Source organism: uncultured Mailhella sp., assembly GCF_947631555.1.
Lineage (GTDB): Bacteria > Desulfobacterota > Desulfovibrionia > Desulfovibrionales > Desulfovibrionaceae > Mailhella.
This window is the reverse complement of sequence record NZ_CANRLT010000012.1, coordinates 1-44,532: the sequence shown is the minus strand read 5'-3', so window position 1 is coordinate 44,532 and position 44,532 is coordinate 1. Positions and strand designations below refer to the sequence as shown.

The following is a 44,532-nucleotide window of genomic DNA, read 5'->3' as shown; positions in this document are numbered from 1 at the left end:
GTTAGGGCGCGGCTGGTAAGAAAGCCTTACAGGCGCATAGGGGGAACCACCGGCTATGCCGGTGGGGCCCCATTTTTGTGCGCTGTGAGGGGGCATCGTACCCCTGCGAAGTGCGGCAGCCCGCCCTTCCGCCATAACCAGCAAAGCAGAGAAGGAAAACCATCTTGCTTTTCCCTGGCTGCCGGACGGCGCGAGCGTCAGCGAGCTGATAGCGAGCTTGCCACGCACTTCTTTGCGGCAGCGGGGGAAGAGTACGGGGTCGTCGCTCCAAGCGCACTGCCGTGCGTCTCCGGCGGATAAAGGTTGGAACAGGCAAAAACATAAATCCCTAGTTACCGAACCGCACGGTGCGTACGCCGTTGACAAGACCTCTTCATCCTGCCGCGCTGCCGCATTAAGAGCTATGATATTTTTATCTTTTTTTTATCTTTTTCCGAAAATGAGCCTCCAGAAAAAGAAAAGGGCTGCGGATGTAACATCCGCAACCCATTGTAAACAAAGACAAATTAATATGGTCGGGGCGGCCGGATTTGAACCAGCGACTTTCTGCTCCCAAAGCAGACGCGCTACCCCTGCGCCACGCCCCGAACACAAAAAAGGCTGCCTCTCCAACCGGGGAAAGGCAGCCTTCTCTTCAAACCAACTTAGCGGGCGATGACGTTGAAGTCGTCGCGGCGGTTCTTGGACCACACGGCTTCGCCGGAACCCTGAACAGCGGGACGTTCCTTACCGAAGGAGATCATTTCCAGCTGGTCGGCAGGCACGCCGAGGCGGATCATGTATTCATAGGCAGCGCGGGCGCGGCGTTCGCCAAGGGCGAGGTTGTATTCCTGAGTGCCGCGTTCGTCGCAGTTGCCTTCGATACGAACCTTGATGGAAGGATACTGCTTCATGAGTTCAGCCTTCTGCTGCAGCATGTCGCGGTATTCGGCCTTGATGTCGTACTTGTCGAAGTCGAAGTACACGATGCCGTCAGTGATCTGCTGAGCGGCGGCGTCAAGAGCGGCGTTGCCGGAGTCGGCCACAGGAGCCGCGGTGTCGGCTTCCGTGTTCTTCTTCGCGCAGCCAGCGCCCATGGCGAGAGCCAGGGCGAGAACCATAACCATACCAAACGTCTTGAAAGCTTTCATGGTAACTCCTCCTGAGAGTTGACACATAATATTTTTTCCTTCCGGCTCTCCATCGTCTTGATAAGACACGGAAAGAAACTGAACTTTGTGCGAAAGGGGATACTACTCCCGCCACACAACTTGTCAAGTAAACTTAACCGGTATTTCGCAGATAAATTTAAAAAACTTTACTTGCCCCAGCGGGGAAACGCCGCGTTTCCCTTGCCGGTGGAAAGCAGTTTGGCCTCGCCGCCATGCCGCGTCGTGAGGTAAATCTGCTGCGTACCGCTTCTTGTAGACGTGAATGCCACGAAGTAGCTGTCCGGCGCAAAGGCGGGCTGCTCGTCGCGGCCAGGGCCGTAGGAAATCTGCTGGTCGCTGCCCGTGATAAGGTCACGGACAAAGATCCGGAAACCCGAAGGCGTAGCCTTGGTATAGGCCACCAGCGTCCCGTCGGGGCTGATGCACGGCTCGGAATTATACGAACCGTCCATGCTCACACGCGACACGCTGCCGGTGTTCAGATCCTTTAAAAAGACCTGCGGATTTCCCAGACGGCTGGACGTGAAGGCCATTTTCGTACCCGTGGCGTCAAAGGATGGGGAGACGTTGATGGCGGAACTCTGCTCGAGCGGCCGTTCTCTCTGGAACTGGCGGTTAAGCAGGAAGATGTCCGGATAATGCCCGGTGGACAGGCTCACGGCCACGCGGTTGTCCGGCAGAAAACAAGGGCCGATGACCGTATTGCCGGGGAAGCGGATGCGCTTGACCTGATTGGACATGCGGTCAAAGACGCACAGTGCGTGAGTGCTGTTATCGAAATGGCTGAAGACGATGTAGCGGCCATCGGGCGACCAGGACGGCGACATGGCCGATCCGGGGAGGTTGGTCACCTGACGCAGATCGCGGCCCGTGGCGCGGGCCACCCATACGTCCCGCTTGTAGCCGTTGCCCTTGACGAAGGCGATCATGCTGCTGAAGAAGCCGCGCGCTCCGGTGAGTGCCTGCATGAGGTCATCACAGAAGCGATCCGCCACATTGGGCACTTCCGCGCGGGTGACGCCGGAATAGGCGTTGCCGAACACGAACTTGCCCGAATACGTCTCGAACACGCGCAGTTCCACCGTGGAATTCTCGCCGTCGCCGGAAGGCCAGTGCGCCGTGACCAGAAGGTCGGCCCCGGCGATCTGGAAGCGCTTGAAATCCACCGTCGCCCCCTGCCAGCCGGAAAGCACCGTGCCGCCCAGCACTGCGGCCTGCGGGGTGAGCCGCATGAAGGGCAGGAAATTGAGATCCGTCTCGATGGCCTCGTGAAGCGCGGCGCCCAGTCCTGTGGCGCGCTGCTCCGGCGCGGTGAGGGGAGCAGCCATAGCCAGATTGATCCGGTTCTGGCCCGGGCCGTAAATGTCTACCATGGTGGCGGCGTGCCCGGTGACGGCGAAGGCCGCGGCAAAGACCGCCAGTACCGCCACGCCCAAGGCACGGCGCAGAGAACGAAGAATATCCATGATCAACCTCGATGATACTGTCAAACGCCTGTCGTTTGAGATTCGCCCAGCATAGTCCCCGCGCCGGTCATGGTCAAGGCGTACGCTCCGGCGAAAAATATTTCAGCAGGACGCCAAGCGTATTTTTAATCAGGTGAAATGTATGATGTTTTCGCAATGTTCCTGCCAGAATCCATTTCTTTGCCAGGCTCAAGGGCGGTGAGCTTGGTGTGCCTGGGCAATTTCTTGATGCGTGCCTCCAGGCGCAGGGCTTCCCCCTGATCCAGAGGGCCGGTGCTGGCCAGCAGAACCACGGGACGCCTGCCCCGCGTGTAGCGCGCCCCGCCGGAAAGCTCACCGTTGTGCATGGCAAGCCGCCGCGTCACGTCCCTGGTTATGCCGCAGTACAGCGTGCCATCAGCGCAGCGCAAAAGATAAACGTACCAGCCGCCGCTCTTCACGCCGTCTCTCCGCGGCCGAAGTGCGCCGCCTTCCAGCCCAGACAGGCCGCGGCCATGCCCAGTCCGGCATTCAGAACGAGGTTCAGAACAGCAAGGTCGCTTCCCGCCGTCTGCCACAGACGCACGGAATCCAACGCGAACGAGGAAAACGTTGTGAATCCTCCGAGAAAGCCCGTTCCCAGCAGAGCGAGCCACAGTTCCCCGCCTCCACGCCGGGCGGCCAGCCCCAGAAGCAGCCCCATGAGCAGGGAACCCACACCATTGACCAGCAGTATCCCCAGCGGAAAAACACCGCCCGCCGCTGCCGTGACAAACCTGCTGCCCGCCGCCCGGCGCAGTGCTCCCGCCGCGCCGCCCGCGGCCACGGCAAGGGAAAAGAATATTCCTTCCCGCATATCGCTCCTTTCATCCTGCGGCGAGTTTCAGCCCCAGCGGGGCCGCGCCGGTACAGACAGCAAGGCTCAGAACCATGTTCGCGCAGGCGGTCGCCGTCCTTCCCTCCCGCAAAAGCCGCACACAGTCAGCGGAAAAGCTGGAAAACGTGGTCAGTGCCCCGCAGAAACCATCCATCACCAGCGGTCCCCACGGTTCCGAGGGCAGCTTTCCCCCAGCCACGAAACCGAAAATCAGGCCGATGAGCAGACAGCCCGCGGCATTGACAAAAAATGTTCCCGCGGGAAACCATCCTTTAAAAAGGGCGTCAACAGCCCTGCCCGCATGGAAGCGGCACAGCGCTCCCACGGCGCCGCCTGCGGGATGGCCAGCACAGACCCCATTCCCATAAACCCTCCCCAGCCTGCCTTCTTCCGGCAGACTATGCGGAAGTCCGGTGGAAAGGATACCAGCCGGGGACAAGTCTCACAAGCAGAAACGCCGGGGCTGCCGCAGCGGGGACACGGTTCGCCGCCTGCCCGGGGAGGGGAAAAACAAGTGTTGCTACGTTTTCAAAAAATGTGCTACTACTCCGTTCAGGGCGGAGGAGAAAAAGCTCACGGATTCGAACGAACTTCCCCCCCCGCCGGCAGGCTGCTCAAGCCTGCGGACCTTCAGCCTTCAGGAGAAAAGCGTCATGTGGAAGAGTATTCTCGGCATCGGTCTGGCGGCAGCGCTGTGGTCGGGCACGGCCTGCGCCCATTTCGGCATGGCCATTCCCTCGCAGGCGGTGATTGAGGACAGGAGGGATGCTGGAATCGAGCTGACGCTCTCGTTCTCCCATCCCATGGAAGGGGAAGGCATGACGCTGGAAAAGCCGGAATGCCGGGTTCTTATTGAAGGGCAGGCGCAGGATCTTGGCGCCGCGCTCACCCCGGCGCAGGTCATGGGCAAGGAGGGTTGGAAGCTCCGGTACACGCCCCGGCGTCCCGGGGTCCATCAGTTCGTCATGACGCCCAAACCCTACTGGGAACCGGCAGAAGACTGCTTCATCCAGCACCTGACCAAGGTCTATGTGCCCGCCTTCGGCAAGGAAGAGGGCTGGGACGCTCCCGCCGGTCTGGAAGCGGAGATCGTGCCCCTGACGCGGCCCTTCGGCAACTACGCGGGGAACGTCTTTCAGGGGCAGGTGCTGAAGAACGGCAAGCCCGTGCCCCATGCGGAAGTGGAAGTGGAATTTTACAATCGGGACGGGGAATACCGTGCGCCCAACGAGTACATGGTGACGCAGCTTGTCAGGGCGGACGCGCAGGGCGTGTTCACCTGGGCTGTGCCCTTTGCCGGCTGGTGGGGCTTTGCGGCGCTGCTGGAGGGCGACCGGCAGATCTCCCATGAAGGCACACCGAAAAGGCTGGAGCTGGGCGCGGTGCTCTGGCTGGAATTCGTGTCCCCGCAGCGAACACACTAAAGTTTGGAAGGGGCGTTTCGGAGGAGCCATGCACATTTCGGAAGGTGTTCTGTCCCCGGCCATACTGAGCGGCGGAGCGGCTCTGGCGGCGCTGGGCGTGACGCTGGGCCTGCGGCGGCTGGACTACGAACGGCTCATGACGGTGGCGGTGGCCGCAGCGGTTTTCTTCGTGGGCTCGCTCGTGCATGTGCCTGCGGGCGTTTCCAGCGTTCACCTCATCCTCAACGGACTGGTAGGGGTGTTGCTGGGCTGGGCGGCGTTTCCGGCGATACTGGTGGCTCTGGTTTTGCAGGGCGTCCTGTTCCAGTACGGCGGCATCACGGTGCTGGGCGTGAATACAGTGACCATGGCAGCCCCCGCCGTGCTCTCGGCGTGGCTGTTCCGCCCGCTGCTGCAGCGTCCCCATTGGCGCAGACTGGGCGGCTTCTGCATCGGCGCGTGTTCTGTGGCCGGATCAGCGCTGCTGACAGCGCTTGCACTGGGAATGACCGATGAGGGCTTCCTCGGCGCGGCCGGAGTGCTGCTGCTGGCTCACCTGCCCGTCATGGCCGCGGAAGGCGTGATCACGGCCCTCACTGTGGGCTTTCTGGCGCGAGTACGGCCTGATGTGCTGGGACTTGACGAGGAGGAAAGAGCATGATCCGGCGCGGACTGTGTGCGGCGGCACTGCTACTTCTGGCACTGTGCCTGCCTGAGGAAGGGCTGGCGCACCGGGTAACGGTTTTTGCGTGGCCGCAGGGAACACAGGTTCTGGGAGAATGCGCCTTCAGCCGCGGTTCTCCTGTACGCCAGGGGCGCATTCTGGTGCAGGACGCCGCGAACGGTGCGCCGGTGCTGGAATGCCGGACGGACGATCAGGGCCGCTTCCAGTTCCCGATTCCGGGCACTCCGGTGAAAGCGGGGCACGGCCTGCGCATCACCGTCATGGCCGGGGAAGGCCATCAGGACAGCACGGAACTGACCGCGGAAGAACTCCGGGGAACGGCCGTGCCTTCTCTTCCCGCTGCTGACAGTACGCATTCCGCTCCGGCAGCCTCCCCGCCCGCTGCCCCCGCCCAGGAAGTCCCCGGGCTGACGGCGGATCAGGTGCGCGAAATCGTGGAAACGGCGCTGGACAGCCGCCTGGAGCCGCTGTACCGGCGTCTGGCCGCAAACGAGGAAGCCGGACCGTCTCTGCGGGACATTGTCGGCGGACTCGGCTGGATCCTGGGGCTGGCCGGCCTTGCGGCATACTGCCGCAGGCGGAAGTAATATGCGGGAAGCCCAAAAGACCGTGTCCCCGTGGGACAGCCTGGATCCGCGGCTGCGGCTTCTGGCCGCAGCTCTGGGTTCCGTTGTGCTGGCCATACTGCACACCCCGCAGGCGGCCTGTGCCGGGCTGACGCTGGCGCTCCTGCTCACGACGGGCGGTGCTTCAGCCGGGCTGGGGCGGCGTCTGGTGCTGCTCAACGGCTTCATCGCCTTCCTGTGGCTGCTGGTGCCGCTCACCGCCGGAGGTGAGGCTCTGGCCCGCTTTGGGCCGCTCAGCGTGAGCCGCAGGGGGGTGGAACTGGCGTTTCTGGCAACGCTCAAGGCCAACGCCGTGTTCCTGCTCTTTCAGGCCCTGCTCGGCGGCATGGACGCGCCCGTGGCGGGGCAGGCCCTGGAAGGACTGCGCGTGCCCGCGAAGCTGGTCTTTCTGATTCTGTTCACCTTTCACTTTCTGCACGTTCTGGCGGACGAATGGGAACGGCTGGGAACGGCCGCCAGGCTGCGGGGCTTCGTGCCGCACACCAGTCTGCACACCTACCGCACTCTCGGCTATCAGCTCGGCATGGTGCTGGTGCGGGGGCTGGATCGCTCGCGGCGGGTGTATGAAGCCATGCTGCTGCGGGGCTTTGCCGGACATTTCCGCTCCGCCGCCCGCTTCCGCGCCCGCGGGCGGGATTTCGTGTTCGCGGGTTTGTTCGTCCCCGCGCTGGCGCTGGTGGCGCTGTATGATCTGTTCCCGGAGGTATGCTGTGGCTGACGAAGCCCTTGTGACGCTGGATCATGTATCCTTTGCCTATCCCGCCGGGCGGGAACTGTTCCATGAGGCCGTGCTGGAACTGCACGCGGGCGAACAGCTCGGCCTGTACGGACCAAACGGAGCGGGCAAGACCACGCTCTTTCGCCTCATCACGGGACTGTGTACGCCCTCGTCCGGGCAGGTACTCCTGCGGGGACGCGCCCTGCGCACGGAAAAGGACTTCCGTGCCCTTCGCCGCACAGTGGGCATGATGTTCCAGCACGCGGACGATCAGCTCTTCTGCCCCACTGTGCTGGAAGACGTGGCCTTCGGCCCGCTGAATCTGGAAATGCCTCCCGACGCCGCACGGCAGCGGGCGGAACAGACCCTCGGCATGCTGGGGCTAGGACACCTGTCCTCACGGCCGATCCACCGGCTTTCCGGCGGAGAAAAAAAGCTGGTAGCCCTGGCCGGAGTGCTGGCCATGCGTCCGCAGGCGCTGCTTCTGGACGAACCCACCAACGACCTGGATCCGGAAGCGCGGGAACGGCTCCTGCACATCCTGCGGGGGCTGGACACGGCCCGCATCGTCATTTCCCACGACGGGGATTTTCTGGCGGATTGTTCCTCCGCCTGGCTGACCATCTCCGATGGCAAGATTCAGCGCCTTCCCGACTGCCGCACGCATACCCACACCCATACCCATCCGCTGGCCGGACCGCATACGCACTGAAGGCAACGGGTACACCCCGCAAAGGGCAACGTTCCCCGTCTGGAGCGAATTTTGCGGAAAAATCTGCCGTGACCGTCTAGGTGCGGGCGCCGCCGTGAGAATCCACGGCTGCCGGAACGCTTTCCCCCTCGGCAGAAGCGACAAGGCACGGCGTCACGGAGTCGGAAGCTTCGCCATCCCGTGCTTCAGGACGTTCGGGAGAACACGCCTGTGCCGCAGTATCTCCTGCGGGCTGAACGCCCTTCGCCTTCTCCTCGGCGGCCCTGCGGTCGTTGATGTCCTTGAGCCACGTTCTGAGCAGCCGGTCAAGGGCGCTGGTCTCTATGGGTTTGGCAAGAAAACCGCTGAATCCGTTGGCAAAGAACAGCCGCCGCATCTCCAGCGTCACGTTGGCGGTAAGCGCCACGATGGGCAGGTCGCGGTATTTGGCATCGGGCAGAGCGCGTATGCGCTGGGTGGTTTCCACACCGTCCATGTCGGGCATCATGTGGTCCATGAACACAAGGTCGTAGTCGTGCTCCTGTACGGCTTTCAGGGCTTCGGCTCCGGAAAAGGCGTGATCCATGCGCATACCGTAGACTGCCATCAGGCCTTCCGCGACTTCGACGTTGATCTCGTTGTCATCGACGATGAGGATGGAAACGAAGGGCAGCGGCTCTCTGACCTCCTTTCCCAGCCCGGCACGCACGGCAGGCGCTTCGCCGTCAAAATCCAGTGCGCGCGGGAGCTGAAGCGCAAACAGCGGCTGATAGACGTTGGTGCCTTCCATGCCGAGCAGTGCACCGTCCTGAATGCCAAGAAGACCGATGAAACGCACGCCTTCCGGCTCTTCCAGACCGCGCAGGACGGCGCGGGGGGCCAGCGCGTGGGTGAAGCTCCCGCTTTGCAGGCGTTCGCTGAACTGTTCGGGCGTCTCGCAGAACTCGCAGACGGCTCCCGCACGCTGAAGCGCCTCGGCTTCGACAGCGCGCATGGTCTCGCTGGCCTCGCACAGAAGCAGGGACACGCCTTCGGGCAGCGGCGCGAGCAGCGGAGTCTTGTCGTCTATGCCCTGCGGAAAAGTCATCACAAAGGATGAGCCCTGCCCGTACACGCTGGAAACGCTGATCGTTCCGCCCATCATTTCGCAGAGCTTGCGCGAAATGGCCAGCCCCAGACCGGTGCCTTTGATCTTGCTGTTGCGCCTGGTATCGACCTGATTGAAACTGATGAACAGCTTGTCGAGGTCTTCGCTGCGGATGCCAATGCCCGTGTCCCGTACTTCCATGCAAAGCTGCCAGTTTCCGCCTCTGCGTTCCCCGCCGACGATAAGCCGCACGGACCCCCTCTCGGTGAACTTGACGGCGTTGCCTACGATATTGATGAGTACCTGCTTGACGCGTCCCATGTCACCCACAAGCCCGCGCGGCAGTGCGGGATCCAGCTCCGTGCAGAACAGCACCGGCTTGTGCCCGATGCGCATGGCGGCGATGGTCGTCACATCGTTGAGTACGGTTTCCAAGGCGTAGGGTTCGTCAATAATGGCGAACTTGCCCGACTCGATCTTGGTGAGGTCAAGGATGTCGTCAATGATGGTAAGCAGCCCCTTGCCGGCGTTGAGAATGCTGACAAGGCGCTCCCGCTGCTCCGAAGGCATGTCTTCGCGCAGCATGATCTCGCTCAGCCCCACGACCACGTTCATGGGGGTGCGGATCTCATGGCTCATGTTGGCGAGGAAGGCGGATTTCGCGTCCATGGCGATCCTGCTTTCCTGTGACTGCCTGTAAGCGCGCAGGGCCCAGAATGTGATACCCATGAACAGCAGAACCAGCCCCGTCCCGACAAAGGCCAGTTCGCGGGTCATGTCGATGGCCCGCGCCGAAAGTACGGCGCTTTCGGGAACGATGGTGATGGCCGTCCAGTTGTTGAAGCTCAGGGGCTGATAATAGATGAACTGCCGGTGCTGGGCAAGGTCGATATAGCTCGACAGGCCCCGCTGTCTGTGAAGTATGCTGTCGATGAAGCTCTCGATGCTGCCGCCGGCGAAGGTCACGTTGGACATGGCGATGAACAGATTCCCCAGGTCCATGCTGCGGGCGCGCATGATGACGGTGCCCTTGGGATTGATGATGTACGAGCGGCTTTCCTTGCCGAAGCTCTCCAGCTTCAGTCCCTCCCGCAGCTTCCGCGTTTCCAGCATGGCGGTCAGCGCGCCCCTCTCTCCGTCCAGCTCCAGGGGAACCGTGATAAGGATGCCGCTGGCGGCATGGTAGGTAAAGATCTTGCGGATCTGGTCGGAAACTGTGGATTCACCGCGCAGGGCGGCCTGAAAGCTGTCCGTTCCGGCCACGGAGCGGGATTCCGACGGAACCGTGGCGTGCAGCATACCGTCGCGGCCCGCATAGCCGAGATAGACGAAGCCGAACTGGTCGGCTATCTCGCTGAGGTATTCGAGCCGGGCTTCAGGCGTCCCGATGCTGGAAACGGCCTGAGAAGCGATACGCAGCATGGTCTGCGTGTCGCTGATCACCGTGGTCAGGTGCGCAACGATGGTATCCGAGACTTCCGCGAGCCGCATCGAGCTTTCTTCGGTGAACTGACGGTTGAAGGCGCGGACGTAGGTTCCCACAAGACCGCCGAAGGCGCTGATGCAGACCAGCAGGAGTACGGAAAAAAAAAGCCTTTTCCCGACCCGTCCGACGAGCAGCCTACTCAGCATGGACTTCTCCCTGCGCCGCATTCCGCCGCCGCGAGGCTTCCATGTCCCGAAGACACGCCTGCGTATCGTATCCCGGATCTCTCATATGGCGCTGGATGTAGGTGGCGTCCGCCTGAGAAAAGCCCCGGACGCGCGTCCATGCCGTGGAATCGCAGTAGAGCTTTTCGATCTCCTGCTGCTTTTCACTGTACTGCGGCGTAGAGATGCTGCCGATCTGGTTCTTGAATACCGGTGCGGTATAGATGCCGGACAGCGTGACATTGTAATTATAAGGGTCGGCGATGAAGGTAATGAAGTCGATGACGGCCTCCAGCCGCGGGCTGTGCCTGTTGGCGATGAGTAGTGCGAGGTTGGGGCCTTCAAACGTGCCCTGTTCGGGAACGCCGACAAAGGCTGGCATGATGCCGAATTTGGAGGGATCGCCGGTGAAATCCGTGTACAGCCAGGTATCCCAGCAGAGCATCATGGCGTAACGGCCGCTGCGCATGGCGGGATCCATGCCGTCCCAGCCGTTCCCGATGTAATCGGTTCCGAAGCAGCCCTTTTCGGCCATCAGGCGGTACCAGTCCACGATTTCCCCCATGCCGGGAAGGTCAGCGTAGCTCAGCCTGCCTTCGTTCAGGGCTTTGAGGACACGATGATCGCGGAGTATGCTGTCCATCGGGAATTGATAGACGAACATTGTCGGTTCCGCGTAGGGCAGGTATACGGGTGTGACACCGTGCCGCAGCAGCGTTTCGCAGACCTCGAGGAACTCCTTTTGGGTGCGCGGAACCCTGATCCCGTACTGCCGAAACAGTTCCTTATTGTAGAGGATACCGGAAATTGAGGCTTCCCAGTAAGGCAGACCAATGACCTTGCCGTTGAAGATGGTTTGAGTAAGGGCCGTGTCCGTAAGGTCTTCCACCCACGGCGCGGCCGTGAAGTCGTAAAAATTGGCGTCGGGATTCAGCCGTTCAAGGTTCACCCCGCCGAAGCTGAGCAGAACATCGGGCTGTTCAGCCGTGCCGTCTCCCGCGAAGGCGGCCTTCAGCCTTTTCTTCAGTTCAGTACGCGAACAATTCACCACATGTACGGTATTGCCGGTTTTTTCCTGGTAGCGTTCGACCGCCTTGCGCAGGTACGGGCGCTTCAAATCATCGCCGTTGCCCCAGAGTTCTATGGTCTGCCCCCTGACCTCTCCCCAATGGTACAGGGGAGTGGAAAACGCTTCCGCCATCTGGCCGGAAGGAGTGATTCCGGCGTTCGACAGGCACAAGAATGCTACCAGGCCGATCAGACCAGACAGCGCGATCAGGGCAGGAAACCATTTCGGCATGAAGCTGACTCCAACGCTACATATCCTCATGCCTGTGCTTAAACCGAAATCCGTATTCTTTCAAGCGGAAAGAGAAAACAGCCTCCCACGGCTTCCAACCGGGCACACTGCGTTTTGCGGCGCGCCAGAACATCCAGCACCTCGACAGATAAAAGTGCCTGTGGACGCCCGCCGCTCCGCTGCCGGACAGCCGACCTTCGGTGTTCAGGCGTTCCGGGGCTTGGCGGAGAGAATGTGCGGATCCCTCTTTCGGCGTTGTGGCGCTATACCTGTTCCTGGTCGTTGAGGTATTCCTTGAGTTCCTTTCCAGCGCGAAAAAAGGGCAGACGCTTGGGGCTGACCTCAACCCGAACACCCGTGCGGGGATTGCGCCCGGCATAGGAGCCGTATTCCTTAATCTTAAAACTCCCGAAGCCGCGGATTTCCACGCGGCCGCCATCCATGAGCGCGTTCTTCATACAGTCCACGAAGGTATTCACAACGACGGTGGCTTGATCGAGGGAAAGATTGGACTGTTCGGCAAGATTTTTAATAAGTTCGCTCTTGTTCATGACTTCTCCGCGATACAAAAACCCGCTGCGGCAGCGGTGTAGAATGTAAACTGCGACGCGAACGCCGGAGGCGTCCCGTCCGAGGACTGGTCAGGGCAGAAAGCGAAACTTCCGCTTTTGCCGATGCGCCTCCGGACAATGCATACGCCCCATGTTTTTTCTGCAGACACAGGGCGCAACGTTTTCTTCTATACCTTGAATCGCTCTCTTAGGCAAGAAATTTCAACCCTCATCGCTGTGTGCGGGTGTGCCGGTACAGCAGATAATCACGCAGGAAGGCGTCGATCTCCCCATTGAGCACGGCGTCCACGTCCCCGCATTCGCAGCCGGTGCGGTGATCTTTCACAAGGCGATAGGGCTGAAGGGTGTAGGTACGGATCTGGCTGCCGAAGGCGATGGCGTCCTTGCCCGCGTAGTCGGCCTGACGGGCGGCATCGCGCTTGCTCTGCTCGTAGGCGTAGAGCCGTGCCCTGAGTACGCGCATGGCACTTTCCCTGTTGCTCTGCTGAGAGCGCTGGTTCTGGCACTGTGCCACTATGCCCGTGGGCAGGTGGGTGATGCGCACGGCCGATTCCGTTTTGTTCACATGCTGGCCGCCCGCCCCGGACGAACGGTACACATCAATGCGCAGATCGCTTTCCTTGATGTCCACGGTGAGGATTTCTCCGGCATCGGGGATGAGATCCACCGAGGCGAAGGACGTATGGCGGCGGCCGGAAGCGTCGTAGGGAGAAATGCGGATGAGGCGGTGTATGCCCTTTTCTCCCTGCAGCAGCCCGTAGGCGTTGTCTCCCTGGATACGGATGGTCACGGACTTGATGCCGGCCTCATCGCCCGGAAGATAATCCACGATCTCCGTCTTGAAGTGATGGAGTTCTGCCCAGCGCAGGTACATACGCTCCAGCATCTCCGCCCAGTCCTGAGCCTCTGTGCCCCCGGCCCCCGGGTGGATGTCCAGAAGCGCGTCCAGCCTGTCGGCCTCGCCGCCGAGCAGGACGGTCATTTCCGTTTCCTGAAGCAGCTTTTCAAGCTGGGCGCTCTGCTCGTCGAGCATTTCGAGAAACTCATCGTCCTCGCCCGAGATCATGCCGAGGCATTCCTCCATGTCATCATAGCTGGCCTTGAGTTCCCGGTAGCGGGCGACTTCCGCTTCCACACGGCTTTTTTCCCTGAGCACGGGCGTGAGTTTTTCCTGATCCGCCCAGGCCTCCGGGCTGGAAATGAGCGTTTCTATCTCCTGAAGACGCGCCTCCCGCGAGGGCAGGTCAAAGACGCCCCCAGAGGGATTGAAACTGTTCAGCAAGGGCGTTGCAGCGGGAACGGAGTTCAGCCAGTTGAAGCATTGCGTTTTCCTTTTGTTTTGAACATGCGGGCAGTCAGAACCGCCTTTTGCGGAGCGTTCCCCGCCAGAGCGCCGCCAGAAGAGCCAGCGCCAGCACGGGCAGCCAGGGGTGGACATAGAAATACGGTGTATGCCTGCTCAAGGCAAGCACTTTTCCGGTGAGCCAGGTGTCGGTGAAGAGGGCGCGATCCGGGGCGTCCGGCATATGTATGCCGCCCAGAGGATCAATAAAAGCACTTATGCCCGTGTTGGTGGCCCGCGCCAGATACCTTCCCTGCTCCACTGCACGCATGGCCGCAAGCTGAAGGTGCTGCACCGGCGCGGCCGTGCGATCGTACCAGGCATCGTTGCTGATGTTCGCCAAAAGCTGTGCCCCGTCTGCCGTGCGCTGGCGAGCCAGCTCCGGAAAGATGGCTTCGTAGCAGATGAGCATACCCGTAAGCACGGCGGGTCGGCCTTCGGCCTTCAGCTCAAACAGAGGCTTCCGTCCGCCCGGAGCAAAGCCGCCCAGCCCCTGAAGCAGCGGCTCGAACAGTTTCCAGTCCAGCACCGGCGGCAGGTATTCTCCGAAGGGCACGAGATGTTCCTTGTCGTAGGCTCCGGCGTCCCGGCCCGCGGCATCGATGAGGCTGGCGCGATTATATAGAACAGGAGATTCTTCCGTGCCCCGTGTGCCCAGGGAACCGAAAATCAGCGGAACGCGCAGCTCGCGGGCAAAGGAGCGCAGTGCAACGTCCCACGGGCTGCGTCCGTAGATGAACGGCATCGAGGTCTCCGGCCAGATCAGAAGTTCGGGCACACCTCCCAGAGACGTATCCCCGCCGGACGCGCCGAAGGGACGCCCCAGCGCAGCCACGGCCGCATCCCGAAGCTCCGCGCGGCCGCCGGCGCTTGTTCCCCGCTTCACGGCTTCCGAACTCAGAGCCATGTACTTTTGCAGCGTGTTCCACTGGTAGTCCCGTGTCCATTTCAGGTCCTGACGCACGTTGCCCTGGATCAGGGACACCACCACAGGCTCGCCCTCAGCGGCCAGTTCTGCGGCCACCCTGTCCATGCGCCAGCGCCCGAAACCGAAGAGCAGAAGCAGTATGCCCAATGCCGCAGCCAGAGCCGCAGCCCTGCCCCGCCCAATCTTCGGCTCCGCCCCGTGAGACAGCCCCAAAGCCTCGCAGAACAGGCAGGACAGTGCGGCAAGCAAGCCGGAATACCCATACGCCCCCAGCACACTGAGAGGCTGCATCCACAGCGGCCATGCAGCCAGACCGGAAGAGAGCCCTAGCCAGGGGAAGCCGGAGCCGAACCAGCCGCGGCACCATTCCAGAGCATACCAGAGAAGACCGGCAGCAAGGCAGCGCCGCCAGACCGAAAAGGCACGGCAATGCGCCATGATCCAGGCGAAAATCCCGCCCCACAAGGCCACATACATGCCGAGGAGTACGGAACAGGGTGCTGCCAGCAGCCAGGGGAAACCGCCGTAAAGATGTGCGGCCACGGCAATCCAGAACAGGGACAGCGCGGCTCCGGGGATGCCCGTCAGCCAGCCCAGACGAAAGGGCGAAGCGGAACGCATGGCAAGGACGAAGAGTGCAGCCGGATAGAGCAGAACGGCAAAGGGAGCATGAAAGATGTCGTTGGCCACGCCGAAGAAAAGTCCCAGCGTCCCCGCGAGAAGCCAGAACACGGACAGCGCAGCGCTCATATCCGCTCCCTGTCGAGGACGCGGCAGCTCACGGCTTCGGCCACATGAGGCAGGCGGATAGCTTCCGAGCCTTCAAGGTCGGCGATGGTGCGCGCAAGGCGCAGAATGCGCGTGTAGGCGCGGGCCGAAAGTGCCAGTGCGTCTACGGCGTTCCCCAGAAATTTCTGTTCCTCATCACCCAGGCGGCAGTGTTCTTCCAGAAGCGCTCCGGCAAGATCTGCGTTGGTACGGCAGGGCGTCCCCGCGTAGCGGAGTCTCTGAACCTCTCTGGCTCGCATCACCCGCTCGCGCATCTCACATGAAGATGTTCCCGTGCGCCCGGCGCGCAGGTCTTCGTAAGGAACGGCGGGCACTTCCACATGGATGTCGATACGATCCAGAAGCGGACCCGAAAGACGCGCCCGGTAACGGGCCAGCGCCGTGGGCGTACATGTACAGGTGTGCCTGGGGTCGGTACTGTAGCCGCAGGGACAGGGATTCATGGCCGCAACGAGCATGAAGTCCGCGGGATACTGAACGGAGTAGGCAGCTCGGGATATGGTCACGCTCCCCTGCTCCAAAGGCTGCCGCAGGACTTCCAGCGCCTGTCTCTGAAATTCGGGAAGTTCGTCCAGAAACAGCACGCCCCGATGGGCAAGGCTGACCTCCCCGGGATGGGGAGGAACGCCTCCGCCGATGATGGCCACGCTGGAATCGCTGTGATGCGGGGTGCGGAAGGGACGCTCCATCATGAGTCCCCGGTCGTCGAGCAGACGCGCCACGCTGTAAATCTTGGTGACTTCCAGCGACTCCTCGAAGCTCAGCGGCGGAAGTATGCCCGGAAGACGGCTGGCCAGCATGGTCTTGCCGCTGCCTGGAGGTCCGATGAGCAGGATGTTGTGCGCTCCGGCCGCGGCAATCTCCATACAGCGTTTGGTCTGTTCCTGCCCCTTGACATCGGCAAAATCGAGGAAGGACGCTTCCCGCCGTTCTCCCGGCTGCGATGGTACAAGCTCCAGCGCGGCCCGGCCCGCAAGGAAGGCCGCGGCCTCCCCCAGCGTGGACGGCGCAAAGACCGGCACGCCCTCCACCAGGGCCGCTTCCCGCGCATTCTCCGGCGCGACCAGCAAACCGCGCGCCTTTTCCGCTCGAGCCAGCAGTGCCAGCGGCAGGACGCCCGGCACGGGTTTGAGCCTACCGTCCAGAGAAAGTTCCGCCGCCGAAAACCAGCCCTCGAGAGCCTCGCCGGGGAGCTGCCCTGAAGCGCCCAGCAGCCCCAGCGCCAGCGGCAGATCGTAGGCCGAGCCCTCCTTGCGCCTGTCCGCGGGGGCAAGGTTTACCGTGATGCGCGAAGGCGGCATATGGAAGCCGGAGTTCTGCAGTGCCTTGAACACCCGCTCACGGGACTCGCGCACTGCGCCTTCGGCCAGCCCCACCATGACGAAGGACGGCATCCCCTGACGGCGGCAGTCTACTTCCAGATCAACCCGGAAGGCATCCACGCCCTGAAGGGCTCCGCAGGCAAGCCGGACTACCATGCTCACTCCTAGAAATTCAAACCGGGCAGTTCGAGAATGACTCGATAGGAATTTTCCTTGCCCTTGCTGTGTATCATACCGATAAGGTGGAAACACTGATGATAGTAGCCCGCAATGAAGCGGCGTTCATAATTTTCCCTGGTCACAAGATTATCCGTCGTCAAATAGTAAAGACGGACACTTTTGAAAGGCGTAAAGGTAAATGTATTGGTCAGAAGTCTCCGCTCTCTGGTAAATCGCATATCGCTGACGCGGTCACGTTTCATTTCATCAAGGTAGTTATAGTAGGGATTGCGGGTGCTGTAGGACAGGCTCCAGGCCCCCCAGCGCCTGTTTCTGAGTGAAGCGCCCGTATCGCTTCGGGTGATGCCATCTCCGTACATGGACACATACAGGCGGTTCCACAGACTGAACCACTGCAGGGGAGAAAATTCAAGACTGGAGTAAAAATCCGTGAAGGGGCGGCGCTCATAAACATCGCGGAACTTCTCACGGCGATCCTCCTCAAGATCATAGCCCAGAGCCGCTTCCCAGCGCAGCGGATCGGCATAGCTGATACGCTCCTTATACGACCCCTTGCTCCCGGACACTGAGGAACGGCGCGTCGTGAAAATGTTCGTCAGAGACATGCGCAGCTGCTGCGAAGGCCGGATGCGGTCCATGGCCTCGAAGAACGGATTCATGCTCTGATCTTCTTCGGGAATCCAGCCGTAGGTGATCCGAGGCTGCATACGGTGGCGCAGTCCGGTAATCGCGCTCTCGCCCACGTTCTCCTTCACGGGTGCAGGCGCTCGTTCGGACAGATCCCAGACACGGGAAAGCTGAGTGAAGGCCGTAACCGAAACATCGGGAAGAGTGCGATCCTTATTGCCGCTTCCCCGCGTCCAGACGTTCCTTTCATTCAGCGGCAGGGAACTGCTGTTGTACAGAGTATGACGCACGCCGCCGTTCAGGAGCAGCGAGGCCCCCGGCAGGTACACGGGCAGCGTGAGCTCGGGATGAAGCTCGGTACGCAGGCCGCGCACTCCCTTAACGCGATACTCATACGCCGTGGAGACTTCCGCCTGTGCCTCAAGCGGCAGATCTTCCAGCAGCCTCCCCTTGAACAGGTACAGATTCAAGGGGATGCGCTGAACGAGAGTATCTTCGCTGTGGGGCACGTTGCCGTGACCCAGCGATGGATCCTCTTCATAGCGGAAGCCCAGAGACAGCATGAAGCGATCCCATTCCTTATAGAGAAAGCCTTCGCTCACACGGTTCTTGTCCACTTCCTGAATGTCCCGGCCAAAGGTGTCAAACATGGCGTCACGGGAGCGATTGAATCCGGTGTACCTGTCGCGAAACTGACTCAGGAAGTTCTGATCGGAGACATAGTCCAGGTTATAGCGGTAGCGCCAGCCGGAATCCCCGATATAGCCATCCCCCATGCCGCGCAGCCAGTAGCGCTCCTTCCGCGTATTGATCTTGCGGTCTTTTTCATTCACCGGGTCGTCCCGTTCCGAAGTGAAGGTATGGCTGTCATACAGAACATCGAGAGCCAGCCATGTCTTGTCCTGCACCCTGGGATGAGACCGGTATTCAAGGCTGGGCATGAAGCCCACCTTGCCCATGTAGGTACCTGTCAGAGTAAGGTCGCGGCTCTGGTCAATGACATGGTAGTACGGCAAAGAAAAAAAGCCGCCGTTCATGCTGCTGTAGCCAAAATCGGGAATGAGCAGGCCGGACTGCCGCGTGGTCTTGGCAGGCAGCACCAGGAAGGGAGACCCGGCCAAAGGCTGATCCAGAATATTCAGCGTGGAATGATAAAGTTTGGCATAGCCGTCGATCTCAATCTCGGCACGGTCGGTACTCAGAGACCATGCCGGAAGATCGCCGTCGCAGGCCGTGACTTTGGCGTTTTGGAAGACGTAGCGATCCCCGAAGAGCTTGTCCACCTTCTCGCCGGAAACGTACATGTGCGGTCCGGCGATGAAAATCGAGCCGTTTGTCAGCCAGCCGGTACGTGCAGAGACATCGAACTCGGCTTCTGTGGCACTCAGCATGTCGCGCCCCATGCGCGCTTCCACATGGCCCTTGAGGTAGATCCAGTTGGTCGCCGTATAATAGCGGGCAAAGTCGGCCTTGAGGTAATCACTGCCTCGCTGGAGCAGCACATGCCCCGCGGCCTCCACAATAACGCCGTCATCCAGGCTGACCAGATGGTCGGCGTTGAGCGTCCACGGATCCTCGCCCTTTGTGCGCAAAGAGGACTGCTCCCCCACTTCAGCGGCCAAAAGCGGAGAGGAGGTGCATATCCATACGGTCAACAACAGCAGAAGAAGGCGACACAGGGCCGAAAACGGCTTCTTGAAGAAAAACACGGCAGTTCCAGGGTTGCAAGACGGACGAAGAGGCGGTAGCAAACAGCAATGGAGACACTTCAGGAACGACGTACGGCCATCCCGTTGTCTGCGTTTCCATATCATACAACGCTCATGAAAAAAAGCCCCCGCCACCCCGTTCGTGAGCCTAAAAAATTTTCCCCTTCAGGAGTCGCTTTCATGGAATCTCTCTGCCGTGTCCGGATGAACTGGGACAACTTCCGCCACAACGTCAGGCTGCTGCAGCGCGAAGGCAAGACACTCATGCCCGTCATCAAGGCCGATGCCTACGGGCACGGAGCGATCCGCGCCGCCGCAGAGCTGTCCGGCCTTGGCATAGACTGGGTGGCCACGGGTACGCTTCAGGAGGGCGCAGCCGTGCGGGAGAGCGGTTTTCAGGGGTGTATCGTGGCGCTTCTCGGCCTGAACTTCGACACCGGCGCCCTGCGTGTGGCACGCGGGAAAAACGTGGCTCCGCTCATCCATAACTGGGAAGGGCTGCGCTTCGCCGCCTCACAAAACACCGAAGACGCACCCATGAACATCGCCCTCAAGGTTGATACCGGCATGGGACGTCTGGGCTTCCCCCTCTCCGACATGGAAACGGTTTCGGCATTCCTGACGGAGCATCCCACGCTGTCACCCCTGGCCCTGCTCTCACATTTCTCTGTGGCGGACGAACCTGAAGAGGATGCCTATACCCGGCGCCAGGCCGAAATCTTCTCCCGTGCGGCGGACATCCTGCGCCGGCGCTTTCCCGATATGCGCTGCTCTCTGGGCCATACCGCGGGGCTGCTCTGCCATGCGGAAATTTCCGGAGACCTCTGCCGTCCCGGGCTCTCGCTCTACGGCTACAATCCTCTGTTCGGCACTACCCGCGAAGAAAAAGGAAGGGGGCTGCTGCCCGTCATGGAAGTCAGCGCGCCCCTGCTCAGCGTCCATCCCCTGCACGCCGGGGAAAGCCTGGGCTACGGCCGTGCGTATATCGCTCCCGATGAGCGCATGGTGGGCTGGGTGGGCATAGGCTACGCCGACGGCTACCGCCGCAGCCCCTCTCCACAGACCTGCATGTGTGTCAACGGGGAGCGTGTGCCCGTGCTGGGCCGCGTGGCCATGCAGATGACCTGCATTGATCTGACCGCGCTTTCAACCGCTGGCCGCCTTCCCGCCCCGGGGGATGATGTCTACGTCCTTGGCGGACCCGGCAACGCCGTCAGTGCCCAGGATCTTGCGGGCTGGTGGAACACCATACCCTACGAAGTAACCTGTCTTCTCGGCAAAAATCGTCTGAACCGGCCCTGAACGCCTGACAGCCGAAAGGATGCTCCAGAAGCGCTCCTTTCCCGCAAGAAAGACACTGCTTCAAGGCGGACGCCAAAAGTTGCGGACGCCTGGCAAAGGGCCTGTACGCCGCAGGGGGGGAACTGAATTCCATTAAATCGCGCCTCATTTTTTTTGCCGCCGCGCCCCCAAATCCACGCTCCAGGCACTTGCTCATTATCGCGCCATAGCTTATCAAAAAGAAAAGGTGGAAGAAAAGACAACTTCTTTTTTCCACCCCGTTTTCCCATGTGCCGGCATATCCGGCTTAACCAAACTGCCGAGAGCCGGGCTTCCCGCCCCGCTCTTTAAGGAGATAGACGTTATGGAAAAACTGGATCTTCTGGAACAGCGGATCGATGCCCTCATCAAGGAATTGGGCCGCCTTCGAGAGGAAAACCAGAAGCTGCAGGACGAGAAAGCCCATTTACGCGACGATCTCGAACTGGCGCAGATGGCTTCCGATGAAGTTCAGGAACAGCTCAACAGCGAGCGTGACGTTCGGATTCAGGCCGTCCAGAGGATGGATTCTCTGCTTGACCGCATCCAAGCCGCCTTGCCCTCCGCCGAGCAGCCGAGCGAACAGTAACGGAGAAGGCGGGTCTTCGGCATGCACAGCTACCATCTTGACCTCTTCGATCTCAAGGTCTCCTTTCGGACCGAAGCCGGCTCTGAACGCGTGGAACGGGCCAGGGCCTATGTCGAGAAGCTGTACGGACAGATGAAGGCTCAAGGTGGGCCTCTGGGGAAAGAATGCCTGCTGGCGATATGCCTCATCGGTATCGCCGATGATTTTCTGCAGCTGAAGGAGCAGACTGGACAGACGGAACATACGATCGATAAACTTTTACGTTCTTTGAAAGACCTTGAACAGGCTCCGGCGGGTTCCGCTCCGCGGGACTGACGATTGGCCTGTCTTCCTATTCCCTGGATTGTTCGAGGAGTATCCGCTTGCGCCGGCCTCACTAGTATTATAAGGGAGCCAGACTCATGGGATGGTGTGCATACCCTCGCTGAGGGCAGCCTGAAGTCCCAGACAGGCGCCCACCTGGAGACTCCAGGTCTCGTGCCAGCGGCTTCACGGCAATCCGGGGTCTTTCAGACCGATAACTTTCCGTCGCTCACGCTCTTCTTTTCTTCTGTCGCCCGTATGCCGGCAGGCCGCCTTTCGGTCGCGGCCTTTCCGCGTTTGTATCGGGGGCAGCCCCCCGTCAACATAGAACAGGGATCATCATGGATACTATCGTTTTTTACGCCGCAGCCGCGGCAGGCGTCATCTGCCTCGCTGCGGGCGTGTTCATACAGCGTTATCTGACCAGCCGGGAACTTGGCGAAGCGAAGAGCCTGGCTCAGCGTATTGTGGATGAAGCGCGCAAGGAAGCGCAGGCGCAGAAAAAGGAAATCCTGCTCCAGGGCCAGAACGAGGTCTTTACGCAGAAAAAAGCGCTGGAAAGCGAGTACAAGGATCAGGAACGCGCCCTCAAGAACCGTGAAAAGAAGCTCCAGGACATCAGTGACCGCATGGAAGAGAAGATGGAGCGCATCACGCAGAAAGAGCACGAAATCCTTGCCCAGGAAAAGGAGCAGACCCAGCGCGAGCGCGTTCTTGCCGGCAAGGAAAAGCTGCTTGAAGATAAGCTCGACGAGCAGGAACGCCGCCTTCAGGAAGTGTCCGGCCTTACGGTGGAAGAAGCCCGAAAGCGCCTTTTCGAGGACATCGAGGCTCGGACCCGCCACGAGGCCGCCAAGATGATGCGCGTCATTGAAACCGAAGCCCGTGAGGGAGCGGATCGCAAGGCTAAGGAAATTCTGGCCTGCGCCATACAGCGCTACGCCGGCGACTATGTAAGCGAGCAGACCGTGACGGCCGTCTCCCTGCCCAGCGAAGACATGAAGGGCCGCATCATCGGGCGTGAGGGCCGCAATATCCGTGCGCTGGAAGCCGCCACAGGCGTGGATCTCATCATCGACGACACGCCTGAAACGGTCATTCTCTCCGCCTACAGCCCCATACGCCGCGAAGTGGCCCGCATGGCACTGGAACGCCTCATTCAGGACGGCCGCATCCATCCGGCCCGCATCGAAGACATCGTGCATAAATGCGAGCAGGAACTGGAAGGCCAGATTCGGGAAGTGGGCGAACAGGCCACTTTCGATGCCGGCGTCCACGGCATACACCCGGACGTGGTGCGCCTTCTTGGCCAGCTCAAATACCGCACCAGTTTTACCCAGAACGTGCTTCAGCATTCACTGGAAGTGTCCGCTCTGTGCGGCATGATGGCCGCGGAACTGGGTATGGATGTCAAACGCGCCAAGCGCGCCGGTCTGCTGCACGACATCGGCAAGGCCGTGGACCACGAGGTGGAAGGCTCCCATGCGGTCATCGGGGCGGACATAGCCAAGAAATACGGCGAGGGCAAGGACATTGTTCACGCCATAGCCGCCCATCACGAGGACGTACACCCTGAAACGGCGCTGGCCGTGCTCGTGCAGGCGGCAGACTCTCTGTCGGGGGCGCGTCCCGGTGCCCGTAAGGAGCTTCTGGAAAACTACGTCAAGCGGCTGGAAGATCTCGAAAATATTGCGGATTCCTTTGAAGGCGTAACAAAATCCTACGCTATCCAGGCTGGCCGCGAACTACGCGTCATCGTCAATTCCGAAAACGTTGATGACAACAGCACCTATCTGCTCTGCAAGGATATCGCCTCCAGGATTGAGGCAAACCTCACCTATCCCGGCCAGATTCGGGTCACGGTCATCCGGGAGCGCCGTGCCGTCGGCTTTGCCAGGTAGACCCTGCCCTGCATTCATCATTGAGGCGCTTTTCCCTGCGCCTGCGAGGATATCATGTTCATACCATCTTCTGATTTTGTCCCTGATTTTTCCAAATCCCACGGCCTCATCGCCGCCGTCGCCCAGGACGCCGCCAGCGGAGAGGTGCTCATGCTGGCGTGGATGAACGAGGAGGCGTGGCAGGCCACACTGTCCACGGGCGAGGCTCACTACTGGAGCCGCAGCCGCCAGAAGCTCTGGCATAAGGGCGAAAGCTCCGGCAATGTCCAGAAGGTAAAGGCCATCCGCCTGGATTGCGATGCCGATGCCGTGCTTCTGGAAGTTGAGCAGGTCGGCGGCGCTGCGTGCCATACGGGCCGCCGGAGCTGTTTTTTCCGCCGTCTCCTGCCGGACGGCGCCGATGCGGAGATCTGCTGCCCGCAGCTCTTCGATCCCGAAAAAGTATATCACAAATAAGAGGCGTTCCTATGAAGTCCCAGCTCAAACTCGGTATCCCCAAAGGTTCTCTGGAAGAAGCAACCATCGCCCTTCTCGAAAAGGCCGGATGGAAGATCCATAAGCATGTCCGCAACTATTTCCCCGAAATTAACGACCCTGAACTGACGGCGCGTCTGTGCCGTGTCCAGGAGATTCCCGAATACATCCAGAACGGCATTCTCGACGTGGCCCTGACGGGCAAGGACTGGCTGGAGGAGCGCGGCGTTGAGTACGGCGGCCCGGAGGACGACAGCCCCGTGGTGATCGTTTCCGATCTGGTCTATTCCAAGGTGTCCAACCGCAAGGCCCGCTGGGTTCTGGCCGTGGCCAGCGACTCGCCGTACCAGTGCGCCGCCGACCTCGAAGGCAGGCGCGTCTCCACCGAGCTTGTGGGTGTGAGCCGCCGCTATTTCGAAGCCCGAGGCGTGAACGTCCACATCAATTATTCCTGGGGCGCCACGGAAGCCAAAGTCGTGGAAGGTCTGGCCGACGCCATCGTGGAAGTGACCGAAACCGAAACCACGATCCGTGCGCACAACCTGCGCGTCATTGATGAAGTCATGGCCAGCAATACCGTGCTCATCGCGCATCGGGACGCATGGAACGATCCCAGCGGACGCAGAAAAATCGAACAGATCGACCTCCTGCTTCAGGGAGCCTTGCGCGCCGAAAGCCTTGTCTGCCTCAAGATGAACGCCCCAACGGCCCGTCTGGACGACATCCTCGGACTGCTCCCCGCATTAAATTCCCCCACCGTCGCCGCACTGCGGGATCCGGCCTGGGTGTCCCTCGAAACCGTGGTCAACACCAGCGTCGTGCGCGACCTCGTGCCGCAGCTCCACGCCATGGGCGCGGAAGGCATCCTCGAGTACAGTCTCAACAAGGTCATCTAACCTTGCGGCGGCGTTTCGTCTGCGTCTGGCAGCGACAACGCCGTGGGAAATGATAAAGCTCCACGGAGTTCCTTCCCAGGACCAACGGTCTTTCTCCAGGCGTGTTTGTACACGATTAAAAAATGTTTCAATCCACAGTCGCCCCCATCCGCCGACTGACTCCGCAACCGGCGGATAGGGGGCCGTGCGGATTGCCCCTCCTTTCCCCGCTTCGGCGGCGTAACCATGTTTGCCGGCAGAGCCGGACAAACACGTTCGCTATCAGCTCGCTGACGCTCGCGCGACTTTCCCCGCTTCGGCGGCGTAACCATGTTTGCCGGCAGAGCCGGACAAACACGCCGCCTTCGCTATCAGCTCGCTGACGCTCGCGCCTCCGGCGGTTAAGGGAGGGAGAGGGTACGGAAAAGGATTTCATCGGCTTCGCCGTTTTATCAACTACTCTTTTCCCCTGAAGGGGGGACGTCTCAAACCACAAAGAACTTTTTGATGAGGGCATTCCGGCGAAAAAACTGCACCCTTTTTCATGGAAACAAAAAAAGAAAGGATGACATGACTGCCATCATGCCATCCTTTTTTTTTAAACCTTGCCCATAGTTCTGGCGGAACATTCTCACGCCGGAGAGAAAAGGCGCTTCCGCGACAAAACTAGGCTTGTTCTCCGTTGAGTTCCGCACGGAACTTGCGGGAAAGACGGAAGACCACAACCTTGCGCGGCGGCAGAGTGATGGACTCGTCCGTCTGGGGATTGCGGCCCTTGCGGGCGTTCTTGTCATAGGCCTCGAACTTGCCGAAGCCGCTGATGAGCAAGGCCTCGTCCTTCTTTATGGCCCGCTTCATCATCTGCAGCATATTTTCGATGACGTTCTTTACTTCGGAACGGTTCAGACTGAGTTCACTGTGATTGTATACAGTTTCAATGATGTCGGCCTTGGTAAGCGCTTTGTTCATGGCAGAGATCCTCCTGGACGGCTTATTTTTTGAGATGTGAAATCACACGGGCGGCCATGTCCTGCATATCGGCGGGCGTGGCGTAGCCGCCCTGCGGCCACATGGCAAGTCCGTCTCCATCGAAACGGGGGATGATGTGCCAGTGAATGTGAAATACTGTCTGCCCCGCGGCAAGGCCATTGTTCTGCATGACGTTGAACGCGGAAGCTCCAGTGGCTTCCATGACCGCCGCGCCCACCTTCTTCAGAGCTGAGAACACCGCGGGGGCAAGCTCGCTGGGAAATTCCAGCAGGTTGGCATAATGAACCTTCGGAATGACCAGCGCGTGTCCAGGGTGGACAGGGGCAAGATCAAGGAAGGCAAGGACGGCATCGTCCTCGTATATCTTCGCACAGGGGATGTCCCCGCGCGCGATACGGCAGAAAATGCAGGGTTCTTCAGGCATAAGGACTCCTTTTCAGGATACGCGCCGGAGAGCGCAGAATAGGTAACTTGCTATTCTAGTTTCAACCGATTAGAACATCAAGAGTTTTTCGAGAGGAAAGGAAAAATGCCGCAGCCAGCCGGTGTCAAGGTAGAAAAACATTGTTTTCCCGTAGACGTGCGCTCGCGCAGAGCCGCTGCCATCGTGCCGGTTTTTCTTCCTTTTTCCGGCTGTCCAGGGCGCTGTGTCTACTGTGCGCAGGATCGTCAGACAGGCGCGCACGCCGTGCGGCTTCCCGTCATTTTGGAAGAGGCTGGACGGCGTGTCGAAGCTTTTTCCTCCGGCGACTGCGAACTGGCCTTTTACGGTGGCACGTTCACGGCGCTTGACGCGTACGAACGCCAAATCTGCCTGGACTTTCTCGACCGTATGCGCGAGTGCGGACTCGTGCGCTGCGCCCGCTGCTCCACACGGCCGGACGCCCTGTCCGGCACGGTGCTGGACGAAGTGCGGAAACACGGCCTCTCGCTCATCGAGCTTGGGGTTCAGAGCTTTGACAGCAGCGCGCTGGCGCGTTCACGGCGGGGCTACGACGGCAAAACAGCGCTTCAGAGCTGCCGTGCAGTACGGAAGGCGGGGTTCGAACTGGGCATACAGCTTCTGCCCGGTATGCCGGGGAGCACCCCCGAACTTTTTCTGCGTGATGTGGACATGGCTCTGGCGGAGGAGCCGTCCTGCCTGCGCTTTTATCCCTGCCTGGTTCCCGAAGGAACCGTGCTTGCCCGCTGGTATCGCGAAGGGAATTACCGCCCCTGGCCCATGAACGAAACCGTGGACACTCTGGGACGTGCCCTGGCTTCGGCCTGGGCTGCAGGTGTGCCCGTCATCCGCCTTGCCGTCGCGCCCGAAGCAGCCTTCGACACCTCGCTGCTGGCCGGGCCGCGTCACCCCGCACTGGGAGCGATGGTGCAGGCCAGGGCGCTGCTTCATACGGTGGAATGCCTGATGCGGGAACAGGGCGGGCAGGCTGTCCATCTGGAGCTTCCGGCACGCTGTCAGGGTTTTTTCTACGGCGACCGTGGAATCTTGCGCCGGCACTGGGAGCGCCTGGGCCTGGGCAAGGACAAGGTGGCGTTCACCTCTGCAGAGTGCGGAAGCCTGTATCTTACCTCATGAAGGCTTTGCGCTGCACAAGGGTGATAAACGGCACTTGACGCCCTATCCCATTGACGTATGTTTAGCACGCTTCCTTTCGGAACCATCACTTCGTGCGAGAGAGCTATGGGCAAAGATCTGATCATTGTGGAATCGCCGGCGAAGGTGAAGACCATCAAGAAATTTCTGGGCGGCAGGTACATGGTGCAGGCCAGCATCGGCCACATCTGCGATCTGCCCACGCGGGAGATAGGCGTGGATGAAAATCACGATTTCACGCCTCACTATGAAATTATTAAAGGCAAGGAAAAAGTCGTCCACGACCTCCGAGAAGCGGCGGCCAAAGCCGATACGGTCTACCTCGCTCCCGACCCGGACAGGGAGGGCGAGGCCATTGCCTGGCACATCGCCCGGGTCATCGGGGATAGGGCAAAAAATATCAAAAGGATACAGTTCAACGAAATTACGGCGAAGGCCGTGAAAGCGGCACTGGAACACCCCCGGGAAATCAACACCCATCTTTTCGACGCACAGCAGGCCCGCCGTGTGCTCGACCGGCTGGTGGGCTACAAAATCTCGCCGCTGCTCTGGAAGACCGTGAAACGGGGTATTTCCGCGGGCCGCGTTCAGTCCGTGGCTCTTCGCCTCATCGTGGAGCGGGAGGAAGAACGCCTCGCCTTCGTTCCCGAAGAATTCTGGACGTTCCGCGCGCTTCTGGCCGGCTCCGTGCCTCCGCCGTTCAAAGCGGAGCTGGTAAAGATAGAAACGGGCTTTGCCAAAAAGCTGAAGGCGCTCGCTCCCGCCAAAAGCGACAAGAACTCCGGCCGCAAGATTCTTATTTCCTGCAAGGCCGCGGCCGATGCGCTGGAAGAAGCCATGACCGGACAGCCCTTCACCGTCTCGCAGGTGGAAGAGAAGGAACGCGCCCGCAATCCCCTGCCGCCGTTCACGACTTCCACGCTCCAGCAGTCGGCCAACCAGCGTCTCGGCTTCACGTCCAGACGAACCATGTCCACGGCGCAGCGCCTCTATGAAGGCATCGACCTCGGCGAACGGGGCACAACCGCACTGATTACCTACATGCGCACGGACTCTGTACGCATTGCCGAAGAAGCGAAAAAGGCCGCGGCTGCGTTTATTGAGGAACGCTTCGGCAAGGACTTTCTGGCTCCCGGCGGCAAGGGACGCGCCTTCCGGGGCAAGTCCACGGCTCAGGACGCGCACGAGGCCATACGCCCTGTCGATGTGCGGCTCACGCCCCAGGAGGTCAAGGAACACCTCACACCCGAACAGTTCCGGCTCTACGGACTTATCTGGAGCCGTTTCGTGGCCTCGCAGATGGCGGCCGCTGTTTTCCATGATACGGCGGTCACGCTGAACTGCGGTCCCGGCCAGTGGAAAGCCAAAGGCGAGCGCCTGCTCTTCCCCGGTTTTCTCGCCGTCCTGCCGCGCAGTGCCGAGGAAGAGGAAGACGTTCTGCCGCCGCTGCAGGAAGGCGATGTCGCGACGCTTCAGAAGCTGGACAAGGAGCAGAAGTTCACGCAGCCCGCGCCGCGGTATACGGAAGCGTCCCTTGTCCGCGAGCTTGAAGAACGGGGTATCGGGCGGCCTTCCACCTATGCCGCCATCATTTCCACCATCGAGGACAGGGAATATGTACGCCTGGAAGACAAGCATTTCGTCCCTACCGACCTGGGGCGGGTGGTGTGCTCACAGCTCCGCGACCATTTTGCCCGCCTCATGGATGTAGGCTTCACCGCCGGCATGGAAAGCGATCTTGACAAGGTGGCCGATGGTGAACTGGGCTGGGTGAACCTCATGAAGGACTTTGCGGCGGACTTCAATCCCACGCTGGAAGCCGCGGCCAAGGCCATGACTCCGGTCAAGGAGGGGCTGGAAACGGGCGTCATCTGCCCGGAATGCGGCAGGCCCATGGTGGTGAAGTTCGGCAAAAGCGGGGAATTTCTTGCCTGTACCGGCTATCCCGACTGCCGCTGCACCACAAATTTCACCCGTGACGAAAAGGGCCGGATACAGACCCAGGAACGCCCCAAAGAAGAATATGAAAAGGTGGGGACGTGCCCGAAGTGCGGCGGTGACGTCGTGCTCAAGAAATCCCGTACCGGCAGCCGCTTCCTGAGCTGCACGAACTACCCGAAATGCGACTACACCGCACCGTTTTCCACGGGCGTCACCTGCCCTGCCTGCGGCAAGGGTCAGCTTGTGGAGAAAAGCTCCAAACGCGGCAAGATCTTCTATTCCTGCAACCGCTACCCGGACTGCGATTTCGCGGTCTGGGACTGGCCCGTGGCCGAGGCCTGCCCCCTGTGCGGCTCGCCGGTCCTGGTCATCAAGAATACGCGGGGACGGGGGCAGCGTATCGCCTGCCCCAACCCTAAATGCCGCTACAGCAGAACGCTTGACGAACAGCCCGGCGAGTGAGCGCAGAAGCCGCGGCAGCCGCTCAACGGAAAGAACCGTGCCCTGTCTGGCTCATCCGTCCGCACTCGCCTGAAAAACGTGCCGCAGGAGCGGCACACGCAGAGAAAAACCGATAACCATCTTGAAACGCTCCGGGCAGCGCGGAATACATACTGCGATTGATAAGAATCCAAGCTGTCCTCTCCAGCTCCCTTTTTCTACGTTTGAGGATACGTTCATGGCCGAGATAAAACTTTACGATACGCATAACGGTGTAGAGGAATTAAGATCATCCCCTGCTCTGCTGGAAAAAGAATTGCAGACGCTGATTGAAGAACATATGCCTACGTTCTTCGGCGTTCGCTTTCTCAAAAGCGAGTATGTGATGACCGGAGGCAGGATGGACAGCATCGGCATTGACGAGAACAACTGTCCCGTTATCTTCGAATATAAGCGTACTTCCAATGAAAATGTCATCAATCAGGGGCTTTTTTATCTGGATTGGCTTCTTGAGCACAAGGCGGATTTCAAACTGCTGGTTATGGATACCCTGGGAAAAGATACGGCCGATGCCATCGACTGGTCGGCTCCATGCGTGATCTGCATAGCAAACCAATTCAGCAAATATGATATTCATGCCGTGGATCGCATGCAGGCCAACATCAAACTTGTGGCCTACAGAAAATACCCCAACGGAATGCTGCTCCTTGAACACCTCAATTCCCCGGCAATCACCAAGGCCGTTGTGCCTGCATCTCTCTCGACTCCGACACATAGCACCAAAAAATCTGAAAACAGTTTTCATATTAAAAAACTTGAAACTCTCACATCAGAACTGAAGAATATTTATAACTATATTTGCAGCTATATTGAATCTCTTGGTGATGACGTGGCCCAAACCCAGCTTAAACAATGTCTGGCTTATCGAAAACTCAGAAATTTTGCCTGTATAGAAATTTTTAATAAACATCTCAAGCTGTTTTTAACTCTTAATCCTTCCACTGTTGAATGTATTGAAGGTTTCAGCAGAGATATAAGCAACATTGGACATCATGGAACAGGCGACGTGGAAGTTATCATCAAAACGGATGAAGATTTCGAACGGGCGAAGCCGCTCATTGAACGCGCCTATAACGAAGGATAAGGTGAAACGTTTTTTTCTGGAACGTTCCTAATGCCTGTCAGGGTCTGAACCTTTCATAGTCCCAGGCTTTAAAGACGAAACTCCCCGTCCAGCGGGGAGTTTCGTTTTTAACCAGAGCCATCAAGGAAAACGGTTCGTGTCAAGGAAGGTACCGATGCCAGACTTGAGGACATCGGCGGGAATCCTCAAGGCGGCACATGCAACACCGCAGGAAAAGAGAGAACCGTGCCGCGTTCCCCTCTTGCTGGATCAGTCGAGGAAAGGTACGCCTCCGGTCACCAGCGCTTCGTGCAGCAGTCGGCGCAGTTTCCTGGCCATGGGGCCGGGGCAGCCGTTCCCTACGGGCTTGCCGTTGTAGTGTGTGACCGCCACGCACTCGCATGTCGTCCCAAGCACCAGGATTTCTGCGGCCTGTTCCAGCATTTCTTCCGTGATGTCGGTGACTATCACCGGCATGAAGGTTTTGGCGAGTTCGGCGGCAAGCAGGGCTGTCGTACCGGGAAGCGCGTGGTGGAAGCGCGGCATGAGCATACGCCCTTCGCTGTCAATCATGGCGACGTTGGCAATGGCGGCTTCGGCCAGGAAGCCGTCTTCATCGAAGGAAAACGTGACCTTCACGCCCCTTTCTCTGGCTTCCCTGGCCATCATGGCGTTGGCCAGATAATTCGTGGACTTGATCTGCGCCAGCCAGGGCTGTTTGGCAGGAACAGCGCTGGCCGCCGCCGTGAGGCCGTTTTCCCAGAACGCTTCGGGCATGGGCTGACTGCGCGTGGCGATGAGGTAGAGGCTGGCTTCAGGGCATTCGGCGGGATCCACCCCCAGAGCGCCGCAGCCCCGGCCCAGCAGAATCTTCAGGCCGCCGTAAGGCGCGCCGCCCACGCGGGCCACTTCCAGCGCCGCGGTCCGCAGTTCCTCCCAGGAGCAGGGCGGTCTGAGGTCGAGCACCTCGGACGAGTGCCGCATACGCTTGAGATGAGCGTCGAGCTGCACGATGCGGCCTTCCAGAAAGGTAAGGCTCTCGAACACGGCGTCACCGCGGTGCACAAGGTGATCATTGAGGGGCGCCAGGAGCAGGTGCGGGTCACGGCAGATGGCCCCCATGCGGTGTTCATAAAAGGCTGTGACGCGCTCCGTGCCTACAAGCGGCTGAGCCAGAAGCTTTTCCGTCCATGCGGACGTATCGAGGACAGGGATGGACATAATGCCCCCTTGAGGTAGAGGTGACGGGCCGGCCTGACCGGTACGCGCCCACGGCAAACCGACAGAAACACGATAGAACAAAAGGCGTTTTTTGAAAAGGCACGGAAAGGGACTCTGTGCGTTCTGCGGCGGCGTTTTTCTGCTGCCTTAAGACGCGACAGGGCCGATGTCCCTCCACGGAACACCGGCCCTGCTTTCTCTTGGCGTGAAGCCTCTGTGTTCTTACAGGAACATCTTCGGATTGGGCACGGACACGAGGTCGCGCCGGATAAGCTCTTCGGCGATCTGGACGGCGTTGAGGGCTGCCCCCTTGCGGACGTTGTCGGCCACCACCCAAAGGTTCAGAGCGTTCTCGCAGCTTTCGTCTTCGCGGATACGGCCCACGAAGACGTCGTCTTCACCGGCGGCATCCACGGCGAGGGGATACATGTTGGCGCGGGGATTGTCGATGACCTGTACGCCGGGGGCCTGAGAAAGAAGAATGCGGGCTTCGGCAGCGGTGAGCTTTTTCTCGGTCTCGATGTTCACGGACTCGGAATGACCGAAGAAGACTGGCACGCGCACACAGGTGGCGGTGACGCGGATGTTCGGGTCGAGCATCTTGTGCGTCTCGTTGACCATCTTCATCTCTTCCTTGGTGTAGTCGTTGCTCTGGAAGACATCGATGTGCGGCAGGCAGTTGAAAGCTATCTGGTGCGGATAGGCGCGGGGTTCAATGTCCTGCATGTTAAACAGGCGGCGCACCTGGGTTTCCAGTTCATCAAGCCCCTTCTTGCCCGTGCCGCTCACGGCCTGCATGGTGGTGACCACAATACGCTTGATTCTGGCGGCGTCGTGCAGGGGCTTCAGCGCCACCAGCATCTGGATGGTGGAGCAGTTGGGGTTGGCGATAATGCCGTTGTGTTTCTCAAGGTCATCGGCGTTCACTTCGGGCACGACCAGAGGGCAGCGGTCGTCCATGCGCCAGGCGCTGGAATTGTCCACCACCACGCATCCGGACGCGGCGGCGTAAGGTGCAAATTCGGTGGAAACGCTTCCTCCGGCGGAAAAGATCGCGATGTCGATACCGTTGAAGGAATCCTTCGTCAGCTCCTTGACGGTAATTTCGGTATCTCCAAAGGGCACTTTGGTTCCAGCGGTACGGGAGGACGCGAGCGCGGTCACGGAGGCGCAGGGGAAATGACGCTGGGCAAGCGTTTTCAACATTTCGCGGCCGACGGCGCCGGTCGCACCGCACACGGCTACATGCAGGGACTTCTTCATGGGGAGATTCTCCTTATCCGGCTCCCAGGCGGGAGCAGCGCAAATTCTGCAATCCTGTTATTTTGCAGATGAAGGTTCAGATTGCCCCCTGGGGGCGGGACTGTCAAGAACATGAGACGTTTTATGAAAAAAAAGAAGCGTTGAACCGGAAAGTTCCGCATTTTCGGCAGGCTGGAAAGAGGACTTGCACTGTTCTTCCGCTCCGGTATGATAAGCCGCGGAGGAAACGCCATGAAGAAACTTTTTTTCAGTTTTGTCATTTTTGCTGTCCTTGCTGCCACGCTTCCGGCCTGTTCTCAGGATGGGGACTCGCTGGATCGGGTGCGTGTTTCGGGCGACATGACCACGGTATTCCGCACGGGCAGCGGCGGCCAGATGCAGGGAAACCGCACGCGCACCGGCATTGATTTTTAAGCGGCCTGAACAGGCGTTTTCCGCTGAAGGAAGAACGGCGTCCGCGACGCTCTCCCAGACAGTTTTCAACAGTAAGGATTTGTTATGTTAGCCATTCTCGACTACAAGGCGGGCAATCAGACCAGCGTGCTGCGCGCCCTGCGTTCCCTGGACATCCCCGCGGAGGTCACGGCCTCGCCGGAAGTCATCATGGACGCCGAAGGCGTCATTTTTCCCGGCGTAGGCGCGGCCGGACAGGCCATGGCCCAACTGACCTCCACCGGCATGGATCGGATCCTGCGGCGCTGCGTGGAAGCGCAAAAACCGCTTCTCGGCATCTGTCTCGGCTGCCAGATTCTGCTTGAGCGCAGCGAGGAGAACGATACCCCAACCCTGGGCATCGTACCCGGCGTCTGCCGCAGATTCCTGCCGGAATGGGAGGACGGCGGACGCCCCATCCGCATCCCGCACATGGGCTGGAACAGTATAAAGGCCAGGCCCTCGGCCCTGCTCGAAGGCATCACTTCCGATGCCCAGTTCTACTTCGTCCACAGCTTCTACCCTGATCCCGCGCCGGAATGGGTCATCGCCACCTGCACCTACGGCCGCACCTTTGCCGCCATATACGGCCGCCCCGGTCTCTGGGCCGTGCAGTTCCATCCCGAAAAGAGCGGCCGCCCCGGTCTGCGGCTGCTTTCCAACTTCTACCGCTGCTGCCGGCAGGCAAAGGAGACGACCCATGTCTAGTCATCTGAGCAAGCGGCTCATCCCCTGTCTGGACGTGCGCGACGGGCGTCTCACCAAGGGCATCCGGTTTCAGGGCAACGTGGACATAGGCGATCCGGTGGAAACGGCCCGCCGCTACTATGAAGAAGGCGCGGACGAAATCGTCTTTTACGACATCACGGCCTCCTATGAATCCCGCGGCATTTTTCTGGACGTGGTAGAGCGCGTGGCCGGCAACATCTTCATCCCCTTTTCCGTGGGCGGAGGCATTTCCACTGTGGAAGACATGCGTGCCGTGCTGCTCGCCGGGGCGGAAAAGGTCTCGGTAAATTCCGCCGCCGTGCGCAACCCGCGTATCATCAGTGAGGGCGCGGAAGCCTTCGGCTCTCAGGCTGTGGTGGTGGGCATGGACGTATTGAAGGTGCCGGTGAGCGAGCGCTGCCCTTCGGGATATGAAATCGTCATCAACGGCGGACGCAAGCCCATGGGCCTGGACGCCATCGCCTGGGCACGACGCTGCGAAGAACTGGGCGCGGGCGAACTGTGCGTGAACTCTATCGATGCGGACGGCACCAAAGACGGGTATGAACTCACCCTTACACGCATGATCTGCGATGCCGTAACCATCCCCGTCATCGCTTCGGGCGGAGCAGGAGCCCCCCGGCATCTGGTGGACGCCGTGACCCAGGGCGGTGCTTCGGCGGCTCTGGTAGCATCCATCGTCCACTACGGGCAGTACAGTATCGCCGAACTCAAGACATACATGGCTCAGTCCGGAGTTTCGGTACGTTTAATTTAACACGGCCGAACGCTTCCCTTTCAGGGAACGTTTGCGGATTTGGAAGGAAGCGGGCCGCTTGCGCGCCGCCCGGAAACACCGTATCCTTTTGCCCTGAAAAACGTCATCCTTCTTTGGAGAAAAAGTATGTCCCAGGATTTTCCCCAGCGCCGTGCGCGCATGGAATATGTGTGCATGGACTGCGGCCACCGTCATCCGGTGGATTCTCTGCTGTACACCTGCCCGGACTGCGGCGGCGTACTGCTGCTTGAAGACCTTGATTTCGATGAAATGAAGGCGCGGGGAGCGCAGTATTGGCGCAGTCTCTTCGACGCCCGCCGTGCCACCCGTACCCGTGCCCTGCGCGGCGTATTCCGTTTTTATGAACTTATGGCCCCCGTTCTGGAAGAGGAGGACATCGTCTATCTCGGCGAGGGGGACACTCCCATTATCGAGGCTTCCCCTGCGCTGGAAAAATCCGTGGGACGCCGCTTCGCCTACAAGAACGACGGCCAGAACCCCAGCGCGTCCTTCAAGGATCGCGGCATGGCTGGGGCGTACAGCTATCTGAAGTCGCTGGTGCGCAAAAACGGCTGGAAGGAAGTCCTGACCATCTGCGCGTCCACGGGTGACACTTCTGCGGCCGCGGCCATGTACGGCGCGTATGTAGGCGAGCCCATCCGCACGGTGGTGCTTCTGCCCCACGGCAAGGTCACGCCCGCGCAGCTGGCACAGCCCCTCGGTTCCGGTGCGCAGGTGCTGGAAGTGCCCGGCGTCTTCGACGACTGCATGAAAGTGGTGGAATACCTGGCCGACCACTACCGCGTGGCCCTGCTCAATTCCAAAAACAGCTGGCGCGTACTGGGGCAGGAATCCTACGCCTACGAGACCGCCCAGTGGTTCGGCTGGGAAATGAAAGACAAGGCGCTCTTCATGCCCATTGGCAACGCGGGCAATATCACGTCCATGATATCGGCCTGTCTGAAGATGCACCGCCTGGGCCTCATTGAGGAACTGCCACACATCGTGGGCGTCCAGTCCGAACACGCCGACCCCGTATGGCGTTACTACAGTCAGCCCAGAAAGCAGCGTATCTATCGGCCGGTAACGGTACAGCCCAGCGTTGCACAGGCGGCCATGATCGGCAATCCCGTATCCTTCCCGCGGGTAAAGAACCTGGTAGAAAAATTCGAGGCTCTGGGCGGACGCTTCGACGTGGTGCAGGTCACGGAACAGGCCATCATGGATGGCATGATTCTGGTCAATCGCCACGGGCACATCGCCTGCACCCAGGGAGGCGAAAGTTTTGCCGGTATGCTTCAGGCTCAGGCTCTCGGCATCCTGCGGGACGGGGAATTCTGCATCCTCGATTCCACGGCTCATGCCCTCAAGTTTTCCGGCTTCCAGAGCATGTATTTTGAAGACCGCTTCCCCGCCGGCTACGGTGTGAAAGCCAATCCCGGCCTTGTGAATCATCCGCGGCTGCTCCTCTCCGCAGAGGAACGCGCGGCCATGCCTGCCGGAGAATTTACCCGTGCGGCGGCTCTGGCCGTGGCGCGGGCCGCCGGTCTGAACGCCAGGGACTGAGCGTAGCGCGAACCTCCCGGAAAAAGGCAGGAATCACGCTTGACAGCGCCTGGCCGGCAGGCTATCCAACAAACGACAGATACTCGGAAAACTGTCTGCTTACTGAGAAATCATTAAAACGTCCCCTGTCCGGGCAAGGTTCGGGGGCACACCTGTGGAGGCTGTTATGAGCTACAAGATCGACTTTGACGCTGACAAGTGCATCGGCTGCGGCCAGTGTGTGGACATCTGCCCTGTTTCCGTATGGGAAATGCAGGACGGCAAGAGCAATCCCGTGAATGCTGAAGAATGCCTGGGCTGCGAATCCTGCTCCGGCGTCTGCGAACAGGGCGCTATCGCTATCGTGGAAGACTAACGCACAGCGCTGCTGCAGGGGTCAAAGAACGGCTTTCATCATGAGAACGTTCGGGGGCGTTCTTGCGTTCCCGTATCCTTGCAGGAGCAATGCTTCCGCCTTCGGGTGTGCCTGCAGGCGGAGAGTCTGATGCGTTTTTTTGCCGCCGGATGGGGATGGCTCATCCGGCGCTTTTCTTAATAACAGTATCGGGAAGCATCATGACCGGCACGGAATTGGACGCTGTTTTTCAGGAATATGACCGCCTCGCTGCGCAGGCGGATCAGCTCTTCAACCGCGTGCGGGAACAGTATCCTGCGGAAGTGGCCTGCAAAAGCGGCTGCAGCGAGTGCTGCCACGCGGCTTTCGATCTCTCTCTGGTGGAAGCCATGGCCCTGAACCGCGCCTTCAACAGGGAATTCGACTTTGGCATCCGCCGTTCCGCCGTGCTTCAGGCGGCCAGTGACGCGGATCGCCAGCTCACCCGGCTGAAGCACCATTATTTCAAGCAGGCGCAGCAGGGCGTGTCCGATGAGGAGATTTTTACAGAGGCCGCAAAAGAGCGCGTCCGCTGTCCGCTTCTGGGACTCGACGACACCTGCCTGCTCTACGAACACCGGCCCATCACCTGCCGTCTCTACGGCGTGCCGACCGTCATCCACGGCAAGGCCCACGTCTGCGGGCAATGTCATTTTCAGAAGGGCGCGTCCTATCCCACGGTAGCCCTCGACCGCATTCAGGATCGCCTGGCCGACATGAGCCGGCGCATCGGTGCCGTCGTGGGTTCACGCTTTCGAGAGCTGCACCGCGTCTATGTGCCTGTTTCCATGGCGCTGACCACCAAATATGATGACGCCTATCTGGGCGTTGGTGCCGCCCCGCGGGAGCAGCTATGAGCATCGCTCCCCTTCTGCGCGGTGAAAAGCCCCGGGAACTGACCGCTGAGGAAGAAAAACTGAAGCGCGAGCTTTATGAGCGCATCCCTCCCAGGCGGCGCAAGTTCATCGACCGCATTGGCTACGAGCAATGGGATCCCTTCCCTGAACCCAACGACCCCATAGAAATCCGCACCGACGTTACCAAACGGACGGCACAGCAGCTCCTTCAGGAATTTGTCAAGTCCAGAAACTGTGAAGCGCAGCTCTCCGGCGCAGCCGGCCCGAGCGAAGCCTTTATTCAGGGTGCGCTGGAAGCCGCCGTGGGCGTGGTGAACAAGCAGGAAAAATTTTTGGGCGCCTACGAATTTGCCGCCTGGTATCATGAACTTCTAAAGAAAGAAGGCGTTATCCGATGAAAGACCGCTATACCGATATCCACGAATACGTCCACGATCTTCAGGAAGAGATCTCCAAGGATCCGAAGTGCGCCATCCATCACTACAACCTTGGCGTGGCCATGCTCTCTCTGGGCGACTATACCGAGGCCGAGGAATGCTTCCTGAACGCCGTGCGCCAGTCTCCCCATCTGGCCGAAGCCTTCGTTCAGCTGGGTGGACTGTGCCTGCGCCGCGGCGACCTGGACGGCTGTATGCAGTACAACAGGGAAGCCGCCGAAGTCCGCCCCAAGTTCCCCGTGGCCTGGGGCAATATCGGCTTCGTACACCTTCAGCGCGGCGAAGTCGACGAAGCCATTACCGCCCTGCACAAGGCTCTGACCTGGGATCCCAAATTTGTGCAGGCTCGCGCCAGCTTTGCTTCCGCTCTCTACATGAAGGGCGAGTACGAAAAGAGCATGGAAATGAGCAAGATGGTCATCCAGCAGGAACCCGCCTTCGGCCCGGCCTGGAACAACCTCTCGCTGGCGTGTCTGGCTCTCGGCGATGCGGTCAAGGCCAAGGAATACGCGGAAAAGGCCGCCGAGTTCGGCTATGACGTGTCCGACGATTACTGGAAGGAACTCAAAAAAGCCGTGGCCGAACAGAAGTAAACGCTTTCGCCCGAAATGCAGAAAGGCTCTCGCATGGCGGGGGCCTTTTCTGTTTGGTGGATAACTGAACCTTTTCGTTTACTGCTGATCGGGACGGATCACTTCCAGTCCGCCCATGTAGGGCCGGAGCACCTTCGGAATGACGATGGAGCCGTCTTCTTCCTGATAGTTTTCGATGACGGCCACCAGCGAACGGCCAGTAGGCAGCCCTGAACCGTTGAGCGTATGCACGAATTCGGGCTTGCCTCCGCCCTTGGGACGGAAGCGGATATTGGCACGGCGGGCCTGAAAGTCCACACAGTTGGAACAGGACGAAATTTCACGGTAGACGTTCTGTCCGGGCAGCCAGACTTCCACATCGTAGGTCTTGGCGGAGCCGAAGCCCATGTCACCGGTACACAGGGTGATGGTGCGGTAGGGAAGTTCCAGCTTCTCCAGGAGTATTTCGGCACAGCGGCGCATATGCTCCAGTTCTTCCCAGGACTTGCCGGGATGTGCGAAACGCACCATTTCCACCTTGATGAACTGGTGCTGACGGATGAGTCCCCGCACGTCCTTGCCGGCGGAACCGGCCTCCGAGCGGAAGCACGGCGTACCTGCGGTATAGCGCAGGGGGAGCTGGCTTTCTTCGAGAATTTCTCCGGCGTGAAGATTGGTGACAGGCACTTCTGCGGTGGGTATGAGGTAGTAATCCCAGGCCGGCATCTTGAAGAGGTCTTCCTCGAACTTGGGAAGCTGACCCGTACCCTGCATGGTGGCGGCGTTGACCATGAAGGGAGGCAGAATTTCGGTCGCGCCGAATTCCGTAGTCTGCGTATCAAGATAGAAATTCATGAGCGCGCGTTCCAGCCGGGCGAACACGCCGTGAGACACGCAGAACCGGGAACCGGCAAGCTTGGCGCCGCGCTCGAAGTCCAGTCCGGTTCTAGCGGCTCCCACTTCGAAGTGCTGCTTCGGGGTGAAGCCAAAGTCCCGCGGCTTTCCCCAGCGGTGCAGTTCGGGATTATCACGCTCATCCACCCCCACGGGTACGGAGGCGTCTGGGATGTTGGGCACACGCAGCATCCACTGGTAGACCTTTTCCTTGATTTCGTCGGCTTCGGCATCCAGCTCCTTGATACGGGCAGAGAGCTTGCCAAGTTCGGCCACAAGCTCCGTTGCGTCCTCGCCGGCGCGCTTGCGGCGGGCCACTTCCCCGGATTCCGCGTTGCGCCGGCTTTTGAGGGTCTCTACCTCCGTAAGGGCTGCGCGGCGTCGGGCATCGAGCTCCAGAAATTCATCGATGGTGATCGGGGAATGGCGGTCGGCCAGAGCCTTGGCGACTACTTCGGGCTGCTTCTGGAGCAGTTTAAGATCAAGCATGAGAACCTTCCTTGCGGCAATGGATAGAAAAAGATGCAGGAATGTCAATTTAGCGGTGAAAAATGGTAGCCCTATTGCCGTGCCGCGTCAATTCAACGGTTCTGGGTATGAGGATGGCGGTGAAGCGTTTTCCGCCCACACGCGCAGGCTCCGGGGCAGAACCGTTTTCCTGATGCTTGAAGGCTGCCTGGAGGAAGCGAATGTTAGACTCCCGACACCCGCAGCACTGCCCCTCACAGAGCAAGGAGATGGAACCTTTCTGACGTACTGCCAGAACTCGACTGCTTTATTGCATACGGCCCGGGGCTGATCCCGCCCTTGCCGCGTCCAGCCTTTTCCCCTATAAGGAAAAAAACGAAAAGACCGGAGGAAAAAGCCCCCGTGCCCACGGCCATGAAACCTTTGTTCGCCCTCCTTGTCCTGGCGGCGCTGCTCCTGTTTCCCGTCCCGCTTCTGGCAAACTGGACGGCCTGCCTTGCGCCGTACGCGCCCGGATTCTTCTTTGCGGCGGACAAATCCCGCGGACTGCTGTTTCAGCTTGGGGGAGAGTCCGCGCCCGCTGTCAGCCGTGTTTTTCCCTGCATCCATGGCCGGGCGGAAGGCGACAAGCAGAAGCAGGGAGACCTGCGAACCCCGGAAGGCGTCTACTTCATCACCCGCAAAATCACACAGCCGCTGGACTTCATGGAGTATGGACCCCACGCCTTCGCCCTCAACTACCCCAACCCCGTGGACCGCATCCGCAGAAAGACCGGCGGCGGCATCTGGCTGCACAGCAAGGGACAGCCCATCGCAGGCATAAAGACCCGCGGCTGTCTGGCCATTGAGCAGGAGGATATCTGCGGACTCGTCTCCGTCCTCGCCCCTGGTACGCCGCTGCTTATCGCCGAACGTCTGGGCGGCGTCCCCTTCGCCTCATCGGCAGGACAACTCCAGTCCTCATCCGCGCCGCTTCCCGCGCCCTCCGGCATGGAAATGCCGGCAGGCCCGTCAGTTTTTTTCTCCAGCGCCGAGCCGCGTGAACAGTGTTCCCTTGAAGATCGCATCTGCCCGCCCGAGGAACAGGAAGTACAAAACCGCGATGCCGAGGAAATACACTTCCTCTCCGGACTATGGATACGCTACTGGCAAGAGGCCAGGGAAACCATCTTCACGCTGTACGACCGCGCCCGCTTCCCGGCGGGCAATCGGGAAAAGCTCTCCGGCCTGCGCGCCCGTCTGCGCAAAAGTTTCCGGACAGACGAACGCCTTGCCGAAGATGTCCGTGTCCTTCAGGGGCCGGGCTACTGGGTCTCCTGCTTTTCTTCACGCTCCCGCACTGGAGACGTCTGGACGGACGGACTGCACGCCCTGTACTGGATGCCCGGCAAAAACGGCTCCTTCCTCATCGTGGGGGAAATCTTCATCCGCCGCTAGACTGTCCCCTTTCTGGGGGATACGGCAAATCCACAAAAAAACGCAAAGAACGGCCCTCGCGCAAGGCGAAGGCCGTTCCTGTACCCTCAGTCTGCCGACAGCGTTCAGATCTTGTTGGAACTACCCAGCACGTTGCGGATCTTGCGCTGCACCATACCCTTTACTGCTTCACGGGCGGGCGTCAGATAGGCGCGGGGATCAAAGGCGTCAGGATGTTCGGCCATGTATTTGCGGATATTGGCAGTCATGGCCAGACGGATATCGGAGTCGATATTGATCTTGCACACGCCGGACTTGGCGGCCTTGCGCAGCATTTCTTCCGGCACGCCGCGGGCATCGCCGAGCTTCGCGCCATACTGGTTGGCCATGGCCACAAATTCCTGCGGCACGCTGGAAGCTCCGTGCAGCACCAGCGGGTAGCCGGGCATCATGGAAGAAATCTTGTCAAGACGTTCAAAGTCAAGTCTGGCTTCGCCCTTGAACTTATACGCGCCATGGCTGGTTCCGATGGCGATGGCCAGAGAGTCACAGCCGGAGCGCTGGACGAATTCCACGGCCTGATCGGGATCCGTGTAGATGCTGTGTTCGGCCTGGACGTGTTCTTCCACACCGGCGAGCTGACCAAGTTCGGCCTCGACCCACACACCGCGATCATGGGCGTATTCCACGACCTTCCTGGTGACGGCGATGTTTTCTTCAAAGCCGAAATGGGAACCGTCGATCATGACGGAAGAGAAGCCGCCATCGATGCAGGCTTTGCACAGTTCAAAATCCGGGCCATGGTCGAGGTGTACCACCACGGGCAGGTCGGATTCCGCAAGCGCGGCTTCCACGAGTTTCATGATATACACCTGACCGGCGTACTTGCGGGCGCCGGCAGACACCTGAAGGATCAGCGGCGAGCGCTCTTCCGCGCCAGCCTGCATGATGCCCTGAATAATTTCCATATTGTTGACGTTGAAAGCGCCGATGGCGTAGCCTTCTGCATACGCACGAGCAAACATTTCTTTGGGAGTCGTAATAGGCATAGCGTCCCTCCGGGAGCTGGTATAAGGGGAGAAAAACACTTTCGCCCCGATATATGTTTTTATGTATCCGCAGCGGAGACTTTTAGCAAGGTCTCTCCCCCGCAAAAGCAGCGTTTTGCCGTTCAGAATCAAATTTTCTGTTTCTCCTGACTCTTGATGAATGCTGGCGGAACAGGCTCAAGATGACGCCGAACGTTCTGCCATCGACGCCGAGCGCACCAGAATTGAGGCGGAGTTCCGGCAAGCCATGCAGTCCATTCCCGGGCTGCGGGCTGAGGTCAAGGGCACGACGTCCCTGACCGACATAGACGTGCGGAACAGGGACACCATAGAATCCGCGGTGGCCTATAATATGTCGCTCATTGACAGCTTGGCCGCGACGTTCTCCAAGTATGAAAAAGCCTCTGACTTCTATTCCAGAATCAGCACTCGCGGCATGATGTTCCACCCGCAGAACGGGCGGCTGGTGACGCCGCAGGAGTACGCTCAGGCCGTCGAGGACATAGAACAGCGGGAAGAAGATCTGGCACGGGAAGAAGCGGAGCGTCCGTTCTGGGACCTTGTCTGGCACAGGGTAGACCCTGAAAGCCTGAAGACGGACTGGCCGGAAGCGGTGAAGGACTTCCGTGCCCGGGGGCTGGGGCAGCTGTTCCGTCCTGCGAGTAAGGGCGGTATCGCCATAGACGAAATCGCCGACGAACTGGAACGGCGGAACCTTATGCCTCCGGGAGGCGGTGCCGACGCGCTTATCGAAAAGCTGAAAGAGATGTCCCCTCCGAGGCGGAGGAGGTCACGCCGGTTACGTTATGGACAGGAGCTTGCCCAAGAGGAGAAAAATTCATTTGGCGTGCCTCTGTCGAGGGTGACGCGCATTGAAGGCAATGTGACCGCTAAGGATGTTGAGATTGCTCTTGAGGAATTAGCAGGACAGGATTTGCCCAATCTGATTGAGGGCATCACGGCTCAGGTGAACAGTAAACAGCGCGGGAAATTGAACAGTGAAAAAGCAAGAAACAAGTCTCTGGACAATGGCTTTACGCACGCTGAGCATAAGGGCATTGCCAAGAATATAGCACAAGCGTGGAAATGGGCGGCAGAGGCACAACGTGGGCCGGATAGGAAAAACAACAGTCCTGATCTCATCATGCACAAGTATGTCGCTGCGCTGAATGTCAACGGGCAGGACGCTTTTGTATGGATCACGGCTAGGGAAAGCCCTGACGGACTGCGGCTTTATTCCGTAGAGCTTATGAACGAAGAGAAGCTCCGGGAAACGGTGAACGCAGGAGACAATGATATTGCCACATACGTTCGCAACCGGAGCTTCGAAGAAATCCTATCCCGCCTGAACCGGCCTGTCAATGGGCAGGAAACGACGAGACACTGACTTTTATAATGACAAATGTTTGAGATTATGCTATCTTTCAAAAAAAAACGGAGGGTACCGGGATGCATTGCCGTAAATGTGGTTCTGAGGCTTTTGTTAAAAATGGGTTTGTCGCTGGAGTTCAACGTTATAAATGTAAGGAATGTGGATTCCAGTTTACGCGGGAAACTCCTCATGGAAAACCAATGAAGGATAAAATCCTTGCCCTTGTTCTTTATCTTTCCGGGCTATCCATGACTATGATCGGAAAAATTATCGGCGTGAGTACTCAAAGCGTTATGAGATGGATAAAAATGTTTTATGACAAATTTGTCGAAAATGAATCCCAGGCAAATATTGAAGAAATAGAAGTTGATGAAATGGTTTCATATATCAATAAAAAAAAAGATCACATCTGGATCTGGAAAGCTATTGATCATAACACTCGAAAACTTATCGGCTGGCAATGTGGTGAT

43 protein-coding genes, 1 tRNA gene and 1 other RNA gene are annotated in these 44,532 nt (G+C 59.6%); 26 read left to right on the top strand and 19 right to left on the bottom strand.

Translation table 11 applies throughout. The features are described 5' to 3' along the window. Positions 1 to 512: 512 nt before the first annotated feature. From Q0Z94_RS03105 to crcB, 6 genes are all read right to left on the bottom strand, one after another. Positions 513 to 587 (bottom strand) — tRNA-Pro (locus tag Q0Z94_RS03105). A 57-nt stretch (positions 588 to 644) separates the two neighbouring features. Further along, positions 645 to 1,130 (bottom strand): peptidoglycan-associated lipoprotein Pal, encoded by a 486-nt coding sequence (gene pal / locus Q0Z94_RS03100; RefSeq protein WP_298067559.1) that lies wholly within the window; start codon positions 1,128 to 1,130, stop codon positions 645 to 647. Positions 1,131 to 1,297: 167 nt separating this feature from the next. Further along, on the bottom strand, positions 1,298 to 2,524 hold the full coding sequence (locus Q0Z94_RS03095; protein WP_298067560.1) for a translocation protein TolB: 1,227 nt from the start codon (positions 2,522 to 2,524) through the stop codon (positions 1,298 to 1,300). Positions 2,525 to 2,742: 218 nt separating this feature from the next. Beyond that, positions 2,743 to 3,057, bottom strand: a complete 315-nt coding sequence (locus Q0Z94_RS03090; protein WP_298067558.1) for a GIY-YIG nuclease family protein — start codon at positions 3,055 to 3,057, stop codon at positions 2,743 to 2,745. Further along, positions 3,054 to 3,452 carry a CrcB family protein gene (locus Q0Z94_RS03085; protein ID WP_298067557.1) on the bottom strand — a complete coding sequence of 133 codons (399 nt, stop codon included), beginning with the start codon at positions 3,450 to 3,452 and terminating at the stop codon, positions 3,054 to 3,056. The genes Q0Z94_RS03090 and Q0Z94_RS03085 overlap by 4 nt, the downstream gene beginning before the upstream one ends. Before the next feature lie 10 nt (positions 3,453 to 3,462). Further along, complete coding sequence (crcB, locus tag Q0Z94_RS03080; protein ID WP_298067556.1) at positions 3,463 to 3,798, bottom strand: fluoride efflux transporter CrcB; 336 nt, start codon at positions 3,796 to 3,798, stop codon at positions 3,463 to 3,465. A gap of 328 nt (positions 3,799 to 4,126) precedes the next feature. Between crcB and Q0Z94_RS03075 the strand changes: the two genes are divergently transcribed. From Q0Z94_RS03075 to Q0Z94_RS03055, 5 genes are read left to right on the top strand one after another with little or no spacing between them, the layout of a single operon-like run. Next, entirely contained in the window at positions 4,127 to 4,897 is a 771-nt protein-coding gene (locus Q0Z94_RS03075) for a DUF4198 domain-containing protein (protein WP_298067555.1), read from the top strand. Between the two features lie 28 nt (positions 4,898 to 4,925). Continuing rightward, positions 4,926 to 5,537: a cobalt transporter CbiM gene (gene cbiM / locus Q0Z94_RS03070; protein ID WP_298067554.1), complete on the top strand. Its 612-nt coding sequence runs from the start codon at positions 4,926 to 4,928 to the stop codon at positions 5,535 to 5,537. Beyond that, positions 5,534 to 6,148, top strand: coding sequence for a cobalamin biosynthesis protein CbiL (locus tag Q0Z94_RS03065; RefSeq protein ID WP_298067553.1), 615 nt, complete (start codon positions 5,534 to 5,536; stop codon positions 6,146 to 6,148). The genes cbiM and Q0Z94_RS03065 overlap by 4 nt, the downstream gene beginning before the upstream one ends. A 1-nt stretch (position 6,149) precedes the next feature. Then, a complete protein-coding gene (locus tag Q0Z94_RS03060; protein ID WP_298067552.1) occupies positions 6,150 to 6,905 on the top strand; it encodes an energy-coupling factor transporter transmembrane component T in 756 nt (251 codons plus the stop codon). Beyond that, positions 6,898 to 7,617, top strand: a complete 720-nt coding sequence (locus Q0Z94_RS03055) for an energy-coupling factor ABC transporter ATP-binding protein (RefSeq protein WP_298067551.1) — start codon at positions 6,898 to 6,900, stop codon at positions 7,615 to 7,617. The genes Q0Z94_RS03060 and Q0Z94_RS03055 overlap by 8 nt, the downstream gene beginning before the upstream one ends. A 76-nt stretch (positions 7,618 to 7,693) precedes the next feature. Here the strand turns inward: Q0Z94_RS03055 and Q0Z94_RS03050 are convergent, their stop codons facing one another. The 7 genes from Q0Z94_RS03050 to lptD all read right to left on the bottom strand — a co-directional run bounded on the left by Q0Z94_RS03050 (position 7,694) and on the right by lptD (position 18,985). Continuing rightward, positions 7,694 to 10,315, bottom strand: a complete 2,622-nt coding sequence (locus tag Q0Z94_RS03050) for a hybrid sensor histidine kinase/response regulator (RefSeq protein ID WP_298067550.1) — start codon at positions 10,313 to 10,315, stop codon at positions 7,694 to 7,696. Next, positions 10,305 to 11,633: an ABC transporter substrate-binding protein gene (locus Q0Z94_RS03045; RefSeq protein WP_298067549.1), complete on the bottom strand. Its 1,329-nt coding sequence runs from the start codon at positions 11,631 to 11,633 to the stop codon at positions 10,305 to 10,307. The genes Q0Z94_RS03050 and Q0Z94_RS03045 overlap by 11 nt, the downstream gene beginning before the upstream one ends. A 263-nt stretch (positions 11,634 to 11,896) precedes the next feature. Next, complete coding sequence (locus Q0Z94_RS03040) at positions 11,897 to 12,184, bottom strand: HU family DNA-binding protein (protein WP_298067548.1); 288 nt, start codon at positions 12,182 to 12,184, stop codon at positions 11,897 to 11,899. A 229-nt stretch (positions 12,185 to 12,413) separates the two neighbouring features. Then, positions 12,414 to 13,527, bottom strand: a protein-coding gene (gene prfB, locus Q0Z94_RS03035; RefSeq protein ID WP_298067547.1) for a peptide chain release factor 2 whose coding sequence is annotated in 2 segments (ribosomal slippage) — positions 12,414 to 13,451 and positions 13,453 to 13,527 — 1,113 coding nt in all. Because the reading frame shifts where the segments join, the coding sequence is not laid out codon by codon here. A gap of 33 nt (positions 13,528 to 13,560) precedes the next feature. Then, entirely contained in the window at positions 13,561 to 15,225 is a 1,665-nt protein-coding gene (gene lnt, locus Q0Z94_RS03030; RefSeq protein WP_298067546.1) for an apolipoprotein N-acyltransferase, read from the bottom strand. Continuing rightward, on the bottom strand, positions 15,222 to 16,742 hold the full coding sequence (locus Q0Z94_RS03025; RefSeq protein WP_298067545.1) for a YifB family Mg chelatase-like AAA ATPase: 1,521 nt from the start codon (positions 16,740 to 16,742) through the stop codon (positions 15,222 to 15,224). The genes lnt and Q0Z94_RS03025 overlap by 4 nt, the downstream gene beginning before the upstream one ends. Positions 16,743 to 16,750: 8 nt before the next feature. After that, complete coding sequence (lptD, locus tag Q0Z94_RS03020) at positions 16,751 to 18,985, bottom strand: LPS assembly protein LptD (RefSeq protein WP_298067544.1); 2,235 nt, start codon at positions 18,983 to 18,985, stop codon at positions 16,751 to 16,753. Between the two features lie 297 nt (positions 18,986 to 19,282). On the opposite strand from lptD, the gene alr reads away from it, so the two are divergent. The 7 genes from alr (at position 19,283) to hisG (ending at position 24,585) form a co-directional block, all read left to right on the top strand. Next, positions 19,283 to 20,404, top strand: coding sequence for an alanine racemase (alr, locus tag Q0Z94_RS03015; RefSeq protein WP_298067543.1), 1,122 nt, complete (start codon positions 19,283 to 19,285; stop codon positions 20,402 to 20,404). A 343-nt stretch (positions 20,405 to 20,747) separates the two neighbouring features. Continuing rightward, on the top strand, positions 20,748 to 21,011 hold the full coding sequence (zapB, locus tag Q0Z94_RS03010; protein ID WP_298067542.1) for a cell division protein ZapB: 264 nt from the start codon (positions 20,748 to 20,750) through the stop codon (positions 21,009 to 21,011). 21 nt (positions 21,012 to 21,032) lie between these two features. Further along, entirely contained in the window at positions 21,033 to 21,326 is a 294-nt protein-coding gene (locus Q0Z94_RS03005) for a cell division protein ZapA (protein ID WP_298067541.1), read from the top strand. Positions 21,327 to 21,343: 17 nt separating this feature from the next. Continuing rightward, positions 21,344 to 21,521, top strand: a non-coding RNA gene (gene ssrS / locus Q0Z94_RS03000) — 6S RNA. Positions 21,522 to 21,655: 134 nt separating this feature from the next. Further along, complete coding sequence (gene rny, locus Q0Z94_RS02995; RefSeq protein WP_298067540.1) at positions 21,656 to 23,215, top strand: ribonuclease Y; 1,560 nt, start codon at positions 21,656 to 21,658, stop codon at positions 23,213 to 23,215. Positions 23,216 to 23,269: 54 nt separating this feature from the next. Then, positions 23,270 to 23,671, top strand: coding sequence for a phosphoribosyl-AMP cyclohydrolase (hisI, locus tag Q0Z94_RS02990; RefSeq protein ID WP_298067539.1), 402 nt, complete (start codon positions 23,270 to 23,272; stop codon positions 23,669 to 23,671). Positions 23,672 to 23,682: 11 nt separating this feature from the next. Next, positions 23,683 to 24,585, top strand: coding sequence for an ATP phosphoribosyltransferase (gene hisG, locus Q0Z94_RS02985; RefSeq protein ID WP_298067538.1), 903 nt, complete (start codon positions 23,683 to 23,685; stop codon positions 24,583 to 24,585). Between the two features lie 645 nt (positions 24,586 to 25,230). Here hisG and Q0Z94_RS02980 read toward each other — a convergent pair. Further along, the gene (locus Q0Z94_RS02980; RefSeq protein WP_298067537.1) at positions 25,231 to 25,533 is read right to left on the bottom strand and encodes an integration host factor subunit alpha; all 303 of its coding nucleotides are present in this window, start codon (positions 25,531 to 25,533) and stop codon (positions 25,231 to 25,233) included. Positions 25,534 to 25,555: 22 nt separating this feature from the next. After that, a complete protein-coding gene (locus Q0Z94_RS02975; protein WP_298067536.1) occupies positions 25,556 to 25,978 on the bottom strand; it encodes an HIT family protein in 423 nt (140 codons plus the stop codon). A 105-nt stretch (positions 25,979 to 26,083) separates the two neighbouring features. On the opposite strand from Q0Z94_RS02975, the gene Q0Z94_RS02970 reads away from it, so the two are divergent. The 3 genes from Q0Z94_RS02970 to Q0Z94_RS02960 all read left to right on the top strand — a co-directional run bounded on the left by Q0Z94_RS02970 (position 26,084) and on the right by Q0Z94_RS02960 (position 30,677). Further along, positions 26,084 to 27,133, top strand: coding sequence for a radical SAM protein (locus tag Q0Z94_RS02970; protein WP_298067535.1), 1,050 nt, complete (start codon positions 26,084 to 26,086; stop codon positions 27,131 to 27,133). A 105-nt stretch (positions 27,134 to 27,238) separates the two neighbouring features. Further along, on the top strand, positions 27,239 to 29,554 hold the full coding sequence (gene topA / locus Q0Z94_RS02965; RefSeq protein ID WP_298067534.1) for a type I DNA topoisomerase: 2,316 nt from the start codon (positions 27,239 to 27,241) through the stop codon (positions 29,552 to 29,554). Between the two features lie 217 nt (positions 29,555 to 29,771). Continuing rightward, positions 29,772 to 30,677, top strand: coding sequence for a DUF5655 domain-containing protein (locus Q0Z94_RS02960; RefSeq protein ID WP_298067533.1), 906 nt, complete (start codon positions 29,772 to 29,774; stop codon positions 30,675 to 30,677). Between the two features lie 249 nt (positions 30,678 to 30,926). Here Q0Z94_RS02960 and Q0Z94_RS02955 read toward each other — a convergent pair whose 3' ends face one another. Together Q0Z94_RS02955 and Q0Z94_RS02950 are read right to left on the bottom strand one after the other, a co-directional pair. Then, positions 30,927 to 31,877 carry an aminotransferase class IV gene (locus Q0Z94_RS02955; protein WP_298067532.1) on the bottom strand — a complete coding sequence of 317 codons (951 nt, stop codon included), beginning with the start codon at positions 31,875 to 31,877 and terminating at the stop codon, positions 30,927 to 30,929. Between the two features lie 222 nt (positions 31,878 to 32,099). Next, positions 32,100 to 33,140 (bottom strand): aspartate-semialdehyde dehydrogenase, encoded by a 1,041-nt coding sequence (locus Q0Z94_RS02950; RefSeq protein ID WP_298067531.1) that lies wholly within the window; start codon positions 33,138 to 33,140, stop codon positions 32,100 to 32,102. 231 nt (positions 33,141 to 33,371) lie between these two features. Here Q0Z94_RS02950 and Q0Z94_RS02945 point away from each other — a divergent pair, with 231 nt between their 5' ends. The 8 genes from Q0Z94_RS02945 to Q0Z94_RS02910 all read left to right on the top strand — a co-directional run bounded on the left by Q0Z94_RS02945 (position 33,372) and on the right by Q0Z94_RS02910 (position 38,884). Continuing rightward, a complete protein-coding gene (locus Q0Z94_RS02945) occupies positions 33,372 to 33,554 on the top strand; it encodes a hypothetical protein (protein WP_298067530.1) in 183 nt (60 codons plus the stop codon). Between the two features lie 84 nt (positions 33,555 to 33,638). Next, on the top strand, positions 33,639 to 34,280 hold the full coding sequence (gene hisH, locus Q0Z94_RS02940; protein ID WP_298067529.1) for an imidazole glycerol phosphate synthase subunit HisH: 642 nt from the start codon (positions 33,639 to 33,641) through the stop codon (positions 34,278 to 34,280). After that, entirely contained in the window at positions 34,273 to 35,058 is a 786-nt protein-coding gene (gene hisF, locus Q0Z94_RS02935) for an imidazole glycerol phosphate synthase subunit HisF (protein ID WP_298067528.1), read from the top strand. Before hisH ends, hisF begins: the two co-directional genes overlap by 8 nt. A 126-nt stretch (positions 35,059 to 35,184) precedes the next feature. Beyond that, complete coding sequence (gene thrC / locus Q0Z94_RS02930; protein WP_298067527.1) at positions 35,185 to 36,624, top strand: threonine synthase; 1,440 nt, start codon at positions 35,185 to 35,187, stop codon at positions 36,622 to 36,624. Positions 36,625 to 36,790: 166 nt separating this feature from the next. Next, positions 36,791 to 36,979 (top strand): 4Fe-4S dicluster domain-containing protein, encoded by a 189-nt coding sequence (locus Q0Z94_RS02925; RefSeq protein ID WP_298067526.1) that lies wholly within the window; start codon positions 36,791 to 36,793, stop codon positions 36,977 to 36,979. A 200-nt stretch (positions 36,980 to 37,179) separates the two neighbouring features. Next, positions 37,180 to 37,854, top strand: a complete 675-nt coding sequence (locus Q0Z94_RS02920) for a YkgJ family cysteine cluster protein (RefSeq protein ID WP_298067525.1) — start codon at positions 37,180 to 37,182, stop codon at positions 37,852 to 37,854. Further along, complete coding sequence (locus tag Q0Z94_RS02915; protein ID WP_298067524.1) at positions 37,851 to 38,252, top strand: hypothetical protein; 402 nt, start codon at positions 37,851 to 37,853, stop codon at positions 38,250 to 38,252. Before Q0Z94_RS02920 ends, Q0Z94_RS02915 begins: the two co-directional genes overlap by 4 nt. Beyond that, a complete protein-coding gene (locus tag Q0Z94_RS02910) occupies positions 38,249 to 38,884 on the top strand; it encodes a tetratricopeptide repeat protein (RefSeq protein WP_298067523.1) in 636 nt (211 codons plus the stop codon). The genes Q0Z94_RS02915 and Q0Z94_RS02910 overlap by 4 nt, the downstream gene beginning before the upstream one ends. A gap of 78 nt (positions 38,885 to 38,962) precedes the next feature. Here Q0Z94_RS02910 and serS read toward each other — a convergent pair whose 3' ends face one another. After that, positions 38,963 to 40,246, bottom strand: coding sequence for a serine--tRNA ligase (gene serS, locus Q0Z94_RS02905; protein ID WP_298067522.1), 1,284 nt, complete (start codon positions 40,244 to 40,246; stop codon positions 38,963 to 38,965). A 381-nt stretch (positions 40,247 to 40,627) separates the two neighbouring features. Between serS and Q0Z94_RS02900 the strand changes: the two genes are divergently transcribed. Beyond that, entirely contained in the window at positions 40,628 to 41,662 is a 1,035-nt protein-coding gene (locus Q0Z94_RS02900) for a L,D-transpeptidase family protein (protein WP_298067521.1), read from the top strand. 104 nt (positions 41,663 to 41,766) lie between these two features. Here Q0Z94_RS02900 and fba read toward each other — a convergent pair whose 3' ends face one another. After that, a complete protein-coding gene (gene fba, locus Q0Z94_RS02895; protein ID WP_298067520.1) occupies positions 41,767 to 42,690 on the bottom strand; it encodes a class II fructose-1,6-bisphosphate aldolase in 924 nt (307 codons plus the stop codon). 160 nt (positions 42,691 to 42,850) lie between these two features. On the opposite strand from fba, the gene Q0Z94_RS02890 reads away from it, so the two are divergent. Both Q0Z94_RS02890 and Q0Z94_RS02885 read left to right on the top strand, forming a co-directional pair. Next, on the top strand, positions 42,851 to 44,077 hold the full coding sequence (locus Q0Z94_RS02890; RefSeq protein ID WP_298067519.1) for a hypothetical protein: 1,227 nt from the start codon (positions 42,851 to 42,853) through the stop codon (positions 44,075 to 44,077). 62 nt (positions 44,078 to 44,139) lie between these two features. Beyond that, on the top strand, positions 44,140 to 44,532 hold a 393-nt coding region (locus Q0Z94_RS02885; RefSeq protein ID WP_298067518.1), incomplete at its 3' end, for an IS1 family transposase.

Coding starts and splice junctions, on each gene's coding strand:
- pal (WP_298067559.1), bottom strand. CDS start 1,130: ATGAAAGCTTTCAAGACGTTTGGTATGGTTATGGTTCTCGCCCTGGCT.
- Q0Z94_RS03095 (WP_298067560.1), bottom strand. CDS start 2,524: ATGGTAGACATTTACGGCCCGGGCCAGAACCGGATCAATCTGGCTATG.
- Q0Z94_RS03085 (WP_298067557.1), bottom strand. CDS start 3,452: ATGCGGGAAGGAATATTCTTTTCCCTTGCCGTGGCCGCGGGCGGCGCG.
- Q0Z94_RS03075 (WP_298067555.1), top strand. CDS start 4,127: ATGTGGAAGAGTATTCTCGGCATCGGTCTGGCGGCAGCGCTGTGGTCG.
- cbiM (WP_298067554.1), top strand. CDS start 4,926: ATGCACATTTCGGAAGGTGTTCTGTCCCCGGCCATACTGAGCGGCGGA.
- Q0Z94_RS03065 (WP_298067553.1), top strand. CDS start 5,534: ATGATCCGGCGCGGACTGTGTGCGGCGGCACTGCTACTTCTGGCACTG.
- Q0Z94_RS03060 (WP_298067552.1), top strand. CDS start 6,150: ATGCGGGAAGCCCAAAAGACCGTGTCCCCGTGGGACAGCCTGGATCCG.
- Q0Z94_RS03050 (WP_298067550.1), bottom strand. CDS start 10,315: ATGCTGAGTAGGCTGCTCGTCGGACGGGTCGGGAAAAGGCTTTTTTTT.
- Q0Z94_RS03045 (WP_298067549.1), bottom strand. CDS start 11,633: ATGCCGAAATGGTTTCCTGCCCTGATCGCGCTGTCTGGTCTGATCGGC.
- Q0Z94_RS03040 (WP_298067548.1), bottom strand. CDS start 12,184: ATGAACAAGAGCGAACTTATTAAAAATCTTGCCGAACAGTCCAATCTT.
- lnt (WP_298067546.1), bottom strand. CDS start 15,225: ATGAGCGCTGCGCTGTCCGTGTTCTGGCTTCTCGCGGGGACGCTGGGA.
- Q0Z94_RS03025 (WP_298067545.1), bottom strand. CDS start 16,742: ATGGTAGTCCGGCTTGCCTGCGGAGCCCTTCAGGGCGTGGATGCCTTC.
- alr (WP_298067543.1), top strand. CDS start 19,283: ATGGAATCTCTCTGCCGTGTCCGGATGAACTGGGACAACTTCCGCCAC.
- zapB (WP_298067542.1), top strand. CDS start 20,748: ATGGAAAAACTGGATCTTCTGGAACAGCGGATCGATGCCCTCATCAAG.
- Q0Z94_RS03005 (WP_298067541.1), top strand. CDS start 21,033: ATGCACAGCTACCATCTTGACCTCTTCGATCTCAAGGTCTCCTTTCGG.
- rny (WP_298067540.1), top strand. CDS start 21,656: ATGGATACTATCGTTTTTTACGCCGCAGCCGCGGCAGGCGTCATCTGC.
- hisI (WP_298067539.1), top strand. CDS start 23,270: ATGTTCATACCATCTTCTGATTTTGTCCCTGATTTTTCCAAATCCCAC.
- hisG (WP_298067538.1), top strand. CDS start 23,683: ATGAAGTCCCAGCTCAAACTCGGTATCCCCAAAGGTTCTCTGGAAGAA.
- Q0Z94_RS02980 (WP_298067537.1), bottom strand. CDS start 25,533: ATGAACAAAGCGCTTACCAAGGCCGACATCATTGAAACTGTATACAAT.
- Q0Z94_RS02975 (WP_298067536.1), bottom strand. CDS start 25,978: ATGCCTGAAGAACCCTGCATTTTCTGCCGTATCGCGCGCGGGGACATC.
- Q0Z94_RS02970 (WP_298067535.1), top strand. CDS start 26,084: ATGCCGCAGCCAGCCGGTGTCAAGGTAGAAAAACATTGTTTTCCCGTA.
- topA (WP_298067534.1), top strand. CDS start 27,239: ATGGGCAAAGATCTGATCATTGTGGAATCGCCGGCGAAGGTGAAGACC.
- Q0Z94_RS02960 (WP_298067533.1), top strand. CDS start 29,772: ATGGCCGAGATAAAACTTTACGATACGCATAACGGTGTAGAGGAATTA.
- Q0Z94_RS02955 (WP_298067532.1), bottom strand. CDS start 31,877: ATGTCCATCCCTGTCCTCGATACGTCCGCATGGACGGAAAAGCTTCTG.
- Q0Z94_RS02950 (WP_298067531.1), bottom strand. CDS start 33,140: ATGAAGAAGTCCCTGCATGTAGCCGTGTGCGGTGCGACCGGCGCCGTC.
- Q0Z94_RS02945 (WP_298067530.1), top strand. CDS start 33,372: ATGAAGAAACTTTTTTTCAGTTTTGTCATTTTTGCTGTCCTTGCTGCC.
- hisH (WP_298067529.1), top strand. CDS start 33,639: ATGTTAGCCATTCTCGACTACAAGGCGGGCAATCAGACCAGCGTGCTG.
- hisF (WP_298067528.1), top strand. CDS start 34,273: ATGTCTAGTCATCTGAGCAAGCGGCTCATCCCCTGTCTGGACGTGCGC.
- thrC (WP_298067527.1), top strand. CDS start 35,185: ATGTCCCAGGATTTTCCCCAGCGCCGTGCGCGCATGGAATATGTGTGC.
- Q0Z94_RS02925 (WP_298067526.1), top strand. CDS start 36,791: ATGAGCTACAAGATCGACTTTGACGCTGACAAGTGCATCGGCTGCGGC.
- Q0Z94_RS02920 (WP_298067525.1), top strand. CDS start 37,180: ATGACCGGCACGGAATTGGACGCTGTTTTTCAGGAATATGACCGCCTC.
- Q0Z94_RS02915 (WP_298067524.1), top strand. CDS start 37,851: ATGAGCATCGCTCCCCTTCTGCGCGGTGAAAAGCCCCGGGAACTGACC.
- Q0Z94_RS02910 (WP_298067523.1), top strand. CDS start 38,249: ATGAAAGACCGCTATACCGATATCCACGAATACGTCCACGATCTTCAG.
- serS (WP_298067522.1), bottom strand. CDS start 40,246: ATGCTTGATCTTAAACTGCTCCAGAAGCAGCCCGAAGTAGTCGCCAAG.
- fba (WP_298067520.1), bottom strand. CDS start 42,690: ATGCCTATTACGACTCCCAAAGAAATGTTTGCTCGTGCGTATGCAGAA.
- Q0Z94_RS02890 (WP_298067519.1), top strand. CDS start 42,851: ATGCTGGCGGAACAGGCTCAAGATGACGCCGAACGTTCTGCCATCGAC.